The organism is Nitrosopumilaceae archaeon (genome assembly GCA_035631875.1).
Taxonomy (GTDB): Archaea; Thermoproteota; Nitrososphaeria; order Nitrososphaerales; family Nitrosopumilaceae; genus TA-20.
Map to the genome: position 1 here is coordinate 1 of DASQHX010000004.1, position 46,243 is coordinate 46,243.

The window sequence follows — 46,243 nt, forward strand, 5'->3', positions numbered from 1 at the left end:
AATCAATCTATCCTGGACTGCACCTACAAGCAACGGTGGCTCTGCAATCACTGGTTACAAGATAGAGAGATCAACTGATAGTGGAACAACATGGTCTACCATTGTGGCAAATACAGCTAACACAGCTATAACATATTCTGACACAGGACTTGCTGCAAGTTCAACCTACACATATCGTGTTTCTGCAATTAATTCAATTGGAACTAGCTCACCATCAAACACAGCATCTACAACAACTAGTGGTACTAGTACCACGCAGGTAGCCATATCAGTAAACTCAGTTGACTTGTCAGGAAAACCAATCACTGGCATGTCTACTGTAATTCGTTATACTAACGGTACAACCATAACAGAGGGCTTTACACCCATATCCTTTACAGTTACATCTGGAACTACATATGTTGTCCATGTAAGAGATTACGGGAATAACGTATTCAATCACTGGAGTGACGGAACCACAAACAGCTACTTTACCATCACACCAACTCAGAATACAGTTCTGACAGCATACTATAGTACAGCAAGTGTAACTACAGTGCCAACAAGTCTAACAGCTACAGCTGCATCATCACAAATCAATCTATCCTGGACTGCACCTACAAGCAACGGTGGCTCTGCAATCACTGGTTACAAGATAGAAAGATCAACTGATAGTGGAACAACATGGTCTACCATTGTGGCAAATACAGCTAACACAGCTATAACATATTCTGATACAGGACTTGCTGCAAGTTCAACCTACACATATCGTGTCTCTGCAATTAATTCAATTGGAACTAGCTCACCATCAAACACAGCATCTGCAACTACAGCTAGTACACAATTATCTCTAACAATCAAATCAGTTGACATGTCCGGAAACCCAATCACTGGCATGTCTACTGTAATTCGTTATGCTAACGGTACAACCATAGCAGAGGGCTTTACGCCTATATCGTTCACAGTTACATCTGGAACTACATATGTTGTCCATGTAAGAGATTATCTTACAACTGTCTTTAATCACTGGAGTGACGGAACCACAAACAGCTACTTTACCATCACACCAACTCAGAATACAGTTCTGACAGCATATTATAGTACAGGCTAGATGTATTTTTAGATATTTTTAATATAACCATCTATTTTCTGACAAAGGGTACAAGATCCACAGCGTTATGAATTTTTTCTAATTGTTTTTTTGATATGAAAATATGCGCTGCTTCAAATTTAGGATATGCTTCTTTGCAAGAAAATAATGTTAATATTTTGTCATCATGATCTATTTTAAACCCATTACATGGTTCGTGTCCTCTTACAATGACCTTGGTTCTTGACATTGTCAGCCATTTTTTTGTTATGTTTATTCCAAAATGTTTTCCGTACATCCTCCTTGATTTTTCCCAATTGCCTCCATTTTGTATAGTACGTGGATCATTCCACAACAACTCCTCGAGTGATTTTTTATGTATATTATATGATTGTGCTGTTTCAATTAATTTTTCAAAATCTTTGTATTCAATTTCGGTTGGCAGTCCTCCATGCACTAACCATAGTTTATTTTGTATTATGGTTACCAAGTATAGTAATTGAAACAAGGTAGATATTTTGCCATGTATGGCTTTTTCATAATTGTCTCCAAAATATTCGATAATTTTTAACGGTAAATCATGAGACGAAAAAGGAAATTCCATATGTGCTTCATGGTTTCCTCTCATGAGTATTACAGAATTTGGATATTTCCGTTTCAGATAACACACTGTATACAAAACACCAATAGAATGATTGCCCCTATCTACATAATCTCCTAAGAAAATTAGTTTGTTACTGTGATTTGAAAGGAAATTTTCATAATCTATCTCTTTAAGAATATGTTGAAGCGATCGTAAATCTCCATGAAGATCGCCTACAATTACAAGATTTTCAGGTATGTTTAATTCAATTAATCCTGAATTAATTTTTCCACCAACAATATGTCTTGTTATTCTCCTTTCCTTTTGTAAAATATTGATAACAGAATCTATAACCTCAATAAATTCATAAACGTCTGAGAAATCAAGTTTTTGTAAATTATTATTCATGTAAAAATCAATTTCTTGCAATCAAAAGTGCAAATTTTATTTCTTGTCGACATTTTCATCTTCAAGTAATTTATTTGATAGTCCTTTTTCATTTGCTTGAATTGATCTCATATTTTCTAATATCTTAGATAATTCCAAACTTCTTTTACGAATGGTTATGGTTGTTAGCTCAGACGCCATTGCGATACGAAGCTGTGTTGTATGTTCATTAGTTTGAAAAGATGCCAAATAAAGTGCCGCGGTAGCTAATGAAACAGGTTTTTTACCTATTATTATTGGATTATCCTTTACCTGTTCCAAAATCTCTAACGCTTTTCTTTCTGTTTTTACACTCAATCCTGCTTTTTTAGCAATTCGTGATATACTGTGTGAAGGACTAACTATTCTATTATTCATCCCTAATTGTCTTAATGTAAACTTGTAATAGTGATTGATACTTTTCTTTGTTAAAGTGTTTGAGAGTTCTACAATTTTATCTATTGAGCATGGGATATTCATTTCTTCGCATGCTACACAAATAATGGCACCTACAATTCCAGTAATTGATCTACCTCTGATTGCTCCTTTGTTGAGCATCTTACGATATATGTAACTGGCTCTTTCAGCAATCAAAGCATTAAACCCAATTATCTCTGTAATTCTACGGATTTCGCTAATCGCCTTGTTTAAATTCTTTGTTTTCGAATTGCTAGAAATTGTGAATTTATTTAACTTTCTTAGTTTTTCTATTTCATGATTATGAATATGTTTTCCATTCGCATCAATATTTTTACTGTCGATGATACTTGGTAATCCTATATCATACATCATAAGAGAAGTTGGGCCATCATTATTTGTTGTGTTTGTAGTTGATGACAAATCAGTTTCATTGAGTGACAATCCATGATTCTCTCCTGTAACTATCCCACACAAACTACAAATTTTTTCACCATTGTAAAAATCAGAAACAAGTTTTCCATTACAAACTGTACACGTTATATCATCCATTGTTTCTAACACATTTCTAGTTAACATTATGCTCACAACAAAAAACTAGTTTTAAAGCTCTTTGCAAGATAGTTTAATAATTATTTACGATAAAAATTCTTAGAAAAATATTCTAGTTGGAAGTTAGGAAGATTGTTTTTAATAATCAGAATTTAATAATTTTTAGAAGATAAAAATTAAAATAAATTTAGAAATTCAGCACTTTTCCGTTGTTTGTGGGAGTAGCAACTAGATCAGTAATTTCACTATATGATCGAAGAAATTTGTATCCCTTTTCGCTTATTTTATAAAGTTGTGTACCTGCCTCATACGTTAACAATTCGTTGTCCTGTAGAAATGATATGTATTCCTTAACTTGAGTGTATGATAAGTATGCCTTGTACATTATCTTCGTCTTCGTAGCTCCGGCCCTTGATGCCTCTAGAATCATTGCTACTATCTCCGTTCTGCTACGGTATTTCATATTTATACGCCATAATTATGATATAAAAAATTATTGAAACAATGTTCTAGTAGATCAATCCTGTTTTCAAATTTTTATATAAATCTAATCAATAATTTCAATAAAATTAACACTTTCATTTTGTATTCTATTTGGCATAGTTTGCCTGTAACTCTTCTATTGGTTTATTCATCCTAATAAAACATCTGAAAAATGTTCTAGTGATTTTTACGCATACTCTGATAACCTCCAAAACCCACTATTAATCAATGATGAGATCTCAACACGATAACAATAAATTAGATAAAAAATTCTTAAATAAAAATAAACAAACCTTTTCACATTTATTTAAAAAAAATAAGGATTATTTGTTTATCAAATTTATACATCCGATCAATTTGAAGAAAAAATCATACAAACATATACGATCTATAGTTTTCGATATGTCAATTTAGCAGAAAAATAAACCAAAAGATCTATTTAGGTTATGAATAACCCATTATCCTGCCAGAATAGGAGTCTACTCTGACTTGTCTGGTTTGCGTATTTGAGAATCCAAGATATGCTGTAACTATCCACACATTATTATCTAAAATTGCATCTACGTCAATGACAGTATGGTATTGTCCAAGAAATCTTCTTGTTATTTCTTTTGCTCTTTCTGCATTTATTTGTGAGATGTTTTGTTCAGTCATAGAATTATCACATTTTATACATTTGATAAAGATTTCATGAATGGGAAGCAAATTTCGTTTGCTCTTTTTTCAATGGAACCATGCCCTCAAGTTCTTTGTATACATGTACGAGCCTTCGACCTTTTTCTGTTAATGTATAAAGTTCCGAACCTGGTTTACACTCGATCAATTTGTTTTCAATCAAAAATAACATGTACTGATTTAGCTGTGAATATGACAAATATGCCTTGTACATTATCTTCGTCTTGGTTACTCCTTGGCTGGCTACCTCCAAGATCATTGTTATTATCTCCGTTCTGCTACGGTATTTCATATCTTTCTTATTAGCTAAAATACTATAAAAAAGATATGACATTTAGTTATAGAACACGTATACATTTTTTGTATTAATAAAATATTAAATACAGTGAATCATAGAATTTTTATTTTACTCATAATTTTTTCTACAGTTTAAATAATTTAGTATTAGAAGATTGTTACCTATAATTCATCGACAAGTCTTATGAAAAATAAGTACAAAATAAAATCATGCGGTTATGGTGTAATTTGCACGTTAGGCAATCCAACCTAAAGGAAGCGGTGTAAAACCGACTTGACCGCACCAAACATATTTTCTCTTCATGAATGAAATTGACATATATTTTCAACCTATGTTCTTTATATCAGAATGACAAAAAGAAACAATGATACATGTAATTTCTACGAATTCCTTTAATGGTGTATTTTGAAGATCCATGTAATGAAATACAGAGGAAAAATGGAAATCATTGCTATGATTTTACAGGCTGCAGTGGAAGGCGCTACTAAAACAAGAATAATGTATGCCGCATACTTGTCTTTTCAACAAGTAAATGACTACTTGGAATTCCTAAAGGAAAATGATCTATTACAATATGAGAATGAAAGGGAATTTTACAGAGTGACTGAAAAAGGACACGCGTTCATGAAAATCTCAAATGAAATGAATGATTTAATCCCTTTTAAAAAATCAAAATTTAATGATCCTTTTGGAATATAAAGAAAACTCAATCAAAAAAGAATTCTAGTTTATCTGACAGATTCTCCAGAATTGTAACTTAGGATTCTGACATTTATGGAATCTATTGCTCGCCTATGTTTCTTTATCAATCATTTTCTGTTAAGACTATATTGATTTTTTCTATTTTATTTGTCATCTGTGATTAATCTTGTTGCACAGGCTCTAACTGTACCATTTCTAGTATGTATCAAGTTCAATGGTATAAATCACATAGAATTTTGTTACTGAACAATTTACCATATTGTATTATAATATCAGACACAAAAATAAAGTAAATGAAAGCAGTCATACATCAACCTCATTTTTTTCCATATCCTGGGTTTTTTCATAAACTGAGTTTGGCCGATATCTATGTTATAATGGACGATGTTCAGTATGACAAAAGGTGGACTAATAGAAACAGAATTATCGCAACAAATGGATGGACGTGGTTAACTGTACCAATAAACAAAGATCATAAATTTTTGCCAAACATACTAGTTGAAATTAATAATGAAATACCTTGGAAAGAACATCATTGGAAGAAAATTTATCAATCTTATGCAAAAACAAAGTACTTTCATTTATACAAAGATTATTTTGAAAATCTCTATAAAAGAGAATGGAAATTTCTTTTTGACTTAGATTTTGAAACAATTAAAAAAACAATTGATTGGCTTGGCTTAAACATCGAAATTGTAAGAGAATCTGAATTATACGTGAAAGGTGAATCCACAGAACGACTAGTTAATGTCTGTAAGGCCATTGGTGCAGATACCTATGTGGCAGGAAAAGGCAGTAAAAACTATATCGAAGAAAAACTATTTCTGAAAAACAATCTGAAAATAGAATATCAAAACTATATGTCAACGCAGTATGCTCAACGTTTCACAGATGTTTTTGTACCTGATCTTTCCATTATTGATATGGTGACAAATGTAGGACCTGATAGCTTAAAACTGATAACTTCAATACCTGAAGATCTTCCTACTATTGAAACTAAATGATTTAGGAATTATTTGAAGATAATGAGAAAATATACAACGCCATGATAAATTTCTCTAGAAAAATACACTAATCAATAAAATCAGAAATTGAGCATCATGTGAACCACTAGATATGCATCTCAAATATGATTGGTTTAGTTAATCAAAAATTTCTGCTAATTGATTATATGCTATAATGTATCTCCTACCCGCCTCAGCTGTTTTATAGGTATATCTTTTTGAATTGGAAAATTCAGGTTCCCTTTCAAGTAATTGCTTGTCTAATAGAAATTGTATGTATTGATCAATTTGTTTAGAGTTAAGATTACATTTGTACATTATGTGCGTCTTCAAAGATCCCTTTTTACAAACTACCAAAATAAAATAAATAATTTCAAGCCAACCACGATTCCCCCATCCCATAACATTTGTCTCAACATAATCAATCAAATCATTCATAATCTCTAAATCTGTTTAGAATTTTCTATGCTAATTCTAGAATTTCATTCAAATCCTCTATGCCCTGTCCTTTTTGACTAAGATGTGGAACTTTGAGCAATTTGAATTCTTTATCTAAACATAATTTCAATACTTCAAATGCTTCTACATGATTAACGGTTGAATTTAACCTGCTTTGTAGTGCACGATATTCTGCAAGTCCTTTAATTCCATCTGCCTGAAGGTAAAGTTTACTTTGTTGAGACGAAAATTTCTTTATCAATTCAACTTTATCATCTATCACATCTGTGATATCAAAAAACACCTGTGGTGAAAAATTCCTTGTCAATGGAATCTCATATGATAAAATATTTGAAACAAACCTTCCAGCTTCTACTGTTGATAATGATACTGCGCGATGATCGTGGTGTACATCACCATGAGAATGTGTAATTATGATCTCTGGATCCACTTTATTTACAAAGAATTCTATGTGACTGATTAATTCGCTACTAACAGTCAGTCTGGTATCTTCAAAGTTATCTATCCATAAATTTTTAGCACCAATAAACTTGGCTGATTGCATAAGCTCCTTGGTTCTTTGCTTTGGATCTCCTCCGACAGATCCTCTTGTAACAGAATACATGTGAACCTCATGTCCTTGTCTTGCCGCTTTAAGCAAGAGCCCACCACATCCTAATTCAATATCATCTGGGTGTGCACCAATTGCCAATATTTTCATATCATGATATTATTTTGAATTTATTTATGCATGAAGTAATATTCTTCTATATCTTTTTATCCTAAAAATGATCCTAACATGAATTTTTTTTATATAAAAAATGAAAGACTAAAAATTATCATGATTCTTTTAAGATGATTGTTCTAGTAATTTTTACGCATACTCAGATAATCTACAGATTTCATTGTGTACGTATGAAAAAACATCATCACATAACAATATCTGGAGGCGATATTTATTCAAATAATTGATGATGAACAAACACAAGATGTAATACATCACCATGACTTTCTAACACAAACATGTTCATTGTGTGGCGAGAAGATGTTGTTATCTGAGGGCGATATGATATATGGAGATAAATGGTATCATAGCACCTGTTGGAATTTGGTAGAACAAAATATGGAATATTATATTTCTAGAAAATAATCCAAGATTGAAGATTATCGATTAATGTTTAAGCATTTCTTTTTATGGTATTGTATAAATTTTCAAAGTTACATATGAAAATAAATACAAAGGCATCTAATCCTTATTATGAATAATTCAATGCATATCCCAAATGAATTAATAGATTTTCTTGAACGTGAAACCTATTCATTACTTATCAAAGGGGATGCTGGCACGGGAAAAACCACTCTTGCACTGACTATTTTACGTGTCTTAAATATTAATAAAAACTGCCTCTATATTTCGACCAGAATTTCACCCGAGCAACTTTTCAAATATTATCCATGGCTTGAATCATTTTTTGCTCAGTCACAGAAATCAGAATTAGAACAAATCTCCGAATTTGAGACCGATAGGCCTATTTTTGTTGATGCTAGACTTGATGAACCTGGTTCATTATTTGAAAGAATCACAAACCAATTGATGGATGTTAAAGCGCCGATTATAATAATCGACAGTTGGGATGCCATAGGGTATTTTATGGACAAAGAAGCACTCATGAATAATGCACGAGTACTTCAAACTTGGAGGGAAAGATCCGGCGCAAAAATAATTTTTATCGCCGAAGCACCAAAGGATACAACACTTGATTATCTTGTAGATGGTATAGTGGAATTACAACAAAAATATTATGATAACAGAATAGTACGAGAGATTTTTCTTTCAAAATTACGTGGAGTCAGAATAAATAGGCCATCTTATATTTTCACGCTCAACAGTAATGTGTTTCGTAGTTATGAGCCATATCGTCCTACTGATTATATGATTACTAATGTTCTAGATAAAAAACCTGAAGACACACCACGAACATTCAGTAATAATCATATAAAAACAGGATATGCGGAACTAGATAGAATACTTGGTGACGGGCTTCATAAGAAAAGTTTTGTAAATATCGAGCTTGATTCTAACATAAATGCCAAAGTAATCTTGGCATTTCTGGGCAAAATTATTTCAAACTTTGCTAGTACAGGTAACCCTGTTTTATTCCAACCTTTTGAAGGAATTAACTATGAGTATCTTACAAAATATCTGGAATCTCGTTTATCAAAAGATGCTATGAAAATGCTAGAAATTCCACAATTTGTCAATAAATCAAAAAGCACATCTACATATTCTACACAAGATCTAAGGTATCCTGACAGTATACAACAACTAGAATCTATCAAAAAAGACATCATAAAAATACAGAAAAAACACCCAAAGAAACTTTTACTCGCTATCGTGGGATCAGACTTGTCTCATGAATCCCACACTGGTGATATGAGAAAACAAGTAAAACAACAAATTGAGTTTATAAAATCAAAAACTGATCTTTTCATCTTAGTAACAAGACATTCACAAGATAATATTCAAGAAAAACTGTCTAAAATATCTGATATGTATCTCAATGTATCTGAAATAAACGGTACATTGTTTTTAAAATCAAAAATTCCATGGTCACATCTTTATGCAATCGTTACTGATAGAAATCATGGATATCCAAACATTATCTTAGAACCAATAGTCTAAAGCTGTTTATTTTCAAAATTTCTTCTTCAAAATGACCACAACTTATACATTATATGATAACATTTGTTTATAATAGAACATTTTATCATATGATTTTATATTCTATAACTTTGTTTAATATAACTAATTTGATGATACGGCACAAAAATAACAATGGATTATCTGATCTTACAGAGTTCATCAATATAGCTAGTCATGAAATGAGAACACCTATTCAATCCATTCTAACACATGCAGAATTTTTGTATAATAGTCCGGAAAAAAATACTCAAGAATATTCACAGATAATATTTAGAAATGCTATGAGACTTCAAACACTTTGTAATAATTTATTGGACATAAATAGAATTGAACGTCAAATGCTGAAACTGAAAAAAGAAAAATTTGATCTAACAGAACTCATATCATATGTGATACAAGATTTCAACAGTTTAATTAAAAATTCTCTTTATGACGCAACAAATATAAAATTATTATTTGAATCTGCAGGTGAGGTTATCGTAGAAGCTGATAAAGATAGGATCTATCAGGTTATAACTAATCTGGTAGATAACGCACTCAAATTTACTGATGCAGGAAGTATCAAGATAACACTAGAAAAAAAAGATGAAGAAACTGCTGTTATCACTGTCAAGGATACTGGCAGTGGAATAGATTCACACGTTCTACCAGATTTGTTTTCAAAGTTTACAACAATTTCAGGGAAGGGTACAGGATTGGGATTATTCGTATCTGAAAACATCATAAAAGCACATGGTGGAAACATATGGGCAAAAAATAACTCTGATGGGAAAGGCGCATCTTTCATATTTGTTATTCCATTACTAATTAAGGAAAATACAAAAATTGTATAAAATCATAAAAAAATATAGCAAATTTTTTAAACATTAAGATGGATTTGATCGCATTGAAAAAAATCCTTGTTGTAGACGACGAGCCAGATATTTCATCATCCATAAAAAGAGGTTTAGAGCGTAACGGATTTCAAGTTGATGCATATGTGGATCCAGAGAAGGCTTTATCAGAATTTAAACCAGGAATGTACGATCTTTTGCTTGTTGATATAAGAATGCCAAAATTAAACGGTTTTGAATTGTACCGTGAAATAAAAAAGAGAAACGATCATGCCAAAGTTTGTTTTTTTACAGCATTTGAGGTGTATTATGATGAATTTAAAAAAGTCTTTCCAACACTTGACGTAAAGTGTTTTATTCGTAAACCCATTACAATAAGTGATTTAGTAGTACACATTAACACAGAATTAAATAACAAATGATCAAATTAAAATAAATTAATGTTTTTGATAATTGATGATATTATTACAACCACAAAAATAATTATTATTTTTGATTGGTTCAAGTATTGATCATTTTATGCCATTTCCAACTTTGGAAGGGTGATTTTTTATATTATAATTCTAATTCATAAAAATCCTGGTTCTTTTTTAGCTAAAACAAATAAACTAAGAAACTTATGATAATACATGAGAGCTAAGGCAACCGTGTTAGTGACTGCAGCTGGGGGAATAGTTTCACAAGGTATAATGAAATCTTTGAAACTGTCTAATATGAAAAAAGATCATCCAGTAATGTATGAAATTGTTGCAACTGATGTTAATGCACAGGCAGCAGGTCTGTACCGCAGTGATATTGGTATTCTCATGCCTTCGTATTCGTCATCAGATTATGTTGATTCCATAATTAAAATCTGTAAAGAACAAAATGTTCAAGCCATTTTTGTGGGATCAGAACAAGAATTATTGCCTATTGCATTTGCTAAAGAAAAAATAGAAAAAGAAACAGGTTCAGCAGTACTCGTAAATCCTATAGACGTGATATCTATAGCAACAGACAAATGGAAAACTTTCGAGTTTCTAAAGAAAAATAATCTTCCATGCGCTGAATCTTCATTGCCTGAAAACCAAGAAGAATTTATTGAAGAATTTGGTTTTCCTCTAGTTGTAAAACCACGAGAAGGACATGGTTCATTACACTTTTACATTGTAAATAATAGAGATGAAATTAGACAAGCAATTTCTGCAATTCAAAAAGTAGGCTGGCGTCCAATCATTCAAGAATACCTTGATGGAGAAAATGTAGAATTTACCTCAGGAGTTGTGGTAAACAGAACAGGAAAGAACGTAATGGCTTCAATCTCTATGAGAAAAACGCTCAAACAAGGCCAAACATACAAGGCATTTGTAGATGATTTTCACGATGTACGCAGGTCTGCTGAAGAAACTGCATTGAAATTTGGTTGTAGAGGATCAATCAACATACAAGCAAAAATGATTGAAAATACGCCCAAAATATTTGAAATTAATCCTCGTTTTTCAGCCACTTGTCCGATACGTGCAGTGGCAGGAATTAATGAACCAGATATAGTTTTTCGTAATTTTGTCCTAGGTGAAGAAATCAAAATAGACGCATATCAAAAGCTTGTCTGTATGAGATATTGGAATGAAGTTTATGTTCCGTATTCTACTTATGAAAAAACAAATAGAATGGGAAAAGTTTCAAACTCAGATTCATTCATTCCGGATTATTTTTAAACTAGATTAAAATTTGTCAAACGTATTTTGAAAAAAACATGGTTCCTGCATTTTTTACGATCTTTCTGGCATACAGTGTAGATGTTATTGCAGCCATGATGGTTGCTCCTAAATAAGCAAATACTATATTTTCAAAACCTGATTGTGCTAAAATCGTGCCAGCAATCACGACTATTGACGTTCCTACTATAACAATCGATGCCATCATTTTTATTCTATTTAGGAATGCCATGAATAAACTGTTTACTGCAAATATTGAAAGGAATATGTTACTAATAGATGCAATACGTAATACTTGAATGCTGATTTGGGAACCACCTGCGTGAAAGACGATCGTCGATGCCACAAAATTCAGAATAACAACTGTCGTTATTGCAGAAATAATAGTTATGAGCAGCAATCGCTTGTAGCGTTGTTGCAAAAACGAATTGATTTTTTTCATTTCAGAAATTTTATGATTTATAGTCATATTTCCTAATTGTAAATAAAGTGGGCTCATTAAGACAAATTGTATAATTGATGTTGATAATAGTACTAGTAATGCTAGATCAGCACCTGCATGATACACAGAATTAAACTCCATTGGAAGACCAATGTGCTTAGCCATCGGGTTAAATATCCATGAAAGTATTCTATCTGAAAAAATCATGCAAAAGTAGAATGTTCCAAATAAAAAGTGGGGCATTGTTTCCCATAGTTGTATACTGAGCCTAGACATGATAGTTTTATCGGTTACGCTCATTGGACGATAAAAATGCAATACTTCATTATTTGCTACAGATCCTGATGTTTTAGAAATTATCTTATAGTGATGATATATTGCAAGAACTGATAAAACTACAAACGCTGTACCCAAAGCAACAAAATATCTTGTAGACGTTTCAGGTATGAAATTAGGAAGAAAATAATAAACTGAAAGCAACGCAACAAACGCACCAGAATATGCAAAAATTACATGCTTAATTTTCTTTAATGCGTAAATTATCATGTAGCTAGTTCTATGTAATGAAATTGTTACTGTGCTGATTACACTTACATTTATGAGGTTATATGGAATATGCATAATTGTTGCTATGCCATATAGTGAACATACAGCCAAAGATATGATAAGTGATAACAGAATATAATTTCTTTTTAGTATTCTTTTTACTTCACAGACATTACCTTGATCATGATAAAAAGTAAATAATCTACTGAAAATTTGTAAAACCCCCTCCGTTATTGCAAGCCCAAGAAATACTCCAGCTATAAAGGCTGTTGTTATTGTGATAGGAAGTCCAAAAGCCATCCAAAGCGAGACACCAAAAACTAATAAGAGCATCAATGAGCCTAACCACGGAAAGACCAGACTGAAACCTTCTACTATTCTGTGTTTTGTATCAGGTATTTGCTTGTAAAATGATTTAACAATATTTTCTTTATTTTTGTCCGAGTTATCGTATGCATCAATAAAACCATAAAGATACTTTGAAAGATCGTAATAATCACTAAATCCATATTTCTTTAGTGTTTCTTTACTATATCCTAATACCTCAAGCAGCACAATGATATCTGCAATATTATTGACAACAGGTTGGATCTCTATTATGGATCTTGCCACCTTTTGTGCAAAAATACGAATTTCTTCTGTTAGGATCCTGTCACTATCATATTTTGATATAGGCAATTGAAATTAATCTCCTAAATTGGTAACATGTTATATTCAGCCCTTTTTTTGAAAAACTCTGCCAGATCGGTCAAGCCATCCTTTAATGTAATTTTTGTCTCATATCCAAGAATGTTTTTTATCTTGTCAATATTTGCCAAGCCGAATCGAACATCGCCTGGTCGTGTAGGACCGTACCTATGAAGTATGTCTTTTGTTTTTGTAATTTTTTTTAATGTTTCTAATACTTCGATAATACTAGTTGGTATCCCGGAGGCAACATTAAAGACATCCCCTACCGCGTTTTGTGATTCCATTGCAAGCATGTTTGCTTGTACGATGTCTTTTATATGGACAAAATCACGTACCTGTTTTCCATCTCCGTGAACAGTTGGAATTTCTTTATGTAATAATTGATTCGTAAAAATGGTAATCACACCACTATAGTCATTTAACGTCTGTCTAGCCCCAAACACATTGAAATATCTTAAAGCTACAGTCTCAAGACCATAAGTATTATAGTATGCAGCAAGATAGTCTTCAATTGCAAGCTTTGATGCTCCATATGGTGAGAATGGTTTACACACCATGTCCTCTGAGGCATTATGATCTTTTATTACTCCATATACCGCAGCTGATGAGGCAAAAACAAATCGTTTTACGTTTTTCTCTAAACAAAAATTCATTACATCAAGTGTCATGTTCACATTAACATTGTGAACTAACATGGGTTCACTTACTGATAATGGAACACTTGCAATTGCAGCTTCATGAAAAACTAGATCGATATCACTGACACCAAATAAAAGCCGACCTATGTGCTTTGCATCTCCGATCACTAAATGAAATAGCTTGTTGTGTTCATGTTGTCTTAGATTCTCTATTGAACCTGTGCGCAGATTATCAATGACGTATGTCTCAATGCTTCTGTTGATGAGTTCATCTACTATGTGACTTCCTATGAAACCTGCACCACCAGTGACTATAGCTCTTGAAACTTTCATTGTATGACTACCTCCGCTAATTTTGCTTTCTTTTTTACTTCACATGAATTCATCAAATCTTCATACATTTTTTTTATTTGTTCTACAGTTTTTTCAATAGTAAATTCGTCCTTTACTTTTTTTATAGCCGCCTCTCCTAATTCCTTTCTTAACTGTTCATCATTGAGCAATGTTACTATGCCATTGGCAATATCTTTAGGGCGCATGCTTCTTACAAGTAGGCCACAGCCTTCTAATGCTTCTCTGACACCTCCAACGTCTGCTGCCACGACAGCTTTTCCACAAGCCATGGCTTCTATTATTGAAAAAGGAAATCCCTCTGTAATACTGCTAAACGCAATCACATCGGCTGAATTGTAAGCTTTTTCTGGTTCGCTTGTGCCTCCCATGAACTTGACATTGTCTGTCAAATTGAGACTCTTGATTTTATTTACACATTTTATAGAATATTCAAGATCTGTTGATCTACCATATATGAGACATTGAATGTTTGGTATCACTTCTTTTACATGACTAATTGCTCGTATGAGACAAACAATGTCTTTGTAAGGCTCTATCCTTCCAACAGACACTACTGTTGGTCTGGCATCTTCTCTTTTTATTTCCACGGGGCAGAATTTTTGAATATTTACACCATTGTAGATCACTTTGATTTTTGCTGGATCTGCACCAAGATCTTTCTCCCAATCTGCGTTTGCTTCACAGACTGGTGTTATTACATCTGCAATTGAATACATTGCTCTAGTAATATTGCGCGAAAAAAATTTCCAGAATATTTTAGCTGGTTCATCATATAACACCGCATTATAGTATAACATCAATTCTCTGAACGCTACACCGTGCTCTGTTATTATAACTGGGCAATTGCTTTCGCGTTTCGCACAAATTGCAATCATGGAGGGCAGCCACGCAAGAGAAGAATGTATAATGTCAACTTTTGGCACTTGAAAGGAAAGGAGCTGCATACTTCTGCTAATAAGTTGAAAAGCAGTCAACGTCTCTTTTAGAGACATATTTTCGTAGAGTCGGTCCTTTTTTATATGATCAAGAAAACTATCCCATACTAGATTGTACTCAAAACACTTTTTGGAATCATAAATAATTAAAAATTGATGGAGCTGCCAAATTATTTCTACAAGCTCTTCTGGATAACATGTCTCTGATAATACAACATTTAAAAATTTTTTATATAGAGGCATGAATTCATTTTTAATAACTGATTCTGTTGTACGAAGAATTTTTAATAACAGTGAACGCTTTTCATTATAAAATTCTTCATATCTGTTTGTTCCAAATATCGGTATTTCTATTACCTTGGTAACATTATTAGGAATCGAATATTTTCCATTGCCGTTTGGATTTGAGAGTTGATTTATAACTACAAATTCCCACTCTGGCATGCTGTCTATCAAAGTCTTAGTCCAGGTGTAAATTCCACCTGAAGCATAATTAGGATAAGCATCCCAGCTAATCAGTAATACTTTCTTCAAGAGGGTTGCCTCTGTTTATTCTTAGATGTATTATCTATCATGCTATCTATAATGGGATCTGGTTTTCTTAGACGCATAAATTTCTGAATCTCTTCTTCTATTTTGTCAGAGGCTTGATGATTAGTATGTGTCACACTCATTGTATCAGATGCACGTTTTTTTCTTAGTTTCATCCTTTGCATGATTTCATCTTCACCGGAAAATGGATTCACTTTTCCTGCTAGAAAAAGAGCTTTATTGTAAACTTTCTCAGCTTTATCACCGTCTACACCTAGTAAATAATATTCATAAGCCTCCTGAAGCGACCAAAGAGATTCTCTAATAGACTCTCCAATAATATAATCAGCATTTTCCTCATAAATTCTTGCAGCCTCCAAGTATAATTGACGCGCTGCTATTGGATTACCTTGATGTGCAATACAGATTGCTGCACAAGAACAACTCAAAGCTGCTTTAACAAACAAGTTATTTTTTAAACATTCTGCGGAATCTTTTAAATAACACACAAAGGCTTCAAAATAATTTCCACCATCTTCCAACTTGATAGCATTAAACCACAAATTATCGTCATCGGTAATCCTATCTATCCATGTTTTTACTTTCAATCTAGTTTTATTTGCTATGTGTGTTTTTTAAAATAATGGTAAGTTTCTATAGGTAAAATGTTTTAGTAAATAGTTCTATAACGCTTAAGAAACTTGTTGCACCATTTTATAATTTAGAGGTTACAAAAAATGTGTTCTATTATTGGTTACATTGGATCCGATAAAGCAGCGCCAGTATTAGTTCAAGGGCTAAAACGAATGGAGTATAGAGGATACGATAGTGTAGGAATAGCAACATTTTCTGATAATCAAATTTTAATAAAAAAAGGAGTTGGAAAAGTTGATCAGGTAAATAATACCTCTAAACTAGACACACTTTCTGGCCATATCGGGATTGGTCATACCAGATGGGCTACACACGGTGGGGTAACGTCTGCAAATGCTCATCCACATCCATCAAGCTCAAGCAAAATTGCTATAGTTCATAATGGAATTATTGATAATTTTTCAGAACTAAAAAAAGACTTGCAACAAAAGGGTTTTCTATTTAAAAGTGAGACAGACAGCGAAGTAATTGCAAATCTTTTACAATATGAGTTTGATCAAACAAAAAATGTCAAAAAATCTATGTTACAAACTGTTGGGCAATTAGTAGGGAATTATTCTTTTGTTGCAGTATTTAATGACGGAATGATTGCCGCAGCCAGATTTCATGAACCATTAATTGTAGGAATTGGAAAAGAAGGATATTTTGTCTCAAGCGATGTTTTGGGATTTGTAGGACATACTGATCAAGTGATTTATCCAGATAATCGCGAGTTTGTTATAATTAATACACATGGGATTCAAATGTTTGATTTTGATGGAAATCCAGTAAGACATCAAATAACAAAAATATCAAAAGAATTTGCTGATTCATACAAAGGCGAATATGCACACTATACCATAAAAGAAATCTCAGAACAGCCCAGAACAATATTAAAAGCAGGTCATAATACAAAAATCGAACTTGACCTTGTAGCTGATTTAATAAAACAAGCAAAAAACATGTTCATAACTGGAAGCGGAACAAGCTACAATGCCGCACTTGTTGCAAAACACATTTTTTCAAAATATGCAAAATTAAAGATTGAATCTCTCATATCCAGTGAAGTACCATATTCTCCGAACTTTTTTGATGATCAATCAATATTGATTGCCCTCTCTCAGAGTGGAGAAAGTGCAGATGTGCTTGAGGCTGTAAATATTGCACAAAATGATGGCACAAAAATAATTTCTATTGTAAATATGATGACATCTTCGCTTGCAAATATGTCATCAATCTCGATAGGATTGAACTGTGGGCCAGAGATTGGTGTTGCGGCAACCAAGAGCTTTACCTCACAACTTGCTGTATTGTATCAACTCACTGACAAGCTTTGTGGAAACTGCTTAGGACTTGATTTAAATGAAATTTCACAGGCCATGTCAAAGACATTATTAGATCATTCAAAAATCATAGATATTGCAAAACAACTCAAGAATGTTTCTGACATCTATATACTTGGAAGAGGAATACATTACCCAATAGCTTGTGAGGCCTCACTAAAAATAAAAGAACTGACATATATTCACGCGGAGGGTCTTCCTGGCGGTGAATTAAAACATGGCCCCCTTGCGTTAATGGATTCCAATGTTTATGTTATAATAATTAATCCGCATGATTCAACATATGCTAATACTCTGACAAGTGCACATGAAATAAAGGCTCGTGGTGCAAAAATAATTGGGATCTCTGATAAACCAAGTGATGTTTATGACTTTTGGATACAAATCCCGACAGTTGGTGAAGCTTTTTATCCTTTAATAGAAATCATTCCAATTCAACTGCTTGCATATTATTCTGCTCTTGAGAAGAATGCAGATCCTGACTACCCAAGAAATCTTGCCAAATCTGTTACTGTAAAATAGATGTATTGTTTTTTTACTTATGACTGTTCTAGTAATTTGTTAGCAAATTAAGATAATCTTTAGTTGTTATAATAATGTAAGTCATGAGTTGTGATATTTGTTGGAAAATAGTTGATGATTCTGACATTGAGGTTGAATTTGATTCTGATGAACTTGTCATATGTTCTGAATGTAGAACAAATCATGGAGAAGAGTTTACTTTTGCAAAATTCTAGAATTTTATTACTACAAAAGCAGAATAAAAATGACACATTATAATATTTCAAAAAGATTTGTGATGGTGCTATTTTTTACTGTATTCTCTACTGCCATGTTATTTGCACCAAATTATTTTTTGAAATCGGCATCAGCTGACCAGATGGTTCCAAGAGATGAAGGTGAGATTATTTTTCCAGGTTCAAATGATGCAGGTGGAAACACAAATCACACTGTTTCCATCATTCCCATACAAAACACCACATCTGTAAACACTATACATGTAAACACAAATCACACAGTTTCCATCATACCAACACAAAACACTATACATGTAAACACAAATCACACTGTTTCCATCATCATACAAAACACCACCGTATATGACAAAACCAATCCAGTGGGAGGTTTTAGCAATATTGTATGTAAGAGTGGATATCAATATGTACAAATGACAGGGCAGTATACTGCTGGAGATATTTCATATAAGGTGATTTTTCTACAAATGGAATTATTAGATGGTAATGGTAATGTCATAGCTAAAGGGTCTGGATTTGTGGATGATATTGATGCACATATGACTAAAAATTTTAACGCAATAACGAGATATCCGTCAACCTTCTCATCATGTATTATTCAAATTGATGGCACAATTCCAAAATAACTTCTGGAAATGTTGCAGTTACTGAATGGGCAGCTTCTAGTGTTTTGAGCCTTCAGTTCATCCATTAGTAAATAAAGAAAATCTACACCAAATTTCAAAAATTCTTCATACATCTACTGTGTATTAAAGCCTGTAATTCAATTATGATTAAGCTATAATTTCTTGTCTTTTTTCTGATTTACAGGAAAGCAATTCCATTATTCTATAATATGAGTTCAAGTACAGTGTACCTTTTTCAGTTATTTTGTAAATCTGTGTATTTTCTTCATTTTTTATTAATGAGTTTTTTTGTAATAATTCTAGGCATTTATTTAATTTCCACAAGGATAAACCCGTATGACTAGATAGATCGTGTATATTTTCTAAATTGATGTTTTTTAGAATGCTAACACACATCTCGTTCTCGTCATGATATCTCATGTTTTATGACTAGTGACCTTGAATTTAACCAATTTGTCTGATCAATATAGTACATTGTTCTATACTTGCATTATGATCTATGAATTAACCATGAATATTTGCTAAATAAAAATTTGAAACTGCAGAGCGGTGTCAAATATGACACACTGGGTTTGGGGTATGACTCTACAGTTTCTGTTATCTTTCCACTATAAAGGAAATAAGATTTGTGCAGTTCTCTTCTAGTACATTGTTCTATTTTGGTTTGAAATAATGGTTAAAAACTATATCAAACTCCCTGATTGAGTGGCAACTATCAAGTTAAATCAGTCCAAGAAACTTTTTTTGACACAATCTTGTCTTAAAGATCAGAAAACCATGGACTATATTCTAAAAGCTACTAGGAAACAAAACTTTCCAGAAAAAAACATAATCAAAGGCGTAAACATAGATATAACAAAGTCAGGAGATTATCTAGTTCGGTGTTTAGATGATACAGTACACTTGTTTGAGATACAGTTGACTATTCCGTCTGGCTTTACAACAAATTTACTAGGAAATTTATAATATGATGTTAGTGTACTTTTGTTTGTTACACTATAACGTGTCACTTAATTGGTATTTGCACAAAACATCTCTAAAATTTCTGCAATTATTTAGAAAAAACATGCCTTCACTTGTCAATTTATATCGTCGATTATTAGAAGTATCATATCTTAGGACAAGCCCTGCTCCGATTAGTTTTTCACAATTCCTAGTTGCGGCACAATGAGACATATTAGTAAATCGCGCTATGGAACTGATGATAGCATCACTTGAGTATTGTAAATGTTCTAAAATCTGAATGAGTTGATCAAGTTGTCCTCTTTTTTTCTTATTTTGCTGGTTTTGTTCAATCAATTGTGGGTATATTGATAGTTCTTGTCTGGTCATGCTATTACCCTGAGAATAATCTTTTATAATTCTGTGGCATGTAATAGACAATTACATGCTTTTTTTTATCATCTTTTAACTCAATAATTGTATCTGTATTTCAAATATCTCTTGAAAACTCTACATCTTTCAGCATCTGATGTTTATTTCTTTAACCATATCATAGAATTTTTGAAATTCTTTAAAGAATTTGATTCCTTTTTCAGTGATTGTAAAAATATGTTTTCTTTCGTTTCTGATAGATCTTATCATATCTGCGTTAATTAATTTCTGGCAGTTGTTCATTGCTGTAGTGTATGACAGATTTGCCTTTTGAGATATTTTAGATATCAATATGCCATCAACACCTGCATCCATACATGCTTGGAGAATATCTCCAGTTATGCTCAAAGTAGATCTGTGTTGATGTTTTAAAAATAATTTACTTGTAGGCAAGTCAGTTGAAGTGCTTGTCAATGTCATTGAAATTTATTTTATATGAAATCCTACTATTATCCATGATCGAAAAATTCTAGCTAGAAATACTACTTATTGTAGCGGTGAGCGAACCTTAATAACAAGTTGCAAAATTTTTTATACAAAAAAATTAATCAATATTAAACAATACTTGAATTTTAATTTTAAGTAATAAGAAATACATGTCTTAACAGGGCATTGACAAGAGTTATCAGTCAAGACGTGATGCCGCTTTCACTGTATATTGTGGTAAAACATTTTTTCTTTTCTGATTACAACTGAGAAGATTGTTACAGTACAAATCTACTTCAATTTTTTAAACTTTTAACGGGAAATGAATGTATCCAAAAAATGAAAACTCTGTACTTTGGAATAATTGGTGGAATTTTTATCATGGTTATTTTTATCAGTAATACTGCATTAACTGCGCAACAAGACTCTAACAACCAATCTACATCAAGCACAACTACAGGAGACTTGGCTACGCGGATTGGAGGTAACGCCATAGGCATCTATTATCCAATGTATGATCTAAGCGAGCTTCCTCAAGTGCTTGCAGCAAAGAAAGCTTTCTCCATCGTACCATTCGATGTAAACATAAATCCAGAATCTGGACCGGGAACAGAGCCTTCTATATCTTGGGCAGATGCGATCACCCAGCTCAAGAATACGGGTGACGTAGTTACAGGTTATGTACCTACAGGATACGGAACAAGGACTGTTGCAAATGTAGAAGATATGATATCTGCATACCATCAATTCTACCCCAAACTAGATGGAATAATGTTCGATGAGGTGTCTAGCTCTTCATCAGAATTTACATTTTACCAGACAATCTCAAACTATGCAAGGTCGCTAGGTTTCTCATACATACGAGCAAACCCAGGAAATTCAATACATCAAGGCGATGTACAACTCTTTGACCATATAGCAATATACGAATCTTCAAGATATCCAGATGAATCGACACTTCAATCAAGAACCTTCTATCCTCAATATTCAAAGGATGTAGTTGGTTTTGGTGTCACAATACATTCTCAGCCAACATATAATTCGACTTGGCTTCATATGGCAACAAAATATCTGAAGTGGGTTTACATCACAGACCAAACAGAACCAAATCCATATGCTGTATTTCCATCATACTTTAACCAGTATCTTACTGATCTTTCATCTTTAGACATGGCCCTAACAATAAATGATCTGATCAACAATGTAAAATCAATGAATCTACAGGAAGATGAAACAACAATCTTTGATTCTAAACTTCAGGTAGCAATTAAATCGCTTAACTCAAACAACAATGAAGCCAAGAATCAGCTTAACGCATTTATTCACGAGGTTAACGCACAAACTGGAAAGAAGATAACGCAAGATCAAGCAAATCAATTGATACGATCTGCACGAAATATTCTAAACTCAATACACTAGATTTTTAAAAAAAGTTCCAGAAAAAAATTGTAAAAATTCTAAGAATTATCTTTTCTTGATAGACAAGGTTTTTTGTACCTCGTTCATGCTGCTAATGAATTTCTGCTTTGCTTCATATTCATCTGATACCTTGACAACAATTTCAGATGACGAAAACATTACATCCTTGACTAAAATTGGTGCACTTAGTCCTAACAGCTCACTCAATATGTCAAATATGTTGTTAAACTTGGTTCCGTTTTTGTACTTGAAGATTGTATTGCCTTCTGATAGTTTTGGGGGCAATTCTAAAGGAATCACCAACTCTGGTGAAGTAATTTCTGTAACAAAAGTATTGGTATCATTTTTTATCATCTCGACTAGTTTTTCTTTTTCAGACACAAGCTCATTTTTTATCTTTTCAAGTTCACCCAATTCGTCATGATACTGTTCTCCTACCATCTTTGCAAATGTGGACTCTGTGACACTCTTTAATGGAACTTCATGAATTCTAAAATTAACTCTGGCAAGCTCAGCTTCTACATTGGTTAATTGCTGTCTATTGGATTTTATCCTGCCAGCTATCTCTTCAAGATACTGAAAATCAACCATCTTTCAATACCTAACTAAACTGATGAACTACGTCCATCAGGCTCTGCTTGAATTCTTCTGTAGTCAAACCCCATCTACCATATTCCTCCTTGTAAGCATCCCATGAGACTTCGGCCTCGCTTGCAATTTCAAGTATTTTTGGTCCTATCGCCTTTGTGTTAACTAGAATTGTCACGTTTGCCTGTTCGCTTTCAAGTATTGGTATCTTGACAAAAATCATTCTAGAATCTTCAATGTTAAATCTGTCTTTGATGATTGCCTTGAGCGCATCTCTTTCTTTTACATCAAATTCTCCGCTGACTTTGACTAGTGCACAGCAAGAATCCTTTGGACCGCCCTTGTCTCGGACATCATTCTCATCAATATCGAACAAAAGTGCGTCTTCTTTTTTGTGAATGTGTTCTACAATTCTTTCCATGGTGTTGCTTTTTCCTTTTGACATTAGATCTGTACTCCATATTTTTTCCTCAGATATGATTGGGATGACCCATGGAATGGCAAATTTTGGTCGTTTTGTTGCAAGCCATGTTCTATAGTTTGACATGTCCCATTCTGTTTCTCTTGCAAATGATGAAACAAACATCGAAATGGCACTTGCTGCAATCAGATTCATACCGCGATAATCCTTCCAGCCTACTTCTTGTTCTTTTGGAAGATCATCAATTATTGATGGAATCTTGTCCAATTTTTTTTCAAATCTATGAGCTAAGAGTCTTAGGGTTTTATTTGAAAAGAGTATTGAACAATCACTATATTTTATTTGGTGTTCTAGATTCATCACTATGTTTATTGCAGCAGCCTCAAAAATTATAGGATCCCATCCAAACTCTGGTAAAAGTCCTAATGTTGCAATGGTTGCATGCTCTTTAGTATCTTTTTTTATGTATTGGATAAATCCACTTGCAAATGAACTGCCAGTTCCGCCTCCCATTGCAAACGGTACACAGAATCCCCTTACTGGTTCTGGTGAAAGAGCGGCAATTTGTTTTTGCATATCAAATTTAGTACTTACCTCTTTTATGAATCGGGTTCTGCCCTCTGCCCAATTTCTTGCTGCTCCTCCTGAACCATGAATTACGTGTTTATCTCTTAGGGCAAAAAGATCAGGATATGATTGTAAAATGAGATTTGCAGCTCTTGGATCCAAGTCAATTAGCAATGCTCTTGGTATGAGTGGTATCTCTCCACTTCCATATGATGGTGGAAATCTCAGTATGGTGCTGCCGTATCTTTTGAGCACTCTGGATTCTTCCTTTTCACCTTTAAGAGTAGGTTTGAGCGGGTCTGCACCTACATCAAGAAGTAATCTTCTGTATGCTTCTGCACCCAATCCTATGCCGCAATGACCAAAACATGTCATTAGCACCGGGGCTGGTGGCAGTGGATCAAACTTTGACAATATTACTCACCATTATACAGAATGATTTGTCTCTTTAACCAACAAGTGCAAGAATGTAAAGTGTCAACTTGACTGTTATAGACATTAAACTGTGATAATAGCAAATTTGTAGACCTAATAGCAATCTTGGTGTGATTGCATTTAAGATTTAAGGAGAAAAGATTCATCTAAGACAAAATTCATTAGGTTTCTTTTAGCACTTTCTTTAGTTCTTGAAACTCTTCAATGGTAATTTCTCCAGCAGCAAGTCGATTTTTTAGAATTTTAAGAGCATTGTCTTCTTTTGATTGAACTTTATCTGATTTTTTATTTTGTCCTTTGGTTTTTTTTGTTTTGATTTCTTTTTCTGATTTAATTTGTTCTTGTTCCTCTAGAGTTTTAATTAGACTTTCTACATATTTGTAATCTGACATGTATAGGGGGGTGCCATGTTTTAGTACATTGAAAATCTCATGTAGTCTATTACTGTCCCCTTTACCAGAATCAATTAATTTTTGAACTGTTTTTATTAAATCATCAGACAATTTTTTTCACCTATTTTACCAGTGTCCTAAATCGCAAATCATCTTTTATGCTCTTAAATGATTTGTCCTTTATTGCCCAGTTTTTAATAGTCTTACCGTAATGTGATATGGCCTCTGCAAGTAGGATGAGGGATTCATCAATCTCGCCAATCTCTGCCTTGCTACGGGATTTTGCATATATTACGTTACCATTTTTTGGATGCTCTTTTAGCACTGAATCAAATGCATCTATGGCATCTAAATGCCTGCCAAGTTCGGCTAGCTCTGTTCCTCTGTAAAATGAGACCTCATTATACTGGGGATCTATCTTCAGCACACCATCAAAACAGGCAAGTGCCTCCTCATGTTTTTTTTGTTTGCCTAATACCAGTCCCTTGTAAAACAATGCGTCAATATTTTGTGGTTCCAATCCTAGGCAATTATCAAGACACGATATCGCTTCATCATATTGACTGAGTTTGTTTTTTGCTATTGCCTTATTGTAAAAAGATGCTGCATAATCTGGTTTGATTTTCAAAGCTTTGTCATATGATGCTATGGCCTCTTCATAATGACCAATTTCTGCAAGTGAGTTTCCTATGTTGTTAAGAGCAGCAACATGTTTTGGATCTATTCCTAAAATCTTTTCAAAACATGAAATGGCCTCTCTATTTTTATCAAGATTGGTTAATGCCAGTCCTTTGTGGTATAGTGCATCAACATTTTGAGGATCTGCCTTTAGAGCCTTGTCAAAAAATGAAATTGCATCCTTGTCTTTGTTAAGCTTGGCAAGTGAAATTCCTTCAGAGACTAGTGCTTCAATATCCTTTGTTTGTCCAAAAAACTTCATTAAAATCACTTATCTTGTGTTTGAGATTAATATTGTGATCCTATTGTGAATTTTCTTCTGTAACAGTATCTGGAAATGCTTTTTTGATGTATCTTGCTAGTGCTGGATACTGTATTATCAAGGACGCAAGAACCACACCGAAAGTTATTGTTTGTAAAGTTTGCTTAAACTCACTTTCTGGAAGTGTTGCAACCAACGCTACAGATAACGCTCCTCTCATGCCACCAATCCAAACAACATTTCTCCATTTCATTGGAATATTCTCTTTAGTGAATTTGTTAGTTAGACGGAGTATTGGATAAGTGGATACAGCTCTTGCAGCCAACACAACAACAAATGCCAGTATTATCAATGGTAGATTTTGACCGATTCGCATCAAGTCCATGCTTAATCCTAAATAGAGGAAGGCTAGTGAATTGGCAAAAAAAGCAATCATCTCCCAAAAATTCGAAGTATATGTTCTTACTTTGGGGCTGATGATTTTTTCACTTTTCATTGTTATATTTCCAAAGTATAGTCCTGCAACAGCTGCTGCTATTAGACCAGACATACCTAATGAATTTGCAACTACTACAGAGCCAAACATCACTGCAACTGAAAGAGCTGTTTCTGAAAATGGATCATCTAATAGTTTGTGCAATCTATGTGCAGCTGCAGAAATAGCCAACCCGACAGCTATTCCTCCAAAAAATACTATCGCAAAATTTTCTAATTGTTGAATAATGTTTACATTTATTCCAGCATTAACACTCGGTATTTCTAGGGTTGAACCCTGTGCTAGTGCTATTGCAATTATTGATGAAAATATTATAACGCCAGTTGCATCATTGAAACTTGCTTCAGACTCCATTAGGGTGGAAAGTAATTTTGGTGTTCTGACCCTCTTGAATATCTCTATTACAATGGCTGCATCTGTTGGTGCAATCAAAGCTGCAAATGCAAAAGATACGATAAATGGCAAACCTGCAACATAAAATAAAAGAAATCCGCCTACTAGGGTTGCAAGAAGTACTCCAACAGTAGATAACAACAATGTGGATATTTGCACTTGTTTGAATTCTTCATGTTTAATTTTCATCATTGCCTCAAAAATTAATGGCGGAACTATGAAAACCAGAATTAATTTTGGGTCTACCTTGAACTGGGCTATATTCGCAAAATTAAGTCCTGTAAAATGAGACAAGGAAATTGCAATTCCTATTCCAACAAGAATCATTGTGTAAGGAATTTTTATCTTAGATGAGATCAAAGATGCGATAAATATTGTAACTAGAAACAACGGAATCAAATACTCTGTACTTAGAAACTGGGTTAGAATAGAGCTGGCCATATTGATTACGTTCCTCAAGTTTCCAAATTATAAAAAGAGTTCCAAGGAATCGTCTTGTTGTTTTTAAAATTAGAAAAGCATGTAAAACTATCTTAAAATTCTAGACCAAATTCTTGTTGCGTTGTTTTCAGAAATTTAGAATTAATTCTAATTCGCTCCAAAGTCTGGGCAATCTTCATTTCAGTTCCAGGCGTTCTGTGTTTCGTAAAGAAGCATCTTACCTCTTGCTCTTTTTTGATATCAGATTCTATGGCCATAGTGCCTATGATTCTATTTAACAATGGATTGCCTACTCCGAATCTTACTACTATTTTATTCCAATTTTTCTTTATCCATGGCCAGATCAATTCCTTTCCAAAGGGGTTGGCAGCCATTCTCATAATAGGTACAAACAAGTTTTGAGAACGAACCTCCTTTGACAAAGTAAACTGTAATGATTGGAAAAGAAGTTTTGTATCTTGGAAATTAGATAACGCGCCAAGGAATCTTATTTTTTCTTCCTGGGATGGTGCCTTTCTGTACATTTTTCTTAAAAGTTGGTATGTTTTCTTGTCACCGCTCCAAGCTACTAGAGAATACACTGCGCTACGCAAATCTGGATCAAGTGAGTTTGATTTTAAGAAACCAGAAAATCTTTTTTGAGCATCCTGCAAAATTTCATCATCGCCAAGCTTGCCAAGAGAGCTAATGACCGAATTTCTAAGAAGAGCATCTGTTGGTTTTTCTCCCTTTCTTGGCTCCCATCCCAGTCTTTCAAATATTCTTCTAAAGTATTCCTTGTTGTATTCTTTAATCTCATCCCCAAAACTCTCCTTAGATAACAGGCCGTAAATGAAATTCAGGCTGCTTACTATGTCTGCTAGGACCAAATAATCATCTTCTTCAGCATAGAATTTTACAAATTCAAGATACCTGTTCAATGATACTTGATTGGAAATACACAGGGCAAATAGATCATGTTGAAGACTCCAACGATCTACATTGCTTAGCATTTTTTCTTGTACTAGTTCTCCTAGCCGCTCTAGTGTTTCATCATCATATTTTACCCTGTAGAAACCCTTCTGGCCTGAATTTATCTTAAACCAACCAAATTCACTATTAATTGGAATTGTAATAGGCTTGGTCATCAATTTTGAAACAAGTTTGTTACCTGTTTTTACAGAAACTGGTATTATCCAATTTCCAACTTTTGATCTTCCATTCTCAAGCAAGAATCTCTTTTGCTGTAGTTTTATTTTAGAATCATTTATGGTTGCCTCAATTAATGGATATCCTACTTGCCTAACCCAACTGTTCATCATCTGTCTTACAGGTTTTCTTGATACTGATGCCAGTGAATTCCAGAGATCTTCACCTTTGGCATTGCTATACTTGTGTTTTAAAAGATAATTGTGTAATCCAGTACGGAAATTCTTTTCTCCAAGAAAATCTTCTAACATCATTAGTACACATCCTCCCTTGTTGTAACTTATCTCATCAAAAATCTGTCTCACATCAGAGGGACTTTTTACTTTGACATCAATTGGATGGGATGTTTTAAGTGAATCAAGACTCAAACCTCCCGTCATCTCAGATATTAGAAATTGATCCCAGAAATCCCACTCTGGATAAAATTTGTCTACTGCTTTAGTAGCCATAAATGTAGCAAAGCTTTCATTGAGCCATAGATCATTCCACCATTTCATAGTAACCAGATTGCCAAACCACTGGTGTGCAATTTCATGAGATACTACTTCGGCAATATGCTGTTTAGTTTCAGTTGAGGATGTTTTTGGATCATAGAGCAATACCGTCTCTCTGAATGTTATTGCTCCCCAGTTTTCCATGGCGCCTGATGCAAAGTCTGGAATTGCTATCATGTCTAGTTTTGGAAGCGGATATTTTATTCCAAAATAATTTTGAAAATACGAAAGAAATTGTTTTGTAAATTCAAGGGAAGCCTTGCCCAACATTTTCTTGCCTTTTGTTGTAATGATTCTAATCTGCGTCTTGCCAAGTCTACCCTCTAAAAACTCGAATTCACCAACACCAAGATACAAAAGATATGTTGACATTATTGGCGATCTTGCAAACCTGAATGCTGTCTTTTTTCCATTTTTCTTTTTGGATGTTACTGGCATGTTAGAAATTGCAGTTAAATTACTATCCACAATAAGAGTAATATCAAAAGTTGCCTTGGCCTCGGGCTCATCCCAGCATGGAAAAGCTCGTCTTGCATCTGCAGCCTCAAATTGAGTGGTAGCAAGAAGTCTTTCTTTACCCTTGTATTCGTATTTGCTTCTGTAAAAGCCGACAAGTTTGTCATTTAAGGTACCTGTAAAATCTATTGAAAGTATGGCCCTTCCTGAAATCTTTTCTGGTAAAGAAAGAACTAGTTCCTCATTTTTGGCATCTAGCCGTATCTTGGGCTTGATAGTTTTTTTATCTAGTATTATTTGGCAGTCCTTTATCTCTAATTCTGCAGAGTTTAGAACTATCTGCCTTGTGGCACTTGCCTGTATGGTGATCTTTTCTCTTCCTTTGAATCTGAATTTATTAAAATCCGGCTCAAATTCCAGATCATAGTTAATTGGGAAAACTGACTTCACGATATTCTAGTTCTAAAAAACGAGTAATATACCTTTGATCTAACGTAGAACACTAACTAGCCAATGTGTGAAATAGAAACCAAGGAATACTATTGCAACGGCCTTTACTGTCTTGCCAGTTGTCATTGCAATTGTGTATTTTATAATGTTGTATCTTTTGGTTCCAGCTACAATAGATACAACATCTCCAACTATAGGAAGCCAAGGGGAAAAGAAAATTATTGTAACCCAACCGTACTTGGCCATCATACCTATGCTTTTTTGCTGGTATTTTTCAGGAGTTTTTTTGAATTTTTTTAGTAGCCTTCCATTATATCCAATATAGTATGCAATATAGCCGCCAATTATGGAACTAATAGTTAGAACCAAAAAGACATCTATTGGGTTTATTCCGCCCAAAAGCAATGCAGAGATGGTTGCCTCTGTTGGAATTGGAATAAAACTTGAGAACATTCCATTAAAAAATAGTCCCAGTAGACCATATTTTATGAATAAGGTGTTATGTAGTATGGAATTGATGGCATCGCCTAACATTGTCTGACATCCTTTCTAGCTTGTTTTAAATGAATTGCCAAATTTTTCATCATAATCATAAATTGCAATGGCAATCTGAGATAACAATTTCATTTTTGATTTTTGCGCTTTGGGATTGTTGCTATAGTCTTTTTGTTCTACAAGAATTTGTAGACGTTCTAACTGTACACGTGCAAGACCCTTTACACCTCTTTGTGCTACGAGATCTAAAAGTTGTAGTCGTTCAAGATCATCATTAGAATCAGACATTATACTAGATAGAAATCAAGTTGTTTAATATTTATCTTATATCTAGATTGATTATGATATACAAAGTCTCTGTTACATTTCACAAGGATTTCATTCTAGTAAACAATGATGAGATATCTGTAGGGATACAATCAAAACCAGAAAAAGGTGAAGCTAATAGGGAACTGATCAAGAAACTTTCAAAACACTTCAATGTATCACAGTCTCAGGTAAAGATAACATCTGGAGAAAAATCCAGGAAAAAATTAATTCAGATAATAACATAAAATTTCTAGAATTTTCAAAACCCTAAAAAGTGCCATATCATTATGGTAATATCAAATGAAATCAATGCTATTTTTGATGACCATATTTGTATTTGCAGTTATGCTAGTACCAATATTGCACAATGCTTTTGCTATCCAAGGAGATGTGTCTTCTACCGCTATGAAAACTGGAACTTGGGAGACCAAGGTAAACAAACAAGTTCAGATAACATCTGATGTGACAAACGGTCAGGATAAGACTCAACCTTTTGCATATCTGGTGCAAATTCAAAATCAAGATGGAGTGGTGGTATCATTATCGTGGCTCACAGGCTCGTTAGACCCCGGTCAATCTTTGAATCCTTCACAATCCTGGACACCTGTATTGGCAGGAACTTATACTGCGCAAATATTTGTGTGGGCAGGAATAAACAATCCTGATGCATTGTCTCCACCATTAAACATGATGATCACTGTAACCTAACTATTTTCAATAAGATCAGAAATTATTATTTTATTTTTGTGACTCGGCAAGAAAAGTACTCATGTTTTTGTGCACTAGAGGAATTACTTTTTTTATTATGGTCTCATGGAAGTTTGGAGTATCTGCATCAAAAGATAACAACAGGACGTAGGACAGTCTGCTGGCTTCATCAGCAATTGGAATAGTTGCCCGTGTAATTTTGGAATAATGTGAACTTGCATACAAAATTCTGCCCAAAAGATATTCCCACCGTAGTCTGGTGTATTGTCGTGTTGCTGCAGTTATTGCGTATTGTGCGCGCTCTTCCGGTGTGAGTAATGCTTGCAGACCTTTTCTCTCTGCAGTGGCCTCTAATTTTCCATCCTCATCTGATATTCCTGCAAAGCGAATTGATGAATCCAGCGCTATTACTTTATCGCAAAATTCCTGAAAGAACTTTTTCATCAATTAGTGTATTTTGTGGAGGTATATTTATCATTACAGATCTTTGAAAATAATCAAAACGTCATTTATTTATCAAGAGTTACTTGCTTTGGTCTAAATGTTTGAAATAGATAGTTACAAAATAACATTAACGCAATCCATATAGCTAACATAAGAATTGGCGTCCAATGGCCTATGCAATTCTGACAAAGAAATCTGTTTATCAAAAAAACCACCAGTCCTCCAACAAAAACTCCTATGGAATAATCTAATAGCCTCCACCAAAAATACTTCATTGGCTTTGTATGATATAACCAAAATATAAAATTGTGACAATGCTTCTAATAGACAATAATTGAACGAAACTACTGAACATTCAGTTCATTGTGAATACCGCAACAAAAATGGATACCGCCATGATTTCTGTGCATGCTGGTGTCATAAACTGGAGAAGCTAAAGAATCAAAAATAAAGTTCCGCTTATTAAGGAGAATTGAATAGAAATGGATCTGAAACCAAAAAGTCCCAAAGAATCAAAGGCCGAGATGACAGTCAGAATGTTTCCATCTGATGCAAATCCAAACGGTAACGTCTTTGGAGGCGAGATTTTAAAACAAATTGATCTTATTGCTGGTTTAGTGGCACAAAGACATGCAAGAATGAATACGGTAACAGCTAGTATTGACAGAGTTAATTTCCTTAAACCTGTTTTTGTTGGAAATGCTATCATACTTAGTGCCAGAGTAAACTATGTTCACAGATCATCTATGGAAATTGAAATCAAAGTTGAATCTGAAGATTTGATGAATGGAAACATAACGCTTACAAATACTGCATTTGTCACAGCAGTAGCGCTTGGACCTGACGGCAAAACAAGAGAAGTTCCCCCATTACTCTTAGAAACTGATGAGGAAAAGAAAAGATTTGCAGAGGGAGAAAAAAGAATGAATCATAGGCTCAAGGAACGAAATACAAAATAAAATCAATGTTACAATTTTTTTTCAAAATTTATTTTAATATTAGATAGATCAACACTGATAGCCACCTGGAGGGCCATTTTTTACAGTGTTTGCAAAATCTGTACCAGAATAATCTTTGCTAATTGTAAATGGAATGATGCCAAAAATTGGTGCGTCAAGTTTTGTTGTAACTTTTGCCTCAGTTGCATTAAAACCCGAACCCATGTTTGCAACTTCGGAAATTGCTTGCCTGTCCAAAGTAAACGTACCCTCTAAAATTGTGGATGATTTTGGAGATATTGTAATGCCGTCAATTAAGGCTGTTTCAAGAACTTTGGACTTGTAAATGGCGCTTATCTGGTAATTATGAAAACTAACAGGAAAGTAAGATGGGTTGCAGGCCTGAGCTTGAATATGTAGGACCGTGTCAGAAATTGCATATTGATTACCCTGATGTGGTTTTATCTGCAATGAAGTAACCGCATATGCATCAGCTCCTATGTAGCCGAAAAATATAGCTGCGGCAACAATTCCAGCTATAGCTATTTTTTTTCTGTCAATTTTTGGTACTTTTGGGACTGTACTTGCTTCAGGAATACTAGGATCGGATTCACTATCTGGCTCGTTGATTGACTCTGAGGTATTTTCAAATGTAATGGAATCATATTTTGTTTCAGATTCAGTTAAAGAAAGACTCTCAATGTATTGCTGATCAGATAATTCAAGAGGCTGTTCATTCTGAAGGGAGTTTAAAATATTGCGCAATCTCTCACCATTCCCCTTTCCTGCATCGACGAGTCCTTGAACTTTCTTGATTATCTCTTCAGACATATACTCTGCCCGATTTATACTGAATTTAAAGTCATGCTATTGTGATACAAATATGCCCAAATTCTAGAATTATATTCTAAAATCAAGATTACATTAATCCATTCAAACCCATATCTAATAGAGATTACATAATACAACATGTCAAAGATCAAAACTATTGTAAAGTCAGTCGTGCTAATAATTAGTGGAATAGCGATAGTTGTCGTTGGAGGATTTATGATGGGTGCTATTGCAAGATTATGGACAGGCAAAGAGCCAAAAAATCCTAAAGAATCTGAAACTAAAAAATGAGTTTAGAAAATTGTAAAATAAAACGTATTATTCCTACATAGAACTTAAGTATTAGATTTCACAAATTAATCTCATGTGTGAAATGATTGATGAGATAGAAATTGAACATCTGAGAATGGCATTAGCACGTGCAAGAAAAGAAACCAATCCTCAACCAGAAGAGGAAAAACCACTTGCAGCTGTAGCACAATAAAATTATCAAATTAGTATTTTGTTTACACAAAATATTAATAATTATACATACGGAAAACGTATGTTAAATAACTTTGAAGAATAAAGACATGATCTAGATTTTAATGCGGTTTCTTGTAATTTAGCCTTATTCAAACACCTTTTCAAACTGATGAATTGTTGGTAATCAATTTTAGTTAGCACCAATAACCCGATTCCATTGAAACATCGTCTCGAGATCGTCATTTCCATAGGTTGTGTGCTATCCATCATTGCATCTTTTTCTTTCTTAAACCAAAGTGCATTAATTCATTCTGGTGAAACTACACAATCAAACAATGAGATGCCAAATGGAAACTATATTGTTCTAACTGGATGCACCACGGATTCTGATGGAACAGGCAGGACAGATGTCTTTTGCCCAAATCATGATGTATTTCACTTGTCAAGAGACCCGCCAATAGCAGAATCAAAATGGACTGATGTACAATTGACGATAGATAACGGTCAATATACTATACAGTATACTACTCCAATAGGAACTAACCAATACACATTGGTTGCTTACAATACATCTACTCCAATTAAAAAAATATTCAGTTCCCCAAGTTATGCTGTTCAGCAAATTAGCCAATCAGTGGAATCTGAAAAGCAATCTATAGGAAATATATTTGAACAAGCGACACAAACCTTCAATGCAAAACCTCCTCCAACAAAAGAGGAACTATATCAATATGCTTTGCAAGTAATTAACCAAGACAGGAAAGCTCATAGATTAAACCCTGTAGCATTAAGCAATATTTCTTCTGCACAGAATCATGCAGACGATATGCTAAATTCAGGATACTTTTCGCATTGGAATACTGATGGCGTCAAACCTTATGTAACATATACCAAACTTGGTGGAAGAGGAAATGTAGATGAAAATATTAGCGTTACAGCAGCTTACTGCCCTTCGTCAAGCTGTATGCCAAATTCTTTTGATCCTTTCAAACAAATCAATGACAGCGAATACAACATGATGTACAAGGATGCAGGCTCTTACTGGGGACACAGAGATAACATTCTCAATCCATATCATACCGATGTGAATATTGGAATTGCCTATAGCAATGAGAGATTTTATTTCGTAGAACATTTTGAGAGCAATATTGTAAAATGGCAAACCATCAAACTAGAGGGTAACCAACTTCATCTAGTAGGACAGATGCCTTCAGGATATTCATTGTATCAAATAGAAGTGTTTGCAGATCCTAGTCCCAAGTCTCTGACAAATAATGATCTTAATGGAGCATCGCCGTATAATTTTGGATATTATGATCAAGGAGACTTTGTAGGAATAATATTGCCACAACCAGACTCTAATTCACATTATCCGGAATGTTCCCAAGGAAAGGCAATACTTGAAACCACAAAGGGGAAACTATGTACAGACTATGTAACCTATTCTAATGTAAGCACAATTGGCAACGGAATAGACATATCATTTGATGTTTCAAAATGGATGGGTTCAGGATTGCATACCGTTTATGTTACACTGAAAGATCAAAATGGCATTCAAGCAGACACTACATCTCTGACTCTGGAATATCTGAAATAAGTATGTCAAAGAACATTTAGTACTAAAAATTCCGTAGTCGATTAGTAACACTTCCAGTCCTAGTTGATCCTTGTAATGAAAAGTAATTTTATGGATAGGGATTTTTTATTTTAATCTGAGATGTAACATTTTGCACATCAGACGACACCATTTTTATTTCAGACACAACGTCTTTACCTTTGACGGTGACATTGGAAGTTGCCTTTTCCGTGGAACTAAGTGTCTTCTCAACTACTGGGCGCGCCAAGTCAAATATGTTTGTAAAGTAGAATATGGCAACTATTGCAATTACTGCTATTACTATGCCTATAGCTGTACCGTTTTTGCCCATTGTGGTATAATGTGATTTTTTTAATAAAACGTTAACGCATAAATCATCAGTTTCACAGCAAGTTAAAACATAATCACAGGTATTAGAAAACAATGTTCACTAGTATTTTAAAATAACAATGTTCGCTAGACTCGAATCATTGATCATTTAAAAAAATATCTATTTGTACATTCACAAAAAAATTTCTATTTATCCATTACTACTTTTAGTTACTGATGAGAGAGAAGTTTTACATAAATATTTTAAAAACAAAATGTTCACAATGAAAAAAGCTGTCGGTGTCGCACTTGGGATCCTGGCCTTTGTCATAGCTGGAGCTTCAGTGTATGGAATTTTTAGTTTAAATGAAACAATTCAGGCAAAACCAAATCAAATTCAAGTATCAAACTATTCGGCACAAATTGGTTCATTACAACCACAAATCAATTCAATTAGTAACAATGTGTCATCTTTGAATACACTAAAGGGTGACATCACAGACATTAGGGGAAAATTATTTGATTTGGAATCCAAGATAAGTCAGGCACAACAAACTTCAGTGTCTGTGAAACCGGAAATACTCACAAGCCAGTCTACCTATTTCCCAGGTGAAATATTATACATTGTAGCAATTGGTTTTGATCCACAAGAAGCAGTTCAAATACAATTACTTGACAATTATGGATTTGCAATAATGCAAAAAGATGTTTTAACAGATTCATCTGGAAGAGTTTTGGATTATCTACAACTACCTAGCAATCTAGAACCAGGAAGCTTTCAGGTTAAACTAGTCTCAGGACAGCTTACGGCCTCACAATCAGTTACAATCATGCAATCAAGTCCAGTCTCTGTGTCATCATCTTATCCGTCATATCTATTCACTGCACAAACAGACAAGACCATATATCAAACAGGAGAAGAAATTGGGATCTTTGGAATAGGCGTTCCTAACACCAGTGTTACGGCCATTCTCACAAGTCCATTAGGGACAACATCCGAAGCAGTTACGACGGTGCAATCGTATGGCACTTATAACATGTTTTTTTCTGATTCACCGCCTTTTGAGACAGGAACTTGGTCGATAGTAGTAAAAGATCAAGGAATAGAAAAAATACTCTTTGTCACTGTACAATTGGGCAATTCTAGTCCGCCTACATTTACCGCACAAACCGATAAGACCATATATAAAAAAGGAGACCTAATTCAGATTTCTGGAACAGGTCCATCTTATGCCAGTGTAAATACTATCTTGACAAGCCCATCGGGAATAAAATACAATGGTGCTGCTACCATAAACTTTGACGGATCATACAATATTGATTATTCTACTTTGCCTTCATTTGAAACAGGAAATTGGTACGTCACACTCGCCGAAGGATCACAAGTAAAAGTAATCTCAATCTTTTTGGAGCCATGAAAATGAAAAAAGCTGTTGGTGTCGCACTTGGCATCTTGGCCTTTGTCATAGCTGGAGCTTCAGTGTATGGAATTTTTAGTTTAAATGAAACAATTCAGGCAAAACCAAATCAAATTCAAGTATCAAATTATTCGGCACAAATTGGTTCACTACAACCACAAATCAATTCAATTAGTAACAATGTGTCATCTTTGAATACACTAAAGGGTGACATCACAGACATTAGGGGAAAATTATCTGATCTGGAATCCAAGATAAGTCAAGCACAGCAACCTCCTTTGGCATCTGTGAAACCTGTAGTAGTATTGGGCAGGTCTATTTATCTTCAAGGTGACAGTGCATACATAAGTGCCGCTGGTCTTGATCCACAAGAAGCAGTTCAAATACAATTACTTGACAATAATGGATTTGTAGTAATTCAAGAACAGAGCAGGTCAGATTCAGCTGGAAGATTGACATTAAGTCTACCACTTCCGAGCACCGTGGCACCAGGAAACTTTCTGATCAAGATAATCTCAGGTCAACAAACGGCTTTGCAGCCAATTGTGATTGTATCCTCAACTCAGAGTTCAGGTTCTGTACTATTAACTGGTTCATATCCGTTCTTTGCACAAACAGATCAGACTGTGTATCTGCCAAGTGGTACAATTAAGGTCACTGGTACTGGTGTGCCAAACACCACCATTACTGGTACTCTGACAGGTCCATCAGAAAGAACATACACTTCAAACACAACGATAAGGGCTGATGGCACTTTTGCCATATTTTATTCCGATCCACGCACTTTTGACACAGGATACTGGCATGTCACTTTGAACAGTCAAGGACTAACCAAAGTACTTTATCTTAGAATAATACCGCCAATTATTAGTTCATCTGGCAGTTGGTACCCATTTACTGCACAGACTAGCTCTTCCATTTACCAAGCAGGAGACCAAATTACTGTTTCAGGAAGTGGTGCACCTTACACCACAGTTAATTCTGTTTTGACAAGTCCATCAGGAATAACATACACATCTACTACGACGACAAGATCTGATGGTTCTTACCGTCTGTCCTATTTTACGTCACAATCATCTGAATTGGGATATTGGACTGTCAACTTAGCCAACCAAGGACAAACCAAGCAAGTTTTCATTTATCTTGGAGAACCTGGTAGTACATCAAGTGGTAGTTCTTCCACCACGTTTACAGCACAAACTGACAGGATAATCTACAAGCAGGGAGACCAAATTACCATTTCAGGAACAGGCAAGCCTTACACTGCAGTCAAGGCAACTTTGACAAGCCCATCAGGAATAACATATGATAATGCTGTCACTGCACATCTTGATGGCTCATACGTTCTTTCCTTTACTACATCACCAGTATATGAAACAGGAAATTGGTACATCTCAATAACTAATTGGTCGCTAACAAAAATAATTTCTATATATTTAGAACCAATGAATTGAGAAATAATTTCTATTGAAATGTTGTAACAAAGACAAGTAATGGAATCCTTGAGCTAAAGAATAGAACAAAATCACTTTGTCACGAAAAATTGTTATGAGAATTAACTGAGAAAAGCTGCGTCAATCTTATTTATTATAATTACACTTATTCAATATGGTCACAATCAGTGAAACATACAAATTAACTTGTGTATGTGAACATGATCTCATAGACCACATAGGTCAGAAAGAAGGTTTTCTCTGCAATCAGCAACATTGTATATGTAGGTTTTATCACCAACAAAGAAAGACATAGGGAAATCCTCCTAAATTTTATTTTTCTAGAGAGATCCTATTTCATTATAATTACATTTTTCATCAGTTAAATTGAAATTATGATGCCACTCGAAGAAATCTTTCTTCAACCTCAGTCCAGTTTATTGTATTCCACCAAGCTTGTATGTAATCAGCTCGCCTGTTTTGATACTTGAGATAATACGCATGCTCCCAAACATCTAATCCCAATAACGGAATGGCACTTTGTGTATAAGGACTGGTCTGGTTTTCCGTTGTTCTAAATTCTATTCTGGAAAAAGTTTGATTGTAAACTAGCCAGCCCCAACCGCTGCCTTGTATTGCAGCTGTACCGGTTGAAAATTTTTCTTTAAACTCTTTGAAGCTGCCAAAGTAAATCTTTATCTCATCAGCAAGTCTGCCTCCTGGCTCTCCTCCACCATTTGGTTTCATGCTCTCCCAAAACAATCTGTGATTTTCAAATCCACCGCCGTAAAAATTAATTGCATTTCTTGCGTTTTCAGGAACAGAACTTAGATCTGATAAAATTCCAACAATATAGTTTTTGTGAGTTAGAGCGTTAATACTTTGTAAAGCTGCATTTAGGCCATCTGCATAAGCTTGGTGATGCTTGGTGTAATGTATCTCCATTGTCTTTGCATCTATGTGTGGTTCTAGTGCATCATACGAATATGGTAATGGTGGCACAACATATTTTCCCATGATTTTTCTTTGAAAAATTCGTCTTATATCCTAACTGACCAAATCTGCCCAAAGTATTAATCATAACCATTCTCACCCACTAGTGTGAAAATAGAACAAAAAATAGAACCTGATCTCCAAAAGCCCCTAATTATTGCAGCCATGCAAGACATGGGAGATGTTGGAAGTATTGTTGTTGATTTTATTAACAAAGGCCTTGACACATATCCGTTCAGAGAAATTTCTTCGTTACTTCCAGGATATGTAATTGACAATGGCGGTTTCATCGAATTACCAGAAGAAAAATGGGAATATCGGTATGCCAAAGATACTATTGTCTTTGGTGGCGGCGCAGGACAACCACAAACAAACGAAGAACTAAACGCATTATGCCAGGATGTGATTGACATTGCAAAAAAATATTCTGCTAGATTCATCTATACGGTAGGAGGATTTCACACAAACCGTGATTTTGGAAAGGAGCCAAAAACATTTGTTACAACAACCTCTGCAAGCCTTGCAGACAGGGTAAGAAAATTAGGCGTAGATACCACCCCTGAACAATCTATTATCACTGGTTTTAATGGACTCATTCTTGGGTTTGCAAAACAAAACAACATTGAAGGTATAGGGCTGTATGGCGAGCTAAATGATCCAAAGATGCCTCAATACCGCTCAGCTAAGAGCGTCATTAAAACATTGGAGAAACTAACATACCAGAAATTTGGTAACACTACAGAATTTGATGTGATGGCAGACGCAGTTGAAGATAAGGTGCGCACTAAAGGGTCTCTTGATATCTGATTTTTTATTTAGATTGTTGCTGATAAAATTCGTAGCTAGAAAATTCTTTTTTAATTGGCAGTATAGATGAATTGTGAATACATTTGAAAGATTATGATTTTGAAGGCAAGGTTGTCCTGATTACTGGAGGAACCGGAGCATTAGGTAGAGAAGCTAGCTTGTCATTTCTAAAATCAAATGCAGTTGCAGCAATAACTCATGTTACTGATAGAGAAATTTCACAACTTGAATCAACACTTGGGGATTTGATGAAAAAAGTGATGCTAATTAAAGCAGATATCGGTGATGAAGAACAGGTAGAGAAAACTGTATCTGACATTGTTAAAAAATATGGCCGCATTGATATTTTGATAAATGTGGTTGGCGGATATATTGGCGGAAAAAAAGTAACGGAGATGACAGGAAAAGAATGGGACTTGATGATGAATCTAAATTTGAAAACAGCCTTTTTGATTAGTAAACACGTGGTAGGACAAATGCTAAGGCAAGGGTCTGGCAAAGTTGTTCATGTTGCTGCAAGATTAGGACTAAAAGGAATTGCTGGCAATTCCGCATATGGCGCGTCAAAATCTGGTCTTATTAGATTGGTTGAATCTCTCTCAGATGAAGTAAAAGACAAAAACATCAATGTAAACTGCATAATGCCAAGCATCATAGACACTGGTGCAAACAGAAAGGACATGCCAGATGCGGATTTTTCCAAATGGGTTAAACCATCAGAAATTGCACAAGTTATGCTTTTTCTTGCATCCGATGATTCAAAATCAATTCACGGAGCTGCTATGCCAGTTTATGGCCTAGTCTGAATCTTGCAACTATGATTGTTGCAATTATGGATATGACCAAGATCATTTCTGCTATTGGACCAAATTCTGGAACAACAGAACTGCCAACAACGCTGACTTGTTCTGTCATTGGGGTGATGGGTATTTTTATGACATTAATTCCGATCTGAGATTCTACTGTGAAATTTTTTATAAACTGGCCATCAAGCTGCACTCCAAGAAATGGCGCGTTTACTAATCCAGTTGGAAGATTGAGCACTAGAATACTGCTAGAGTTTACTTGGCCTGCTAGAGTAAAAGTAACTGACTTGTCTTTTGTACTGACTACTGCACCAACAATGTCCTTTGGTGATGAATATTGTACATTGAATGTTGTCTTACCATCGCCTGCATCTGCACCAACACTGTTAATTATTTTGTAACCTGATTGGGTAGCTTGAACATTTAATGTGCCAGTCATCCATGGATACGTTTTATCGTAGAAATGAATGATTCCAATATCTGTAGACTTTAATGTGTAGCTAAAAGATTGACCTAGTCCAATTGTACCGCTATCAAATCTCGAGTCTGGATTATTTGGGGTGCCAGAAGTAACTGAATGAACAACCTGGTCTGCATTACTCCATTCTATTGTTTCTCCCACTAGTGCATTAGTAGATGGTGGAGAAAAAGTACGGCTTACTTGCGAACCTGCTGAACCTCTCATGATTATTATCTGCACAGTATCAGCAAATGAATAAGAAACTAGAGGAATCAGTAAAACAAGAATTACCAAAGATATTATAATTTTACGCACGCCACAATCTGGAATTGTTAGTTAATAGATTTTACTGGTGAAACATTCTTTACTTAATGCATTTTTGGAACAATGAATGTGTGATTTTGAATTATTTGCGCTTGAATATTCGGTTTATAGTTAACATTATTCTTTCAACTTGTCTTGTTGCAGCTACAAAAAGAAACGCTATCCCAACACCAAGCAATATTCCGCCTATGACATCTAAAGGATAGTGCCCTCCGACATAGACTCTTGAGATGCAGACAAGTGCAGCCTCTGCTGCCAAAGCTAGCGATATTGCAATTTTTCTTTTAGAGTCTCGAAATAATGCTAAAGCTATGGCTGCACCAGCAGAAACTATTGTAGCATGACCAGACGGATAAGAATAATCTGAATCCTGAGCTAGTATAAGATCAGAATCTGGAATTGACGGACGCTCCCTTTGCACCAAATCCTTTGCAGCATATCCAATTGGTATTAGAACAATAAATGCCAGTGCCAAAACTATTGCAGTCTTTTTGCCAGTAATTCCGCCAAATATGAACAAAATAATTATTGTCGCTATCCAAAATGCCTCCCTGCCATACTTTGTTAGCAAAACCATTAACTTGTTGAGAAAATGAACGTGGGAATCATTTACTTTTAGAAATGCTGACGTGTCTTTAGATATTATTCCTGAATTGTTGCCAGCTTGTGGCGATACCAGTATGGCCAAAACTACAAACAATGCAAGAATGATAATTGAAGATGTGTGATATTTGTTCATAGTCTCATTCTCCTAAATACGAGCAGAAAAACGATTTGATGCATCAATAAGATCTTTTACGTCAGAGTGTGAATGAGAAAAAGAAAATGCCCCAAGCTTGCCTGGCAGGAAAAATATTCCATCTTTTGCTATCATCTCAAAATGATATCTGTGAAGCATATCTATATCACACATGGCAGCATCTGATGCATTTCTGATTTGGATCATTCCATCTGGTGCAAAATGTGTCATAAAAAGCGAACCCAATCCAGTTGTGATTACCTTGCCGTCAAAGATTTTGTCCAATGCCTCTCTAGTGCGATGTCCTAGATTGCCAATTTTAGAATAAACTGAACTGTTTTTTTTAAGAAATGAAAGCATTGCACTGCCCGATGTCATTGTGATTGGGTTTGCAGAAAATGTTCCACCTCCGATATAAGAGCGGTCAAGTTTTTTGTGCAATTGCGTATTTGATATTTCCATTATCTCTTCTTTTCCACAAATTACTCCAATTGGAAATCCGCCGCCTACAATTTTTCCTAGTGTTACTATATCAGGATCAAGATTCATTGTTTTGTAATGACACCCAAATGAAAATCTAAAACCAGTAACAATTTCATCAAGCAAAAACAATGCATTATTTTTGTGCACAAACTCTTGAATCCCTAAAAGATATTCTTTTGTTGCAGGGATGCATCCACCGCCCCCAAGCACAGGCTCTATAATTACTCCGGCAAGATCATTTTTTACATGATTTAAAATTTCAAGAGATCTTTCCAAGTCATTGTATGGAATTGAAACAATGTTCTCCTCATTGACTAGTCCTGCGCTTTCAGTCTCGTCAAACGGATAGTTGACTGATTTTAAAAGATCCGAAGTGTACCCATGCCAGCCGCCATCAATTTTTGCAATTATTTTTTTCCCAGTTGAAGAACGAGCAATCCTTACTGCATACATTGTTGCCTCTGTACCAGTAGAGACATAGCGAATCTTTTCTGCAACAGGTACTGCCTTTTGAATTATTTCTGAAAATGATACTGTCATCGCATTTACCGTTCCATGCATCCAACAGGATGGCAACTGTTTTTTTACCAAACTTGCAACTTGGGGAGCTGCATGACCCAAGATCAAGCTCCAGTGACCCATCCAATAATCGGTGTACCTGTTTCCATCTACATCGTAGAGATTTTTTCCTTTTGCTGATTTTGTTACAAAAGGATAAGGCTCAAAGAATCTGATATTGTGTGATACTCCGTTTACATGAAATTTCTTGGACTTTGCAAAAAGCAGTCTTGACTTTTTGGTTTTCTTTTTGTATATCTCCAAAGCGTTTAGCAATAACCAAACTGTTTGACAGAATAATATTTAGTGATCGTAAGATACTTGAAAAAATTTCCGTTTTAGGCATGGTTTATATTATTTCTCATTGATCCACTTTTTGCATACGTAACAGCAAGGCGGCGCTTGTGATGATTGTTGGTATTGTACCATTTTGTGATTCACAGGCCTCCAGTTGCGCATACAAGATGTGGGTTCGATCCTAAACGATCTTATCTGAAATTTGAAGAAATTGTGCATTCCGACCAATTCCCAATAAAATATACTTCTAATAATACGATAAACGAATCCGGTTGATCCTGCCGGACCTGACTGCTATCGGATTGGTACTAAGCCATGCGAGTCGTTGTAGCAATACAAGGCGGACGGCTCAGTAACACGTAGTCAACCTAACCTATGGACGTGGATAACCTCGGGAAACTGAGAATAAACCGCGATAGATCATTATGCCTGGAATGGCTTATGGTTCAAACAATTTATTGCCGTAGGATGGGACTGCGGCCTATCAGCTTGTTGGTGAGGTAATGGCCCACCAAGGCTATAACAGGTACGGGCTCTGAGAGGAGAAGCCCGGAGATGGGTACTGAGACACGGACCCAGGCCCTATGGGGCGCAGCAGGCGAGAAACCTTAGCAATGTGCGAAAGCACGACTAGGTTAATCCGAGTGATTTCTGTTGAAGAAGTCTTTTGTCAGTCGTAAAACCACAGATGAATAAGGGGTGGGCAAGTCTGGTGTCAGCCGCCGCGGTAATACCAGCACCTCGAGTGGTCAGGAGGTTTATTGGGCCTAAAGCATCCGTAGCCGGCTTTGCAAGTCTCCGGTTAAATCCAGCTGCTCAACAGATGGGCTGCCGGAGATACTACAAAGCTAGGGAGCGGGAGAGGTAGACGGTATTCGGTGGGTAGGGGTAAAATCCACTGATCCATCGAGGACCACCAGTGGCGAAGGCGGTCTACCAGAACGCGTTCGACGGTGAGGGATGAAAGCTGGGGGAGCAAACCGGATTAGATACCCGGGTAGTCCCAGCTGTAAACGATGCAAACTCGGTGATGCATTGGCTTATGGCCAATGCAGTGCCGCAGGGAAGCCGTTAAGTTTGCCGCCTGGGAAGTACGGACGCAAGTCTGAAACTTAAAGGAATTGGCGGGGGAGCACCACAAGGGGTGAAGCCTGCGGTTCAATTGGAGTCAACGCCAGGAATCTTACCTGGGGAGACAGCAGAATGAAGGTCAAGCTGAAGACTTTACCAGACAAGCTGAGAGGAGGTGCATGGCCGTCGCCAGCTCGTGCCGTGAGGTGTCCTGTTAAGTCAGGTAACGAGCGAGATCCCTGCCCTTAGTTGCTACAGTTACTCTCAGGAGTAGCTGGGCTAACTAGGGGGACCGCCACTGCTGAAGTGGAGGAAGGAGGGGGCCACGGCAGGTCAGTATGCCCCGAAACCCTAGGGCTACACGCGGGCTGCAATGGTAGTGACAACGGGTTCCGAACTCGAAAGAGAGAGGCAATCCCTAAACGCTACCACAGTTATGATTGAGGGCTGCAACTCGCCCTCATGAATATGGAATCCCTAGTAACCGCGCGTCACAACCGCGCAGTGAATACGTCCCTGCTCCTTGCACACACCGCCCGTCGCTTCATCGAAGTTGAGTTTGCGCGAGGTGATGGCTAATTGCCATTATCGAACGCGAGTTTAGCAACGAGGGAGAAGTCGTAACAAGGTGACCGTAGGGGAACCTGCGGTCGGATCACCTCCTTAGAACATAAATTGGTGAAAGGTGTCGGAATGCACATTTCTTCAACAACAAATGCACCAGGGCAAGAAATTGCTCGGGGAAGGACGAAGCTGGTACCACCATGTACTAGCGATGATCGTCATGTATAGTCGTGTAATATTATGACTGAATATGCTGGTGTGCAGACGCCAGTTGGAGGATGGCTAGGCTTGAGAAGAGATGAAGGACGTGGCAAGCTGCGATAAGCTTAGGGTAGGTGCA

Annotated in this window: 49 protein-coding genes and 2 rRNA genes; 23 read left to right on the forward strand and 28 right to left on the reverse strand. The window is 35.2% G+C overall.

The genetic code is table 11. The features are described 5' to 3' along the window. Positions 1-1,090 (forward strand): fibronectin type III domain-containing protein (locus VEU72_00615; protein HYL65635.1); only part of this gene is annotated, 1,090 nt, incomplete at its 5' end. Positions 1,091-1,121: 31 nt separating this feature from the next. Here VEU72_00615 and VEU72_00620 read toward each other — a convergent pair. The 5 genes from VEU72_00620 to VEU72_00640 form a co-directional block, all read right to left on the reverse strand. Next, entirely contained in the window at positions 1,122-2,060 is a 939-nt protein-coding gene (locus tag VEU72_00620; protein HYL65636.1) for a metallophosphoesterase family protein, read from the reverse strand. A gap of 36 nt (positions 2,061-2,096) precedes the next feature. After that, the gene (locus VEU72_00625) at positions 2,097-3,074 is read right to left on the reverse strand and encodes a hypothetical protein (protein HYL65637.1); all 978 of its coding nucleotides are present in this window, start codon (positions 3,072-3,074) and stop codon (positions 2,097-2,099) included. A gap of 160 nt (positions 3,075-3,234) precedes the next feature. Then, entirely contained in the window at positions 3,235-3,510 is a 276-nt protein-coding gene (locus VEU72_00630; GenBank protein HYL65638.1) for a winged helix-turn-helix domain-containing protein, read from the reverse strand. Between the two features lie 464 nt (positions 3,511-3,974). After that, complete coding sequence (locus tag VEU72_00635) at positions 3,975-4,184, reverse strand: hypothetical protein (GenBank protein ID HYL65639.1); 210 nt, start codon at positions 4,182-4,184, stop codon at positions 3,975-3,977. A 34-nt stretch (positions 4,185-4,218) separates the two neighbouring features. Continuing rightward, positions 4,219-4,497, reverse strand: a complete 279-nt coding sequence (locus tag VEU72_00640; protein HYL65640.1) for a DUF4364 family protein — start codon at positions 4,495-4,497, stop codon at positions 4,219-4,221. A gap of 426 nt (positions 4,498-4,923) precedes the next feature. Between VEU72_00640 and VEU72_00645 the strand changes: the two genes are divergently transcribed. Next, on the forward strand, positions 4,924-5,202 hold the full coding sequence (locus tag VEU72_00645) for a winged helix-turn-helix domain-containing protein (GenBank protein HYL65641.1): 279 nt from the start codon (positions 4,924-4,926) through the stop codon (positions 5,200-5,202). Positions 5,203-5,498: 296 nt separating this feature from the next. Continuing rightward, entirely contained in the window at positions 5,499-6,209 is a 711-nt protein-coding gene (locus VEU72_00650; protein HYL65642.1) for a WbqC family protein, read from the forward strand. A gap of 138 nt (positions 6,210-6,347) precedes the next feature. On the opposite strand, the gene VEU72_00655 is transcribed toward VEU72_00650, so the two are convergent. After that, positions 6,348-6,638, reverse strand: a complete 291-nt coding sequence (locus VEU72_00655; protein HYL65643.1) for a winged helix-turn-helix domain-containing protein — start codon at positions 6,636-6,638, stop codon at positions 6,348-6,350. 34 nt (positions 6,639-6,672) lie between these two features. Then, complete coding sequence (locus VEU72_00660; protein ID HYL65644.1) at positions 6,673-7,368, reverse strand: PIG-L deacetylase family protein; 696 nt, start codon at positions 7,366-7,368, stop codon at positions 6,673-6,675. Positions 7,369-7,905: 537 nt separating this feature from the next. On the opposite strand from VEU72_00660, the gene VEU72_00665 reads away from it, so the two are divergent. From VEU72_00665 to VEU72_00680, 4 genes are all read left to right on the forward strand, one after another. Next, entirely contained in the window at positions 7,906-9,330 is a 1,425-nt protein-coding gene (locus tag VEU72_00665; protein ID HYL65645.1) for an ATPase domain-containing protein, read from the forward strand. Between the two features lie 131 nt (positions 9,331-9,461). Continuing rightward, positions 9,462-10,184: a HAMP domain-containing sensor histidine kinase gene (locus tag VEU72_00670; GenBank protein HYL65646.1), complete on the forward strand. Its 723-nt coding sequence runs from the start codon at positions 9,462-9,464 to the stop codon at positions 10,182-10,184. A gap of 53 nt (positions 10,185-10,237) precedes the next feature. Next, entirely contained in the window at positions 10,238-10,606 is a 369-nt protein-coding gene (locus tag VEU72_00675) for a response regulator (GenBank protein HYL65647.1), read from the forward strand. A 207-nt stretch (positions 10,607-10,813) separates the two neighbouring features. After that, positions 10,814-11,881 carry an ATP-grasp domain-containing protein gene (locus VEU72_00680; GenBank protein HYL65648.1) on the forward strand — a complete coding sequence of 356 codons (1,068 nt, stop codon included), beginning with the start codon at positions 10,814-10,816 and terminating at the stop codon, positions 11,879-11,881. Between the two features lie 16 nt (positions 11,882-11,897). On the opposite strand, the gene VEU72_00685 is transcribed toward VEU72_00680, so the two are convergent. The 4 genes from VEU72_00685 to VEU72_00700 are packed head-to-tail and all read right to left on the reverse strand — an operon-like array spanning position 11,898 to position 16,625. Continuing rightward, positions 11,898-13,547 carry a hypothetical protein gene (locus tag VEU72_00685; GenBank protein HYL65649.1) on the reverse strand — a complete coding sequence of 550 codons (1,650 nt, stop codon included), beginning with the start codon at positions 13,545-13,547 and terminating at the stop codon, positions 11,898-11,900. 14 nt (positions 13,548-13,561) lie between these two features. Continuing rightward, positions 13,562-14,530, reverse strand: coding sequence for an NAD-dependent epimerase/dehydratase family protein (locus VEU72_00690; GenBank protein HYL65650.1), 969 nt, complete (start codon positions 14,528-14,530; stop codon positions 13,562-13,564). Beyond that, positions 14,527-16,020, reverse strand: a complete 1,494-nt coding sequence (gene pelF, locus VEU72_00695) for a GT4 family glycosyltransferase PelF (GenBank protein HYL65651.1) — start codon at positions 16,018-16,020, stop codon at positions 14,527-14,529. The genes VEU72_00690 and pelF overlap by 4 nt, the downstream gene beginning before the upstream one ends. Then, a complete protein-coding gene (locus VEU72_00700) occupies positions 16,017-16,625 on the reverse strand; it encodes a hypothetical protein (GenBank protein ID HYL65652.1) in 609 nt (202 codons plus the stop codon). The genes pelF and VEU72_00700 overlap by 4 nt, the downstream gene beginning before the upstream one ends. A 129-nt stretch (positions 16,626-16,754) precedes the next feature. Here VEU72_00700 and glmS point away from each other — a divergent pair, with 129 nt between their 5' ends. The 4 genes from glmS to VEU72_00720 all read left to right on the forward strand — a co-directional run bounded on the left by glmS (position 16,755) and on the right by VEU72_00720 (position 20,340). Next, positions 16,755-18,515 (forward strand): glutamine--fructose-6-phosphate transaminase (isomerizing), encoded by a 1,761-nt coding sequence (glmS, locus tag VEU72_00705; GenBank protein HYL65653.1) that lies wholly within the window; start codon positions 16,755-16,757, stop codon positions 18,513-18,515. 83 nt (positions 18,516-18,598) lie between these two features. Continuing rightward, positions 18,599-18,730, forward strand: a complete 132-nt coding sequence (locus tag VEU72_00710; GenBank protein HYL65654.1) for a hypothetical protein — start codon at positions 18,599-18,601, stop codon at positions 18,728-18,730. A gap of 29 nt (positions 18,731-18,759) precedes the next feature. Beyond that, entirely contained in the window at positions 18,760-19,374 is a 615-nt protein-coding gene (locus VEU72_00715) for a hypothetical protein (GenBank protein HYL65655.1), read from the forward strand. A 705-nt stretch (positions 19,375-20,079) separates the two neighbouring features. After that, positions 20,080-20,340 (forward strand): hypothetical protein, encoded by a 261-nt coding sequence (locus VEU72_00720; protein HYL65656.1) that lies wholly within the window; start codon positions 20,080-20,082, stop codon positions 20,338-20,340. 30 nt (positions 20,341-20,370) lie between these two features. On the opposite strand, the gene VEU72_00725 is transcribed toward VEU72_00720, so the two are convergent. Both VEU72_00725 and VEU72_00730 read right to left on the reverse strand, forming a co-directional pair. Further along, complete coding sequence (locus tag VEU72_00725; protein ID HYL65657.1) at positions 20,371-20,706, reverse strand: winged helix-turn-helix domain-containing protein; 336 nt, start codon at positions 20,704-20,706, stop codon at positions 20,371-20,373. A 129-nt stretch (positions 20,707-20,835) separates the two neighbouring features. Next, on the reverse strand, positions 20,836-21,168 hold the full coding sequence (locus VEU72_00730; protein HYL65658.1) for a winged helix-turn-helix domain-containing protein: 333 nt from the start codon (positions 21,166-21,168) through the stop codon (positions 20,836-20,838). 345 nt (positions 21,169-21,513) lie between these two features. On the opposite strand from VEU72_00730, the gene VEU72_00735 reads away from it, so the two are divergent. Then, the gene (locus VEU72_00735) at positions 21,514-22,593 is read left to right on the forward strand and encodes a spherulation-specific family 4 protein (GenBank protein HYL65659.1); all 1,080 of its coding nucleotides are present in this window, start codon (positions 21,514-21,516) and stop codon (positions 22,591-22,593) included. A gap of 45 nt (positions 22,594-22,638) precedes the next feature. On the opposite strand, the gene VEU72_00740 is transcribed toward VEU72_00735, so the two are convergent. The 8 genes from VEU72_00740 to VEU72_00775 all read right to left on the reverse strand — a co-directional run bounded on the left by VEU72_00740 (position 22,639) and on the right by VEU72_00775 (position 30,637). Continuing rightward, a complete protein-coding gene (locus VEU72_00740; GenBank protein HYL65660.1) occupies positions 22,639-23,184 on the reverse strand; it encodes a hypothetical protein in 546 nt (181 codons plus the stop codon). 10 nt (positions 23,185-23,194) lie between these two features. Beyond that, positions 23,195-24,583, reverse strand: coding sequence for a cell division protein FtsZ (locus VEU72_00745; GenBank protein ID HYL65661.1), 1,389 nt, complete (start codon positions 24,581-24,583; stop codon positions 23,195-23,197). A gap of 182 nt (positions 24,584-24,765) precedes the next feature. Beyond that, positions 24,766-25,107, reverse strand: a complete 342-nt coding sequence (locus tag VEU72_00750; GenBank protein ID HYL65662.1) for an SHOCT domain-containing protein — start codon at positions 25,105-25,107, stop codon at positions 24,766-24,768. A gap of 10 nt (positions 25,108-25,117) precedes the next feature. Then, a complete protein-coding gene (locus VEU72_00755; GenBank protein ID HYL65663.1) occupies positions 25,118-25,936 on the reverse strand; it encodes a tetratricopeptide repeat protein in 819 nt (272 codons plus the stop codon). A gap of 40 nt (positions 25,937-25,976) precedes the next feature. Then, positions 25,977-27,266 carry a sodium:proton antiporter gene (locus VEU72_00760; GenBank protein ID HYL65664.1) on the reverse strand — a complete coding sequence of 430 codons (1,290 nt, stop codon included), beginning with the start codon at positions 27,264-27,266 and terminating at the stop codon, positions 25,977-25,979. 92 nt (positions 27,267-27,358) lie between these two features. Beyond that, complete coding sequence (locus VEU72_00765; protein HYL65665.1) at positions 27,359-29,854, reverse strand: M1 family metallopeptidase; 2,496 nt, start codon at positions 29,852-29,854, stop codon at positions 27,359-27,361. Between the two features lie 39 nt (positions 29,855-29,893). Next, positions 29,894-30,388, reverse strand: a complete 495-nt coding sequence (locus VEU72_00770) for a VTT domain-containing protein (GenBank protein ID HYL65666.1) — start codon at positions 30,386-30,388, stop codon at positions 29,894-29,896. 15 nt (positions 30,389-30,403) lie between these two features. Beyond that, the gene (locus VEU72_00775) at positions 30,404-30,637 is read right to left on the reverse strand and encodes a hypothetical protein (protein ID HYL65667.1); all 234 of its coding nucleotides are present in this window, start codon (positions 30,635-30,637) and stop codon (positions 30,404-30,406) included. Between the two features lie 53 nt (positions 30,638-30,690). Here VEU72_00775 and VEU72_00780 point away from each other — a divergent pair, with 53 nt between their 5' ends. Then, positions 30,691-30,903, forward strand: a complete 213-nt coding sequence (locus tag VEU72_00780; GenBank protein HYL65668.1) for a DUF167 domain-containing protein — start codon at positions 30,691-30,693, stop codon at positions 30,901-30,903. Positions 30,904-30,958: 55 nt separating this feature from the next. Continuing rightward, positions 30,959-31,366, forward strand: coding sequence for a hypothetical protein (locus VEU72_00785; protein HYL65669.1), 408 nt, complete (start codon positions 30,959-30,961; stop codon positions 31,364-31,366). A gap of 30 nt (positions 31,367-31,396) precedes the next feature. On the opposite strand, the gene VEU72_00790 is transcribed toward VEU72_00785, so the two are convergent. Beyond that, positions 31,397-31,810 carry a hypothetical protein gene (locus VEU72_00790; protein ID HYL65670.1) on the reverse strand — a complete coding sequence of 138 codons (414 nt, stop codon included), beginning with the start codon at positions 31,808-31,810 and terminating at the stop codon, positions 31,397-31,399. Between the two features lie 482 nt (positions 31,811-32,292). Here VEU72_00790 and VEU72_00795 point away from each other — a divergent pair, with 482 nt between their 5' ends. Beyond that, entirely contained in the window at positions 32,293-32,769 is a 477-nt protein-coding gene (locus VEU72_00795; protein ID HYL65671.1) for an acyl-CoA thioesterase, read from the forward strand. Positions 32,770-32,817: 48 nt separating this feature from the next. Here the strand turns inward: VEU72_00795 and VEU72_00800 are convergent, their stop codons facing one another. Further along, positions 32,818-33,579, reverse strand: a complete 762-nt coding sequence (locus VEU72_00800) for a hypothetical protein (protein HYL65672.1) — start codon at positions 33,577-33,579, stop codon at positions 32,818-32,820. Positions 33,580-33,717: 138 nt separating this feature from the next. Between VEU72_00800 and VEU72_00805 the strand changes: the two genes are divergently transcribed. Together VEU72_00805 and VEU72_00810 are read left to right on the forward strand one after the other, a co-directional pair. Next, the gene (locus VEU72_00805; GenBank protein HYL65673.1) at positions 33,718-33,870 is read left to right on the forward strand and encodes a hypothetical protein; all 153 of its coding nucleotides are present in this window, start codon (positions 33,718-33,720) and stop codon (positions 33,868-33,870) included. Positions 33,871-34,261: 391 nt separating this feature from the next. Continuing rightward, a complete protein-coding gene (locus tag VEU72_00810; GenBank protein ID HYL65674.1) occupies positions 34,262-35,641 on the forward strand; it encodes a CAP domain-containing protein in 1,380 nt (459 codons plus the stop codon). A gap of 88 nt (positions 35,642-35,729) precedes the next feature. Here the strand turns inward: VEU72_00810 and VEU72_00815 are convergent, their stop codons facing one another. Next, positions 35,730-35,972 (reverse strand): hypothetical protein, encoded by a 243-nt coding sequence (locus tag VEU72_00815; GenBank protein ID HYL65675.1) that lies wholly within the window; start codon positions 35,970-35,972, stop codon positions 35,730-35,732. A gap of 262 nt (positions 35,973-36,234) precedes the next feature. Here VEU72_00815 and VEU72_00820 point away from each other — a divergent pair, with 262 nt between their 5' ends. Next, positions 36,235-37,368 carry a hypothetical protein gene (locus VEU72_00820; protein ID HYL65676.1) on the forward strand — a complete coding sequence of 378 codons (1,134 nt, stop codon included), beginning with the start codon at positions 36,235-36,237 and terminating at the stop codon, positions 37,366-37,368. A 2-nt stretch (positions 37,369-37,370) separates the two neighbouring features. Next, positions 37,371-38,822 carry a hypothetical protein gene (locus VEU72_00825; protein HYL65677.1) on the forward strand — a complete coding sequence of 484 codons (1,452 nt, stop codon included), beginning with the start codon at positions 37,371-37,373 and terminating at the stop codon, positions 38,820-38,822. A 372-nt stretch (positions 38,823-39,194) separates the two neighbouring features. On the opposite strand, the gene VEU72_00830 is transcribed toward VEU72_00825, so the two are convergent. After that, a complete protein-coding gene (locus VEU72_00830) occupies positions 39,195-39,818 on the reverse strand; it encodes a superoxide dismutase (protein ID HYL65678.1) in 624 nt (207 codons plus the stop codon). Positions 39,819-39,959: 141 nt separating this feature from the next. Between VEU72_00830 and VEU72_00835 the strand changes: the two genes are divergently transcribed. Together VEU72_00835 and VEU72_00840 are read left to right on the forward strand one after the other, a co-directional pair. Then, the gene (locus tag VEU72_00835; protein ID HYL65679.1) at positions 39,960-40,601 is read left to right on the forward strand and encodes a PAC2 family protein; all 642 of its coding nucleotides are present in this window, start codon (positions 39,960-39,962) and stop codon (positions 40,599-40,601) included. 83 nt (positions 40,602-40,684) lie between these two features. Continuing rightward, a complete protein-coding gene (locus VEU72_00840; GenBank protein ID HYL65680.1) occupies positions 40,685-41,407 on the forward strand; it encodes an SDR family NAD(P)-dependent oxidoreductase in 723 nt (240 codons plus the stop codon). On the opposite strand, the gene VEU72_00845 is transcribed toward VEU72_00840, so the two are convergent. The 3 genes from VEU72_00845 to VEU72_00855 all read right to left on the reverse strand — a co-directional run bounded on the left by VEU72_00845 (position 41,382) and on the right by VEU72_00855 (position 44,247). Continuing rightward, positions 41,382-42,182, reverse strand: coding sequence for a hypothetical protein (locus VEU72_00845; protein HYL65681.1), 801 nt, complete (start codon positions 42,180-42,182; stop codon positions 41,382-41,384). The genes VEU72_00840 and VEU72_00845 overlap by 26 nt on opposite strands. 91 nt (positions 42,183-42,273) lie before the next feature. Continuing rightward, positions 42,274-42,930, reverse strand: a complete 657-nt coding sequence (locus VEU72_00850; GenBank protein ID HYL65682.1) for a phosphatase PAP2 family protein — start codon at positions 42,928-42,930, stop codon at positions 42,274-42,276. A gap of 12 nt (positions 42,931-42,942) precedes the next feature. Continuing rightward, positions 42,943-44,247 (reverse strand): aminotransferase class III-fold pyridoxal phosphate-dependent enzyme, encoded by a 1,305-nt coding sequence (locus tag VEU72_00855; protein HYL65683.1) that lies wholly within the window; start codon positions 44,245-44,247, stop codon positions 42,943-42,945. 286 nt (positions 44,248-44,533) lie between these two features. Between VEU72_00855 and VEU72_00860 the strand changes: the two genes are divergently transcribed. Then, positions 44,534-46,003: ribosomal RNA gene (locus tag VEU72_00860) — 16S ribosomal RNA — on the forward strand. A 150-nt stretch (positions 46,004-46,153) separates the two neighbouring features. Next, positions 46,154-46,243: ribosomal RNA gene (locus VEU72_00865) — 23S ribosomal RNA — on the forward strand; the annotation flags it as partial.

Excerpts from the sequence above, each read along its gene's own strand:
- VEU72_00620 (HYL65636.1), bottom strand. The coding sequence starts at position 2,060 with ATGAATAATAATTTACAAAAACTTGATTTCTCAGACGTTTATGAATTT.
- VEU72_00625 (HYL65637.1), bottom strand. The coding sequence starts at position 3,074 with ATGTTAACTAGAAATGTGTTAGAAACAATGGATGATATAACGTGTACA.
- VEU72_00630 (HYL65638.1), bottom strand. The coding sequence starts at position 3,510 with ATGAAATACCGTAGCAGAACGGAGATAGTAGCAATGATTCTAGAGGCA.
- VEU72_00635 (HYL65639.1), bottom strand. The coding sequence starts at position 4,184 with ATGACTGAACAAAACATCTCACAAATAAATGCAGAAAGAGCAAAAGAA.
- VEU72_00640 (HYL65640.1), bottom strand. The coding sequence starts at position 4,497 with ATGAAATACCGTAGCAGAACGGAGATAATAACAATGATCTTGGAGGTA.
- VEU72_00645 (HYL65641.1), top strand. The coding sequence starts at position 4,924 with ATGAAATACAGAGGAAAAATGGAAATCATTGCTATGATTTTACAGGCT.
- VEU72_00650 (HYL65642.1), top strand. The coding sequence starts at position 5,499 with ATGAAAGCAGTCATACATCAACCTCATTTTTTTCCATATCCTGGGTTT.
- VEU72_00660 (HYL65644.1), bottom strand. The coding sequence starts at position 7,368 with ATGAAAATATTGGCAATTGGTGCACACCCAGATGATATTGAATTAGGA.
- VEU72_00665 (HYL65645.1), top strand. The coding sequence starts at position 7,906 with ATGAATAATTCAATGCATATCCCAAATGAATTAATAGATTTTCTTGAA.
- VEU72_00670 (HYL65646.1), top strand. The coding sequence starts at position 9,462 with ATGATACGGCACAAAAATAACAATGGATTATCTGATCTTACAGAGTTC.
- VEU72_00680 (HYL65648.1), top strand. The coding sequence starts at position 10,814 with ATGAGAGCTAAGGCAACCGTGTTAGTGACTGCAGCTGGGGGAATAGTT.
- VEU72_00690 (HYL65650.1), bottom strand. The coding sequence starts at position 14,530 with ATGAAAGTTTCAAGAGCTATAGTCACTGGTGGTGCAGGTTTCATAGGA.
- glmS (HYL65653.1), top strand. The coding sequence starts at position 16,755 with ATGTGTTCTATTATTGGTTACATTGGATCCGATAAAGCAGCGCCAGTA.
- VEU72_00710 (HYL65654.1), top strand. The coding sequence starts at position 18,599 with ATGAGTTGTGATATTTGTTGGAAAATAGTTGATGATTCTGACATTGAG.
- VEU72_00715 (HYL65655.1), top strand. The coding sequence starts at position 18,760 with ATGACACATTATAATATTTCAAAAAGATTTGTGATGGTGCTATTTTTT.
- VEU72_00725 (HYL65657.1), bottom strand. The coding sequence starts at position 20,706 with ATGACCAGACAAGAACTATCAATATACCCACAATTGATTGAACAAAAC.
- VEU72_00730 (HYL65658.1), bottom strand. The coding sequence starts at position 21,168 with ATGACATTGACAAGCACTTCAACTGACTTGCCTACAAGTAAATTATTT.
- VEU72_00735 (HYL65659.1), top strand. The coding sequence starts at position 21,514 with ATGAAAACTCTGTACTTTGGAATAATTGGTGGAATTTTTATCATGGTT.
- VEU72_00740 (HYL65660.1), bottom strand. The coding sequence starts at position 23,184 with ATGGTTGATTTTCAGTATCTTGAAGAGATAGCTGGCAGGATAAAATCC.
- VEU72_00755 (HYL65663.1), bottom strand. The coding sequence starts at position 25,936 with ATGAAGTTTTTTGGACAAACAAAGGATATTGAAGCACTAGTCTCTGAA.
- VEU72_00760 (HYL65664.1), bottom strand. The coding sequence starts at position 27,266 with ATGGCCAGCTCTATTCTAACCCAGTTTCTAAGTACAGAGTATTTGATT.
- VEU72_00770 (HYL65666.1), bottom strand. The coding sequence starts at position 30,388 with ATGTTAGGCGATGCCATCAATTCCATACTACATAACACCTTATTCATA.
- VEU72_00775 (HYL65667.1), bottom strand. The coding sequence starts at position 30,637 with ATGTCTGATTCTAATGATGATCTTGAACGACTACAACTTTTAGATCTC.
- VEU72_00780 (HYL65668.1), top strand. The coding sequence starts at position 30,691 with ATGATATACAAAGTCTCTGTTACATTTCACAAGGATTTCATTCTAGTA.
- VEU72_00785 (HYL65669.1), top strand. The coding sequence starts at position 30,959 with ATGAAATCAATGCTATTTTTGATGACCATATTTGTATTTGCAGTTATG.
- VEU72_00790 (HYL65670.1), bottom strand. The coding sequence starts at position 31,810 with ATGAAAAAGTTCTTTCAGGAATTTTGCGATAAAGTAATAGCGCTGGAT.
- VEU72_00795 (HYL65671.1), top strand. The coding sequence starts at position 32,293 with ATGGATCTGAAACCAAAAAGTCCCAAAGAATCAAAGGCCGAGATGACA.
- VEU72_00800 (HYL65672.1), bottom strand. The coding sequence starts at position 33,579 with ATGTCTGAAGAGATAATCAAGAAAGTTCAAGGACTCGTCGATGCAGGA.
- VEU72_00805 (HYL65673.1), top strand. The coding sequence starts at position 33,718 with ATGTCAAAGATCAAAACTATTGTAAAGTCAGTCGTGCTAATAATTAGT.
- VEU72_00815 (HYL65675.1), bottom strand. The coding sequence starts at position 35,972 with ATGGGCAAAAACGGTACAGCTATAGGCATAGTAATAGCAGTAATTGCA.
- VEU72_00820 (HYL65676.1), top strand. The coding sequence starts at position 36,235 with ATGAAAAAAGCTGTCGGTGTCGCACTTGGGATCCTGGCCTTTGTCATA.
- VEU72_00825 (HYL65677.1), top strand. The coding sequence starts at position 37,371 with ATGAAAAAAGCTGTTGGTGTCGCACTTGGCATCTTGGCCTTTGTCATA.
- VEU72_00830 (HYL65678.1), bottom strand. The coding sequence starts at position 39,818 with ATGGGAAAATATGTTGTGCCACCATTACCATATTCGTATGATGCACTA.
- VEU72_00835 (HYL65679.1), top strand. The coding sequence starts at position 39,960 with ATGCAAGACATGGGAGATGTTGGAAGTATTGTTGTTGATTTTATTAAC.
- VEU72_00850 (HYL65682.1), bottom strand. The coding sequence starts at position 42,930 with ATGAACAAATATCACACATCTTCAATTATCATTCTTGCATTGTTTGTA.